Genomic DNA, 57216 nt, shown 5'->3' with positions numbered 1-57216 from the left:
CGCGGCCCGCTCCACCCACGCCCCACCCCGAGAAGCCGACCGCGCCACGCCGGGCGAGGCCCGGCGTGGAATCCAACTCAGAACAGCGTGATCGGCTTGACGATGTCGGCGTAGATGAGGAGGGCGCTCATGCCGCCGAGGACGAGGACGACGACGTAGGTGAGCGGGAGCAGGCGGGCGATGTCGACGGGGCCGGGGTCGCGGCGTCCGAAGAGCTTGGCGATCCGGCGGCGCAGGCCCTCCCAGAGGGCGCCGGCGATGTGGCCGCCGTCCATGGGGAGCAGCGGCACCAGGTTGAAGACGAGGAGGGCGACGTTGAGCGAGGCGAGGACGCCGACCATCGTCTGCACCTTGGACACGACGGGGAGCTGGTCGGAGGCGGCGATCTCGCCCGCGATCCGGCCCACTCCGACGACGCTGATCGGGCCGTTGGCGTCGCGCGCCTCCGAGCCGAACGCCGCCCGGGCGACGTCGATGAGGCGCTGCGGCAGGTTGAGGATCACATGGGCGACGCTGGTGATGTTCGACCAGACCGTCTCGGGCACCGCGGTGACCGGCTGCTGCGCGAGGGCCGACGTGGGCGAGATGCCGATGAAGCCGACCGTCTGCGTCTCGATCGCACCGGAGGCGTCGGTGACGGGGGCGCCGTTCGCGTCGGTCACCGCGACCTCGTTCTCGGCGGGGGTGATCGTGAGGGTCAGCGGGGCGCCGTCGCGCTGGACGGACACGCTGAGCGGGACGCCCGCGGAGCGCTGGATGATCGGGGTCAGGTCGTTCCAGGTGCTCACCGGAGTGCCGTCGATCGCCGTGATCGTGTCGCCCGGCAGCAGGCCGGCCGCGGCTCCGGGTGCCAGCGGGTCGTCGGCGGTGCAGGTCGCGGTCGCGCGCTGCGACTCCGGGACCACGCACTGCGAGACCGCGGCGAGGGTGCTGGTGCTCTGCGGGATCCCGATGCCGCAGAGGAGGACGGTGAAGAGGACCGTGGCGATCACGAGGTTCATGAAGGGGCCGCCGGCCATGACGACCACGCGCTTCCACACGGGGAGCCGGTAGAACGCGCGATGGTCCTCGCCGTCGCCGATCGTCTCCGCGCTGGCGGCACGGGCCTCGTCGATCATCGTGGCGTAGGCGCCGCGCCGGGGCTCCTCGAGCTGGGCCTCGGAGGACGCCAGGCCGTTGAAGAAGCCTGTGCTCGACACCGTGGGCCGGTCCCCCGGGTGCTTCGGCGGGTACATGCCGATCATGGCGATGTAGCCGCCGAGCGGGATCGCCTTGACGCCGTACTCCGTCTCGCCGCGTCGCCGGGAGAAGAGGGTCGGCCCGAACCCGATCATGTACTGCGTGACCTTGACCCCGAACAGCTTGGCGGGGAGGAGGTGCCCGACCTCGTGCAGGGCGATGGAGAGGGCGACGCCGACGGCGATGATGACGACGCCGAGGACGAAGAGCAGCACGGATTCCACCGACACACTGTAGGCCGGGCCCGCCCGTCCACGCTGGGGTGCGCCTGCACGGATCCGATGAACTCCGCGGCCGAGCGGATCAGCGGCGCGACGTCCGCCGACACGGATCCGCGGGGACGGAGCCCGTCCGGATGACCCCTGGTCAGACTCCGGCGATCCGCTCGTCCGCCGTGCGGCGCGCCCACTCCTCCGCCGCGGCCAGCGACTCGCGGGTCAGCGTGCCGTCGACGCTGTGCGCGTCGACCACCGCCTCCACCGTCTCGAGGATGTCGAGGTAGCCGATCCGCCCCGCGTGGAACGCCTGCACGGCCTGCTCGTTCGCCGCGTTGAACACGGCCGGGTAGGAGGCGCCCGCCTCCCCGACGCGCTTCGCGAGCCGGACCGAGGGGAACGCCTCCTCGTCCAGCGGCTCGAACGTCCAGGAGTGGGAGCGGGTCCAGTCGAGCGGGACGCCGACCCCGGCGACGCGGTGCGGCCAGTCGAGGCCGAGCGAGATCGGGAGCCGCATGTCCGGCGGCGAGGCCTGGGCGATCGTCGAGCCGTCGACGTACTCGACCATCGAGTGGATCACCGACTGCGGGTGCACGGTGACGTCGATCCGGTCGTAGGGGACGTCGAAGAGCAGGTGCGCCTCGATCACCTCGAGCCCCTTGTTGACCAGGGTGGAGGAGTTGGTCGTGACGACCAGGCCCATGTCCCAGGTCGGGTGTGCGAGCGCCTGCGCCGGAGTGACGTCGCGGAGGGAGGCGCGGTCGCGTCCCCGGAACGGCCCGCCGGACGCGGTCAGCACGAGGCGGCGGACCTCGCGGTGCTCGCCCGCGAGGAGGGCCTGGGCGATCGCGGAGTGCTCGGAGTCGACCGGCACGATCTGGCCGGGACCGGCGAGCGAGGTGACGAGCTCGCCGCCGACGATCAGCGACTCCTTGTTGGCGAGGGCGAGCGTCCTGCCCTCCTCGAGCGCCGCGAGCGTCGGGCCGAGCCCCACCGAGCCGGTGATCCCGTTCAGCACGACGTCCGCATCGACCGAGCGGATCAGCTGCTCGGCCTCCTCCGCGCCGAACGCCGTGTGCTCGACGCCGAACGCGGACGCCTGCTCGGCGACCGCCGCCCGGTTCGAGCCGGCGGCGAGGCCGACGACCTCGAACCGCTCGCGGTTCGCGCCGATGACGTCGAGAGCCTGCGTGCCGATGGACCCGGTCGAGCCGAGGATGATGACCCTGCGCATCCGCCCATCCTGGCACGGAGCGCCCAGCGCCTCCCGGTCAGCTGATGGCGAGGATGTCGACCACGAAGACGAGGGTGTCGGTCCCGCTGATCCCCGCGTTCTGGTTGCCCTGGTCGCCGTAGCCCTTCGACGGCGGGATGGTGACGAGCACCTGCGAGCCGACGGTCTGGCCGACCACGGCCTCCTTGAAGCCCTCGATCACGTCGCCGGTGCCGAAGGCGGCGGGAGCGGGCTTCCCCCAGCTCTGGTCGAACACCTCGCCGGTGCCCCAGACCACGCCCTGGTACTGCACGATCAGCTGGTCGCCGTCGGCCACGGTCGTGCCGCTCCCCTTCTTGAGGACGGCGAGCTGCAGGTCGGCGGGCGGGTCGGTCGAGGGGATGGTGACGGTGGGCGCCCCGTCCTCGGCGAGCGCCACCGTCGGCAGGCCGTCGACCGGGGGCTGCGGCTCGCCGTCGGCGGCGGTCGGCACGATCTGCTCGACGTCGATCACCATGACGATCGAGTCGGTCGCGGCGATGCCGAACTGGCTCTGCCCGGCGTCGCCGAACGCGTCGGCCGGGGGAACGACGGCGACGACGCGCGAGCCGACGGTCGCGCAGTTGACGGCCTTCACGAGGCCGGCGAGGTACTGGTCGGTGTCGACCTCGAAGGCCGCGCGGCCACCGGACGCGTAGCTGCTCGCCGAGAACTCGGCACCGCTCGTCCCGTTGTAGAGCGTGTAGTCGACCAGCACGGTGTCGCCCTCGGCGACCTCCTCGCCGGTGCCCTCGATCGCGACGGAGCGCTCGGTGGCGTCCACGCTGACCGGGCTGGGGAACACGGTGACCGGCTTGGTGGCGAAGTCGCCGCTGGTCTGCACCGCGGCGGTCGCCTCGCCCTCGGTCGCGCAGCCGAGCGGGGTGGCGGAGGCGGACGGCGCTGCATCCGGCTCCCCGGGGGTGCAGGCCGCCAGGCTCAGGGAGGCGCCGAGGACGGCGAGGATCGCGAGGGTTCTGCGCACAGGGGCACCTTTCGTGACCGGCGGCGGCCGGTGGACGTTCGGGGATCGCCTCCATCCTGCACGGCGCGCCTCGCAACGCGCTGGGTGCGGGTCCTCGAACGGTCCCAGGCCTACCATCGGGGCATGCGTGAATTCTCGGTCCCCCAGTCCCGAGAGCTCGTCACCGAGCTCCCCGGCCCGCGCTCCGTCGCCCTCCAGGAGCGCCGCGTCGCCAGCGTCTCCCGCGGCGCCGGGACGCTCGCGAACATCTACATGGACCACGCGTCGGGCGCGGTCCTGGTCGACGTCGACGGCAACCGCCTGATCGACCTCGGCTGCGGCATCGGAGTGACCACCATCGGCCACGCGCACCCCGCGGTCGCCGCGGCGGCCGCCGCGCAGGCCGAGAAGCTGACGCACACCCTCTTCACCGTCACTCCGTACGAGAACTACGTCCGGGTCGCCGAGAAGCTCGCCGAGATCACCCCCGGGGACTTCGAGAAGCACTCGATCCTGGTCAACTCCGGCGCGGAGGCGGTCGAGAACGCCGTCAAGATCGCGCGGAAGTTCACCGGCCGCCGCGCCATCGCGACGCTCGACCACGCCTTCCACGGCCGCACCAACCTCACGATGGCGATGACCTACCGCCCCTGGCCGGAGCGCGCGGGCATGGGCCCCTTCCCGGGAGAGATCTACAGCCTCCCGATCAGCTACCCGTTCCGCGACCCCGAGGGCATGACGGGCGAGGAGGCGGCCGAGCGCACCATCGACTACATCACCACCCACATCGGCGCGCAGGAGCTGGCCGCGCTCTTCGTCGAGCCGATCCAGGGCGACGGCGGGATCATCATCCCGGCGCCGGGCTACTTCCGCCGCCTGTCCGAGTTCTGCACCGAGAACGGCATCGTCTTCGTCGCGGACGAGATCCAGGCCGGCATCGCCCGCACCGGCACCTGGTACTCCATCGAGCACCACGGCGTGGTCCCGGACCTCATCACGACGGCCAAGGGCATCGCCGGCGGCTTCCCGCTCGCCGCCGTCACCGGCCGCGCCGAGATCATGGACGCCGTGCAGCCCGGCGGCATCGGCGGCACGTTCGGCGGCAACCCCGTCTCCACCGCCGCGGCGCTCGCGACGTTCGAGGCGATCGAGTCCGAGGGCCTGCTGGAGGAGGCGCAGCGGGTCGAGCGCCTGCTGCAGGCGCGGATCGGCGACTGGGCCGAGCGCTTCGCGGTCGTGGGCGAGGTCCGCGGCAAGGGCGCGATGTGGGGCGTCGAGCTCGTCCACCCGGGCACGAAGAAGCAGTACCCGGAGGCGCTCACGGCGATCCTGAAGCACGCCACCACGAACGGCGTGATCGTCCTCGACGCGGGCAGCTGGGACAGCGTGCTGCGGATCATGCCGAGCGTGGTCATCAGCGAGGAGCTCATCGACGACGCCGCGACGGTCATCGAGGAGGCGCTCGCCCAGTTCGGCTGATCCGCCGCATGACCGGAGCGGCATGGACGCCCCGGTAGCTTCGTCGGAATGCGGATCGACGACGACCACGAGAGGCCGACTCCCCCGGGGATCGGCCTCTCCGCGCGTCTGGCGCGCCTGTCCATCGGCGGCGTCGGCCGGCTGGTCTACCGGCCGATCGTGGAGGGGCGCGACAACGTCCCGGCCGAGGGACGCGTGATCCTGGCGGCCAACCACCTCTCGTTCATCGACTCCCCGGTGCTGACGCTGCTCGCCCCGCGGCCGGTGCAGTTCCTGGCCAAGTCGGACTACTTCACGGGGACCGGCGTGCGGGGCGCCCTCTCGCGCGCGTTCTTCACGAGCGTCGGAGCCGTCGCGGTCGAGCGCGGCGCCGGCCAGGCCGCTCAGGAGGCGCTGGACCTCGGCCGGGCGATCCTCGAGCGGGACGAGGCGTTCGCCGTCTACCCCGAGGGCACCCGCTCCCGCGACGGGCGCCTCTACAAGGGCCGCACCGGAGTGGCATGGCTCGCCCTCACCACGGGCGCGCCGGTGGTCCCCGTCGGCATGATCGGCACGCAGGAGCTCCAGCCGGTGGGCACGAGGGTGCCGCGCCTGCACCGGATCACGGTCCGCTTCGGGGCTCCGCTGGACCTCTCGCGGCACGGCTCCGCCGACTCCGGCCGCGCCCGACGCCACGCCACCGACGAGGTGATGGCGGCCGTCCACGCGCTCTCCGGGCAGGAGCTCGCCGGTGCGTACAACGAGTCGCCGCCGACGACCACGGTCGAGCGCATCCGCCGGGCGCTCCCGCACGAGCGCCGCTGAGCCTCAGCGCGCGGACGCCTCCGGCTCGTGGGCGACGGGGAAGTTCACCGAGTTCGCGATGAAGCAGAGCCGGGAGGCCTCGGCGTGCAGCGTCTGGGCGATCGCCACCATCGACTCCTCGGCGACAGTGACGCGGGGCCGGAGGGTCACCGAGGTGAAGCGGCCGCTCTCCCCCTCCTGCAGCATCGAGCCCACCGCGTCGTCCGTGTAGCCGGTGACGACGACTCCGTTCTTGACCGCCACGTGCAGGTAGGAGAGGAGGTGGCACTGCGCGAGCGCCGCGAGGAGCAGCTGCTCCGGGTTCCAGCGGTCGGCGTCGCCCCGGAAGGGCGTGTCGGCCGAGGCGAGGATGGGCGCCGGGCCCTCCGCCGTGACGGTCAGCTGGCGCCCGTACTCGCGGTAGCCGCTCGTGCCGGTGCCCCGGTCGCCCTCCCAGACGACGGACACCGCGTACTCGTGCTCGGACTTCATCGGGCTCCTCCTCGACGGCGGTGGATCAGGCCGGTCGCGCCGGTCTGGACCTCTGGACGCGGAACCCCCGCGGGTAGACTCCGAGGACCATGACAGACACGCTCGCCCCCCAGGTTCCCACGTCCGCAGTCCCCCAGGAGCGGCGCGTCGCGACCGAGATCCCCGGGCCGCGATCCCGGGCCCTGCACGAGCGCCGCCTCGCCGTCGTGCCCACCGGCGTCGGCACCGCGCTCCCCGTCTACATCGACCGCGCGCACGGCGCGATCCTGGTCGACGTCGACGGCAACAGCTTCATCGACCTCGGCGCCGGCATCGGCGTCACGACGATCGGGCACACCGACGACTCCGTCGTCGCGGCCGCCGCGGAGCAGCTCGCGCGCCTCACGCACACCCTCTTCACCGTCACTCCGTACGAGCCCTACATCCGCGTCGCGGAGCTGCTGGCCCAGCACACCCCCGGCGACTTCGCCAAGAAGACCGTCCTGGTCAACTCCGGTGCCGAGGCGGTCGAGAACGCCGTCAAGATCGCGCGCAAGCACACCGGCCGCCCCGGCGTCGCGGTGCTCGACCACGCGTACCACGGACGCACGAACCTCACGATGGCCATGAACTTCAAGGCGCTTCCCTACGGCCTGGGCTTCGGACCCTTCGCCAGCGACGTCCACCGTGCGCCGAGCTCGTACCCGTACCACGACGGCCTGTCGGGAGCCGAGGCCGCCCAGCGCGCGATCTCGCACCTCGAGAAGACCGTCGGCGCGTCCGCCCTGGCCTGCCTCGTCGCCGAGCCCATCCAGGGCGAGGGCGGCTTCATGGTCCCCGCCGACGGCTTCCTCCCGGCACTGCAGGAGTGGTGCACGGCCAACGGCATCGTCTTCGTCGCCGACGAGATCCAGTCGGGCATGGCCCGCACCGGGGCCTGGTTCGCCAGCGAGCACCTCGGCCTCGTCCCCGACCTCGTCCTCTCGGCCAAGGGCATCGCCGGCGGCCTGCCGCTCGCGGGTGTGACGGGCCGCGCCGAGATCATGGACTCGGCGCAGGCCGGCGGACTGGGCGGCACCTTCGGCGGGAACCCCGTCGCCGCCGCCGCCGCCGTCGCGGTCTTCGAGCGCATCGAGCACGAGGGCCTCCTCGCCGAGGCCGACCGGATCGGCGCCCGCCTGGGCGCGGCGCTGCGAGGCCTGCAGGAGCGCTACGACATCATCGGCGACGTCCGCGGCATCGGCGCGATGATGGCGATGGAGCTCGTGCAGCCCGGCACCGCCGGCACCACGAAGGAGCCGAACGCCGTCGCGGTCCAGGCGATCATCGACTACGCCGCCCAGCACGGGGTCCTCGTGCTGAGCGCCGGCACCTACGGCAACGTGGTCCGCTTCCTGCCGAGCCTCGCCCTCACCGACGAGCTGCTCGACGACGCCGTGTCGGTCATCGCCGACGCGTTCGCCACCCTCTAGGCGCGATCCTCCGAAGGCCACCGCGGGCGCCGAGGCGCTCCCCGGTGGCCTTCGGCGTCTCCGGGAGCGCGGGACCGGTCGGCGCATCGGGCAGGATGGGGGGATGCCAGCAGGAACCTTCACCGTCGCCGAGTCCGTCGAGCTGGCCGTCGTCGAGCGATCCGGGTTCGTCGAGTCGCGCCACGCCGGCTCCGCCGTCCTCCTCGACTCCGAGGGCCGCGTCGCCCGCAGCCTCGGCACCCCGACGGCTCCCGTCTTCCCCCGCTCCTGCCTCAAGCCGTTCCAGGCCCTCGCGGTGATGACCGCCGGAGTCGAGCTGAACGGCGCGGAGGCGGTCATCGCCACCGCGAGCCACGCCGGCATCCCCCAGCACGTGGCGCTGGTGCAGAACCTGCTCTTCCGCGCCGGCCTGGACCACACCGCCCTGCAGTGCCCGGCCGACTGGCCCGGCGACTCCGGGACCCGCGCTCAGCTGCTGCGGGCGGGCGCGACTCCGGACCCGCTCTACATGAACTGCTCGGGCAAGCACGCGGCGATGCTGCTGGCCTGCGTGCAGAACGGCTGGAGCACCGAGGACTACCTCGAGCGGACGCACCCGCTGCAGCAGCACATCGTCGACACGATCGAGCGCCTCACCGGCGAGCGCGTCGTGGCCTCGGGGATCGACGGCTGCGGAGCTCCCGTGCACGCCCTTCCTCTGACCGCGCTGGCGAAGGGCGTCTCGCGGATCGTGTCCTCCTCCCCCGCCTCACCGTTCGGCCTCTACCGCCAGGCCGGCGTCCTCACGGCCGCGATCCTCGAGAACGCGTGGGCGATCGACGGCCCGGGCCGGGACAACACCGTCGTGATCGAGCGCCTGGGCCTGGTCGCCAAGCTCGGCGCCGAGGGCGTGCTCGTGATGGCCTCGCCCGACGGCACCACCGTCGCCCTGAAGATCCTCGACGGGAGCCTCCGCGCCGCGACCGTGGTCGCACTGAAGCTCCTGGTCGAGGCGGACGCGGTGGACCGGACCGCGGCGAACGACGTGCTGGTGCGGCTGAACCCGGTCGTGTCGGGCGGCGGGCGCCCGGTCGGCGCGATCCGCGCCTCCTACGTCTGACCGCACGTCCCGGCACGCCCTGAGCTACTGCTCGCGCGCGAGGCGCTTCGCCCGGGCAGCCGCGGAGACCTGCGTGATCACCACCACGAGGATCGCCAGGACGAACACCGCCGATGCGATGACGTTCGCCTCCGCCGGGATGCCGCGCGCCGCCGCGATGTAGATGTACTTCGGGAACGTGGTGACCGATCCGGAGTTGAAGTTCGTGATGATGAAGTCGTCGAAGCTCAGCGCGAACGAGAGCAGCGCCGCGGCGAGGATGCCGGGCAGCAGCAGCGGGAAGGTGATCCGCCAGAAGACCTGGTTCGGCGACGCGTAGAGGTCGCGTCCCGCCTCCTCCAGCTTCGGGTCCAGGCTCGCCACCCGCGCCTTCACGGTGACCACGACGAAGCTGATGCAGAACATCGTGTGCGCCAGCACGATCGTGACCAGCCCCTTCTCGGCGCCCACGCTGAGGAACTGCGCGGCGAGGCCGGCTCCGAGCACCACCTCCGGAGTCGCCATGGGGAGGAACAGCAGCAGGCTGATCGCCGACCGGAACCGGAAGCGGAACCGCACGAGCGCGATGGCGATCATGGTGCCGAGCGCAGTGGCCAGCACGGTGGCGATCACACCGACCAGCAGGCTGTTCCCGAAGGCGGTCATCACCTCCTCGCTGGTCCAGGCCGACACCCACTTGTCGAGGGTGAACCCGCGCCAGGCGAGGTTGCTCTTCCCCGAGTCGTTGAAGGAGAAGACGAAGGTGTACCCGATAGGGATGAGCAGGAAGAGCAGCGCCAGCGCCGTGTAGACGCCGAGCCCGAGGCCCCTGAAGCGGCGGCGGCCCCGGATCGGGGCGGGGGGCGGCGCGCCGAGCGCCTCCTGGGCGCTCGCGAGCGGACGGTCGGCCGTCGCGGTCACAGGAGGTCCTCCGTTCCACTGCGCTTCACGTAGAAGCCGACGATGACCAGGATCACGGACATCAGCACGATCGAGAGCGCGGCGGCCGCCGGGTAGTTCTCGAGCGTGAGGAAGTTCGCCTCGATCGCGTTGCCCACCATCGAGGTCTGCGACGAGCCGAGGAAGTCCCGGCTCGCGTTGATGTAGTCGCCAGCCGCGGGGATGAACGTCAGCAGCGTGCCCGAGACGATGCCCGGCATCGACAGGGGGACGGTCACGCTCCAGAACACGGAGGCGGGGTGCGCGTAGAGATCCGACCCTGCCTCCAGGAAGCGCACGTCGAGGCGCTCGAGCGTCGTGTACAGCGGCAGCGTCATGAACGGGATGAAGTTGTAGGTGATGCCGAAGATCACGGCGAGCGGCGTCCCCGTGAGGTGGCCGTCGCTCGGCAGGACCGCCACGGCCTTGAGCGCCTGCACGAGCGGGCTCTCGTCCGCGAGGATCTGCTTCCACGCCAGCGTCCGGAGCAGGAAGCTGATGAAGAAGGGCGCGATCACCAGCGTGAGGAGCAGGTTCTGCAGCAGCGGCCAGGGCCGCGCCTTCACTCCGATGAAGTAGGCCAGCGGGTAGCTGATCACCAGCGCGAGCACCGTCGCGATCAGCGCGTAGCCGAAGGAGCGGAGCACGTGCGGCCAGTAGTCGCCCATCACCACGAGGTAGTTCTGCCAGGCGAAGCCGGGGGCGTACTCGCCGATGTCCCCGTCCGGCACCTCGGCCTGGAAGGACGTGAGCACGAGCGAGATGAGCGGCGCCAGGAAGAACAGCAGCATGTAGGCGATGCCCGGCAGCAGCAGGACCAGCGCGATCGTCGACCGCCGGCGGACCGGAGCGTCCTGAGGATCCGCCTGCCCCGTGGCGAAGGCGGCGAAGGCCATGCCTACGCTCCCCCGCTGCGACCGGCCAGGAGCCCCCGGCGCTGCACGGCGATGGCGCTGGTGGAGTCGTCCGCCTCGAAGCGCGGGACCGAGCCCGGTTCGTCCGCGAGTCCGAAGCCGTGCTCGGCGCTGAAGCCGACCCACACCTCCGCTCCCTCGCCGACGACCGGCCCGAAGACCATGTTCTGCGCGAAGACGACCACCGGGCCCAGGCCCGGCATCCGGATCGTGTACTGGGTGCTGACCCCGCTGAAGGAGACGTCGACCACGCGGCCGGGCCCGAGCACGTTCCGGCCGGAGTCCGGCGGCGGCTCCTGCGTCAGCAGCAGGAGCTTCTCGGGGCGGACGCCGACGGTGATCTCCCCGCTCGTGCGGGCGCAGCGGGCGACGGGCACGACGATCCGGTGCCCGCCCGCGTCGACGGTGAGTGCGCGGTCGGTGCTGCCGACCACCTCACCCGTGAAGAGGTTGGACTGGCCGAGGAAGTTCGCGACGAACGCGGTGCGCGGGAGCTCGTAGAGCTCCTCCGGCGCGCCCATCTGCTCGATCCTGCCCTTGTTCATCACCGCGACGGTGTCGGCCATCGTCATGGCCTCCTCCTGGTCGTGCGTGACGTGGAGGAAGGTGAGGCCCACCTCCTCCTGGATGGACTTGAGCTCCAGCTGCATCTGCCGGCGGAGCTTGAGGTCGAGGGCGCCGAGCGGCTCGTCGAGCAGGAGCAGGGCGGGCCGGTTGACGAGGGCGCGCGCGAGGGCGACCCGCTGCTGCTGACCACCGGAGAGCTGCGCGGGGCGGCGCTGGGCGAGGTGGTCGAGCTCGACCAGACGGAGCGCCTCGTGCGCCTTGCCGACGGGGTCGGCGATCCTCCGCCGCTTCAGGCCGAAGGCGACGTTCTCGAGGATCGACATGTGCGGGAACAGCGCGTACGACTGGAACACGGTGTTGACGGGCCGCTGGTACGTCTTCGTCTCGGTGACGTCCCGCCCGCCGATGAGGATCCGGCCGGCGGAGGGCTCCTCGAGCCCGGCGACCAGGCGCAGCGTCGTCGTCTTGCCGCAGCCCGAGGGGCCCAGCAGGGCGAAGAAGGAGCCCGCCGGGATGGTGAGGTCCAGGGAGTCGATGGCCGTGAAGCCCGGGTACTGCTTGCTGATCCCGACCAGCTGGAGGTCGGCGCCGCTCTCGGCGAAGGTCCCGATCGCCATCAGATGCCCAGGAGCACCTTCTGGAACTCGGCCTGGTACTCCTTCTCCTCCGCGGCGGTCAGGGTCCGGAACACGTGCGCCTGCGCGAGCGTGTCCTCGTCGGGGAAGATCAGCTGGTTCTCGGCCAGCTCCGGATCGATGCTCTCCATGACGTCCTTCGCTCCATCCACGGGGGTGATGTAGTTGACCCAGGCGGCCACCTCGGCGGCGACCTCGGGCTCGTAGTAGTAGTTCATCAGGGCCTCGGCGTTGGCCTTGCGCTCGGAGCCCATCGGGACCACGAAGGTGTCGTTCCAGAGCGCGCCGCCCGAGTCGGGGAAGGCGAACTCCCACTTGTCGCCGGCCTCGGCGTTGATCAGGGTGATGTCGCCGGACCAGCAGATCGCCGCGAGGGTGTCCTCGTTCTGCAGGTCGTTGAGGTACGCGTTCCCCTTGATGTTGCGGATCTGTCCGGCGTCGACCTGCTCGCGGAAGACGTCGATCGCGTTCATGTACTCGTCGTCGCCCCAGGAGCCGGCGATGTCCGTCCCCTGAGCGAGCATGATGAGCCCGATCGTGTCGCGCATCTCGCTCAGCACGCCGACGCGGCCGCGGAGCGACGGATCCCACAGATCCTCGATGCTCGAGAGGCCCTTCGGCAGCTTCTCCCTGTTCCAGCAGATGCCCGAGAACCCCGCCTGGTACGGGAGGGAGAGCCGGCGGCCCGGATCGAAGTCGGGGTTCGCCAGCGAGGGGGTGAGGTTGGCGATGTTCGGGATGTTCGCGTGGTCGAGCTCCTGCACGTAGCCGCGGCGGACCAGGCGCGAGACCATCCACTCCGTCAGGCAGACCGTGTCGGCGCCGATGTACTGCCCGAGCGCGAGCTGATCCTTCACCTTGCCGTAGTACGAGTTGTTGTCGTCGACGGCGACGTTGTAGGTCACCGCGATGCCCGTCTGCTCCTCGAAGCCCTGGAGCGTGGGGTGGTTCCCGTCGTCGTCCTCGTCCATGTAGGCGGGCCAGTTGTCCCACACCAGGCGCGGGTCGCCGGCCGATCCGTCGGCGGCGGCGGTCGGAGCGGCACGGGTCTGCGGGGCGCAGGCGGCCAGGGCGAGGGCACCCGCTCCGAGGCCGATCCCGCCGAGGACCGCCCGACGCGAGAGGACCGCCCGGCGCTCGCGCTCGTGCGAGCGTGCCGCGGCGACGGCCCGGCGGAGGACGGGATCCCTCGGGAGGGGACGGGTCATGGCGGGGGCTCCTGACTGCGTCGGGGCTCGTGCCTCGAGGGCCGAACGTGGGGAAATACTGGCACAGCGCTCATCCGCCTGTCACGGCGAACGGAGGAGAACGCTCATCCGGAAACATGATCGTCACGAATTCCGCACCCGGAGGCCGTGTCGACCGCCGATTCGGTCCCCGGAGGCCGTGCCGTCAGCGGGTGAGGGGCGGGCGTCCCGAGCCGCCGGCGGACCCGTCGACGCGCTCGACCGCCATCTCGACCGAGGAGAGCAGGATCCGGCTGCCGAGCTTCGCGCGGTAGCGGCGGCCGGCCTCGAGCGGGAGCGGCGCCTGGGTCGGCGCGACCAGCACGGACCCGTTGGCCGACCAGCGGTCCCTGACCCAGAGCCCGCCCTCGTCGAAGCCGAACTCGAGGTGGGTCTTGGAGAGGGATCGCGACGGATCCGGGATCGCGAGGATGTGCCGGAACGTCTCGTTGGGGTCCGGGAGCGGCTGGCGTCCGATCAGGCCGTTGCCGGTCACGATCGCGTGCTGCCCGGTCGCGAAGCTGAGGCGCACGAGCCCCTGCGAGGGCGGCGCCATCGGAGCGCCGGGGGCGGGACGCCGGTGCCGGCCGGGGGCCAGGCCCGGCAGCCAGGCACGGCGGGACGGGTCGAGGACCGTCGTGTCGCCGGAGGACGAGGGGCGGGACGCACCCGTCGTGGCATGCGCCGCCACCGACGAACCGCACTCGCCGCAGAGGATCGCCCCGGGAGCGAGGTTGGAGCCACACGTGCTGCAGATCACCGAGAACGCCCTTCCACTCACCATCGTACCCAGCGCCGGCGCGGGGAGCCCCGAGCCGGCCGAACCCGACGCGAACCGGCAGGCGCAGGACCGTCGTACGGCCGTTCGGCGCGTGTGGGCGGTCCGGCGGCACCGCCACCGCGGCCGTCCCGTGCCGGAGCGCTGCTCGTCAGACCGGCGCGCTGGCCTCCTCGTCGCCGGTGACCGCGAGGACGTCGACGACGATCACGGTGACGTTGTCGCGCCCGCCGTTGTCCAGCGCGGCGTCGACCAGGGCGTCGGCCGCCTCCTGAGCGGAGCCGGTGCCGCTGAGCAGGTGGCCGACGCCGGCATCGGTCAGCTCCTTCGTGAGTCCGTCCGAGCAGATCAGCAGACGCGATCCGGCGAGGACGGGCACGAGCCGGTAGTCGGGGACGGGCGCCTCGTGGAAGCCGACCGCGCGGGTGATCACGTTGCTGTGCGGATGCACGTCGGCCTCGTCGCGGGAGATCAGGCCCGCGTCGACCAGCTCCTGGACGATGGAGTGGTCCACGGTGAGCTGCACGAGGGTCCCGGCGACGCTCAGGTACACGCGCGAGTCGCCGATGTTGAAGACGGACCAGTAGGGCTCTCCCCCGACCACCGTGAGCGCGATCCCGGTGACCGTGGTCCCGGTGCCGACGTCGGCCGTGTGCGACTGCCGGGCGATGTCCCCGACCGCCTCTCGAAGCGCCCGGTCGATCTCCTCCGCTCCGACGGTCGCGCCGAGCGCCGCGGTGGACAGGCGCGACACGACCGCGTCGCTGGCGACCTCTCCTGCCGCGTGCCCGCCCATCCCGTCGGCGACAGCGAAGAGCGGGCTCTTGGCGAGGTAGCTGTCCTCGTTCGCGCTGCGCACGTGGCCGGTCTCGGTGCGCGCGGCCCAGCCGAGGGTGACTTCGGCCGAGGGTGCGTCGGAGCTCCAGGCGGAGACGGGGACGGTGACGGACGCGCGGCTGCGGCCGATCTGCGTCATCGCTGCTCCTCGCATCCCCGTGGCCCGCGGCCGTCCGGTCCGACGGCCCGTGACCGCCGGCGCCAGGGGTGCCCGGCCGCCTCCCGATGGTAGTCGCTGACGGCCCTCCGCCGAGCCGGCCGCCATCGCTGTCGCCCGATGTCCGTCGCGCAGACGGGTCGACGCTCCGACCACCGGATCCGATGCCGGATCGAGCTCCGACGTGCGGATCCACTTGCCCGGGCATCCGTGGACTGCCAGAATCGCCGCATGGCCCCGTCTCGCCCGCCCTCTCAGCGTCCTGTCCAGCTCGACGAGGTGTCGAAGGCGATCATCGAGCAGCTGCAGGCCGACGGTCGGCGCTCGTACGCCGAGATCGGCAAGGCCGTGGGCCTGAGCGAGGCGGCCGTCCGGCAGCGGGTGCAGAAGCTCACCGAGTCGGGCGTCATGCAGATCGTCGCGGTGACGGATCCGATGCAGCTCGGCTTCTACCGCCAGGCGATGATCGGTGTACGCGTCACCGGCGACACCCGCGACGTCGCGGACCGGCTCGCCTCCATCCCCGCCGTCGACTACGTCGTGCTGACGGCCGGCTCCTTCGACATCCTCGCCGAGGTCGTGTGCGAGAACGACGACGATCTGATCGCCCTGCTCAACCAGGAGATCCGGTCGCTTCCCGGCGTGCTCTCGACCGAGACCTTCGTCTATCTGAAGCTCCACAAGCAGTTCTACAACTGGGGAACGCGGTAAAAGATGACCACCGAGACAGCCTTCTCGACCTCCGGCCTCGAGTCGGGCGATCCCGTCCGCGGGACCGACGCGCCTGGGGGGACCGACGACGCCTCCCTGCAGAAGAAGGCGAAGGACCACCTCTGGATGCACTTCACCCGTCAGTCGACGATGGACTCGGGCGCGGGCGTGCCGATCATCACGCGCGGCGAGGGACACCACATCTGGGACAGCACCGGGCGCAAGTACTTCGACGGCCTGTCCGGCCTCTTCGTCGTCAATGCGGGACACGGGCGGCGCCGACTGGCGGAGGCCGCGGCGAAGCAGGCGTCCGAGCTCTCCTTCTTCCCGCTCTGGTCCTACGCGACCCCCTCGGCGATCGAGCTGGCCGACCGGCTCGCCGACCACGCGCCGGGCGACCTCAACCGGGTCTTCTTCTCGACCGGCGGCGGCGAGGCTGTGGAGACGGCCTTCAAGCTCGCCAAGCACTACTGGAAGCTGCAGGGCAAGCCGGGCAAGCACAAGGTCGTCTCGCGCTCGGTCGCGTATCACGGCACTCCCCAGGGAGCGCTCGCGATCACGGGCATCCCCGGGATGAAGTCGATGTTCGAGCCGCTGGTGCCGGGCGGCTTCCGCGTCCCCAACACCAACTTCTACCGGGCTCCCGAGCACGGCGACGACCTGGAGGCGTTCGGCCTGTGGGCGGCGAACCGCATCGAGGAGATGATCGAGTTCGAGGGGCCGGACACGGTGGCCGCCGTGTTCCTGGAGCCCGTGCAGAACTCGGGCGGCTGCTTCCCGCCCCCTCCCGGGTACTTCCAGAGGGTCCGCGAGATCTGCGACAAGCACGACGTGCTGCTGGTGTCCGATGAGGTGATCTGCGCGTTCGGCCGCATCGGGCACATGTTCGCCTGCGACGAGTACGGCTACGTGCCGGACATGATCACCTGCGCGAAGGGGATGACCAGCGGCTACTCCCCCATCGGCGCGACGATCGTCAGCGATCGGATCTACGAGCCCTTCCGCCACGGTCAGGTCGTCTTCCCGCACGGCTACACCTTCGGCGGCCACCCCGTCTCGGCCGCGGTCGCGCTCGAGAACCTCGACATCTTCGAGGAGGAGGGCCTGAACGAGCGCGTGCGCGAGAACTCGCCCGTCTTCCGGTCCACGCTCGAGAAGCTGCTCGACCTGCCGATCGTCGGCGACGTCCGGGGCGACGGCTACTTCTTCGGCATCGAGCTGGTGAAGGACAAGGCGACGAAGGAGACGTTCGACGAGGACGAGTCGGAGCGGCTGCTGCGCGGATTCCTCTCGAAGGGGCTCTTCGACGCGGGGCTGTACTGCCGGGCGGACGACCGCGGCGATCCCGTCGTCCAGCTCGCGCCGCCGCTCACCATCGGCCCGCGCGAGTTCGACGAGATCGAGCAGATCCTCCGGAGCGTGCTCACCGAGGCCTGGTCGCGGCTCTAGCGCCCTCACGCGGCGCGCTCCCGACGATCGGCGGCGAGTGCGGCCGCGACTCGGCGCGCACCTGCGTGGTGCGGATCGAGAGCGATAGCCTCGTCGGCGAGCCGTCCGGCCTCGTCGGCACGGCCCTCACCGGCCAGGATCCGGGCGAGGAGGGCGAGCACTCCGGCTCGCTCACTCGGGGGTGCGACGACGGCGGCACGGCGGAGCAGCGGGGCGAGCGCTCCCGCCGCGCCGGGGTCACCGCTCCGCGCCGACCGCAGCACGCGGTCCGCACCGCGGCTGCGCTGCACGGCCACGACGAGCGCAGCCAGGCCCGCCGGCCGGACCTCGGGATCGGGACCGGCGAGAGCTCGCCGGACGAGGTCGTCGACACCGCGCAACAGCACGTCGGGCAGTTCGGCCCGCGGGTGGCGGTCGAGGAGACGGTCGACCGCGGCGGCCACCGCTCGCGGGTCGTCCCGGTCGCCGGCCTCGAGCCCGTCGTCGCCGCCGGAGGACGGGAGCACGGCGACGCGGAGGGCGAGGCCGGGGAGCCGGCGCGCACGCTCCTCGAGGGCGGCGACGAGTCCCTCGCACGACTCCGGACCCGCCTCGCCGGGATGCACCAGCGCGAGTGCTCGCCGCACCCGCCCGAACCGGCCGAGCGCACCGAGGCAGGCCCGCGCGATCAGGGACGGATCCGCACCCGACAGCTCGAAGCGGAGCGAGCCGCTCGGCGCGCCGGCCCGGAACGGGACGAGCACGAGGCTCGCCTCCGCCGCACCCCGCCGGGATCCGTGAGCGGCATGGAACAGGGCGGCGTCGTCGGGTGAGGCCGGGACACGCGAGGCGGGAGCGGGGTGGAGGAAGATCGCTGAGGAGGTCATGCTGCGATCCTGCCGACCCTCGCACCCGCCGGGAGCGACGGCCCTCGGGATCATCGGAAGGATCTCGAGATCGCCGCCTGTGGAGGGAGAGGTCCCATCGACACCGAATCGCCGGCGCTCGGATGGCGCCCTCCGGCCAGGAATCCCTCCACAGGGACCGATCGGCCGAGTTCTGCACCGGTGTCCGATTCCCGCCGGTCGGTGGGGAGTCCCGCGGATACTCTCGACGCATGAGAACGACTCCCCTTCACGTCCGACGGACGACGAGCCCCCTCGGCCGCATCGAGGTGGGCAGCGACGGCGATGCGATCGTCTCGCTCGCCATCGAGCAGGCCGGTCTGCTCCCGCACGAGCACCTCCCGGAGTCGGACCTCCCGGTGCTCCTGCGGGCCGTCGAGCAGCTGGACGAGTACTTCGACGGGACCCGCCGCTCTTTCGATCTGCCGGTCGCTCTGCGCGGCACGCCCTTCCAGCTCGAGATCTGGCAGCGGCTCCAGGCTCTGGGCTTCGGGGAGATCACCTCCTACGGCGCACTGGGCACGGCCGCCGGTCGCCCCCGGGCGGGCCGGCCGATCGGCGGAGCGGTCGGTGCGAACCCGGTGCCGATCATCGTGGGCTGCCACCGCGTCCTCGCGAGCGACGGACGGATCACCGGCTTCAGCGCGGGCGAGGGAGTCGCCACGAAAGCCTGGCTTCTCGATCACGAGGGGATCCCCCACCGATGAGCACGGCCGACGGACTCGTCGAGGGAGAGGACGGCCTGGTCCGCTGCGCCTGGAGCGGCGCGGATCCGGAGTACCGCCGCTACCACGACGAGGAATGGGGCACCCCGCTGCACGGAGATCGCCTGCTGTTCGAGAAGATCTCCCTCGAGGCGTTCCAGTCCGGCCTCTCCTGGATCACGATCCTCCGCAAGCGGCCGAGGTTCCGCGAGGCCTTCGACGGCTTCGATCCGGCCCGCGTCGCCCGGTACGACGACACCGATGTCGAGCGGCTGATGGAGGACAGCGGCATCATCCGGAACCGCGCGAAGATCATCGCCACCCGGGACAACGCCCGGGCCGTGCTCGCGCTCGTGGAGCAGAGAGGCGAGGGCGCGCTCGACGAGCTCGTGTGGTCCTTCCACGATCCGGACGTCGAGGACCGGGTGGTCCGAGCCGCCGACGTCCCTGCGACGACGCCCGGGTCGACGGCGCTCGCGCGAGCGCTGAAGGCCGCCGGGCTCCGCTTCGTCGGACCGACCACCGCGTACGCGCTGATGCAGTCGGCCGGAGTCGTCGACGACCACCTCACCGGCTGCTGGCGCCGACGCTGACGCCTACGACTCCGGCACGACGAGGTCGAGCTCTCCCGTGTGCCGGTTCTCGGCGAGCAGGAACCCGCGCCCGGCCGCCCACGCCGAGAGCTCGCCGAGCGACTCCGTCGCCACCCGGTCCTCCGCCAGCGCCCTGACGAAGCGTCCCTTGCCCTGCTTGTTGAAGTGGTTCAGCGACCGGAGGACGCCGTCGGCCCCGCGCGAGCGGACGCGGACGAAGAACCGCCCCTCGCCCGCAGGGACCGGTCCGAGCGCCGCGTACGCCTCGCTCCGCAGATCGAGGACGAGCCCGTCGAGCGCGCTCAGCACCCGCCCGGCCTCCGCCGCCCACCACCGCTTGAGCGGTCTGCCCGGCACACGGGAGTCGTGGGACAGACGGTATGCAGGGATCAGGTCGAGGGCGCGGATCGGCCCCCAGAGCGCGGACTGCACGATCGCCGTCCGACCGAGCACCTCCCGTGCACCGGAATCGAGGCTGCGCGCGTCGAGCGCATCGAAGAGCACCCCGTCGAAGCGGTCGACCGCGGGGAGGCCTGCCGCGGTCGCGAGCCCCGCGTTGCGATCGATCTCGCCGAGCTGACGCGGACCGAGCTTCAGCGCCCGGGCAGAGAGCTCGGGGTCCCCGGCCAGCGCGATCAGCGCCTCCGCCAGCTCGCGCCGCTTCGCGTGGAGCTCGGGGAAGGCGAGCGACTCGAGCACGAACGGCTCGTCGCCGCCGTCGCGCTTCGTCTCGGACGGTGGCAGCAGGACGTGCACAGGACTCCTTCGGAGAAGAGGGACGGGCGGCACGACGAAGGGGCCGGACGATCGCGATGATCGTCCGGCCCCTCCGTGCCGCGGTGAGCGGCGGTGTACTAGACCAGCGATGCCTGACGGGCGACCACGGTCACCACGTCGTTCTCGACGGACAGGAAGCCGTCGTCGGCCTGCGCGGTGAGACGCGTGCCGTCCAGGGCCGTGACGCGCACCTCGCCGGTGGCGAGGATCGCGAGCATCGGCTCGTGGCCGGCGAGGATGCCGATCTCGCCCTCGACCGTGCGAGCCGTGAGCTGCTTCGCCTCTCCGGACCACACCTCGGCGTTCGCGGACACGACGCTGACCTTCAGGGTCCCGGCCATGATCAGCCGTTCTCCTTCTGGATCTGGGTCCACTTCTCCTCGACGTCCGAGATCGAGCCGACGTTGAAGAACGCCTGCTCGGCCACGTGGTCGAACTCGCCCTTGGTGATCGCGTCGAACGACTCGATCGTGTCCTTCAGCGGGACGGTCGATCCCTCGACACCGGTGAACTTCTTCGCCATGTAGGTGTTCTGCGAGAGGAACTGCTGGATCCGGCGCGCACGCGACACCGTGATCTTGTCCTCCTCCGACAGCTCGTCGACACCGAGGATCGCGATGATCTCCTGCAGCTCCTTGTTCTTCTGCAGGATCTGCTTCACGTTCGTCGCCACGCGGTAGTGGTCGGCGCCCAGGTAGCGGGGGTCGAGGATTCGCGAGGTGGACGTGAGCGGGTCGACGGCCGGGTAGAGGCCCTTCGACGCGATCTCACGGGAGAGCTCGGTGGTCGCGTCGAGGTGGGCGAAGGTGGTCGCCGGCGCCGGGTCGGTGTAGTCGTCGGCGGGGACGTAGATCGCCTGCAGCGAGGTGATCGAGTGTCCGCGCGTCGAGGTGATGCGCTCCTGGAGCACACCCATCTCGTCGGCGAGGTTCGGCTGGTAGCCCACCGCGGAGGGCATGCGGCCCAGCAGGGTCGACACCTCCGAGCCGGCCTGCGTGAAGCGGAAGATGTTGTCGATGAAGAGCAGCACGTCCTGCTTCTGCACATCGCGGAAGTACTCCGCCATGGTCAGGGCCGATAGGGCGACGCGCAGACGCGTTCCCGGCGGCTCGTCCATCTGGCCGAAGACGAGAGCGGTCTTGTCGAAGACGCCCGCCTCCTCCATCTCGGCGATGAGGTCGTTGCCCTCACGGGTGCGCTCGCCGACGCCGGCGAACACGGACACTCCACCGTGGTCCTGCGCGACGCGCTGGATCATCTCCTGGATGAGGACGGTCTTGCCGACGCCCGCGCCGCCGAACAGGCCGATCTTGCCGCCCTGTACGTACGGAGTGAGCAGGTCGATGACCTTGATGCCGGTCTCGAACAGCTCGGTCTTGGACTCGAGCTGGTCGAACTGCGGGGGCTTGCGGTGGATCGGCCAGCGCTCGGTGATCTCGAACGACTCTCCGTTGATCTTCCCGTCGGCGTCGGCGTTGAGCACCTCGCCGATCACGTTGAAGACCTTGCCCTTGGTCACGTCGCCGACCGGGACCGAGATCGGCAGGCCGGTGTCGTGGACCTCCTGGCCGCGGACGAGTCCGTCGGTGGGGTTCAGGGAGATGGCCCGGACGAGGTCGTCGCCCAGGTGCTGCGCGACCTCGAAGGTCAGCTTGCTCGAGACGCCCTCGACCTCGACGTGCGTGTAGAGCGCGTTGTAGACCTCGGGGATCGCGTCGTGGGGGAACTCGATGTCAACGACGGGGCCGGTGACGCGGGCGATGCGGCCGATGGCCCCGCCCGACGTCCCGGTCGCCGCCTCAGGTGCGGTCAGTGTCATTGCTACTTCCTTCTGTGGTCTCACCGCTCCCGGAGGGCGGAGTCGAAACTGTGTGGAGCGGAGCCCTCTTACTTGGAGGAGGACAGGGCGTCGGCGCCGCCGACGATCTCGGCGATCTGCTGCGTGATCTCGGTCTGGCGGGCGTTGTTGGCGAGACGCGTGTAGGTCTTGATCAGCGTGTCCGCGTTGTCGCTCGCCGACTTCATGGCCTTCTGGCGTGCCGCGTGCTCCGAGGCCGCCGACTGCAGCATCGCGTTGAAGATGCGGCTCTCGACGTACACGGGCAGGAGGCGGTCGAGGACCGTCTCGGGGTCGGGCTCGAACTCGTAGAGCGGGTACAGCTCGCTGTTCTGCTCCTCGGCGCCCTCGACGACCTCGAGCGGCAGCAGCCGGACGACGGTCGGCTGCTGGGTGACCATGCTGACGAAGCGGTTGTAGACGAGGTGGATCTCGTCCACGCCGCCCTCCTCGTCATCGAGGTTGTACGACTCGACGACCGCGTCCGCGATCTCCTTCGCCGTCTCGAACACGGGCTGGTCGGTGCCGCCTGTCCAGACGCGGACGCTGGCCCGCTTCCGGAACGAGAAGTACGCGTTCGCCTTGCGGCCGACCAGGTAGAAGACGACCTCCTTGCCCTCGCTGCGCAGCAGCGCGGCCAGCTCCTCGGCCTCCTTGAGCACGCTCGAGGAGAACGCGCCGGCGAGGCCGCGGTCGGAGGTGAAGATCACGATCGCGGCCGTGTCCAGCTTCTCGCGCTCGGTCGTGAGCGGGTGCTCCACGTTCGAGTAGGTCGCGACAGCGGACACGGCGCGCGTGATCGCGTTCGAGTAAGGCGCCGCGGCAGCGACGCGGTTCTGCGCCTTCTGGATGCGCGAGGCCGAGATCAGCTCCATGGCCCGAGTGATCTTCTTGGTCGTCTGGGCCGAGCGGATCTTCGACCGGTAGACCCGGAGTTGCGCTCCCATGTGTCTCCTGTTGTCCTAAAAGTGGCGAATCGTCGGGGTGCCGCTGGTCAGCGACGGCCCTTGACGATCTTCTCCTGGCCGACCTCGTCGGCCGCGATGGCCTGGTGCTCCTCGCGCCCGACCGAGGCGAGCGGCTTGCCCTCACCGGTCTGGAACTCCAGCTTGAAGCCGTCGACGGCACGGTTGAGCTCGGCGACGGTGTCGTCGGAGAGCACGTTGGTGTCGCGGAGGGTGTTCAGCACCTGGGTGTTGCGGCCCAGGTAGTCCAGGAGCTCGCGCTCGAAGCGCAGCACGTCGGGGACCGGGACCTCGTCGAGCTTGCCGTTCGTTCCGGCCCAGATCGAGACGACCTGCTCCTCGACGGGGTACGGCGAGTACTGCGGCTGCTTGAGCAGCTCGGTCAGGCGGGCGCCGCGGGCGAGCTGACGGCGCGAGGCGGCGTCGAGGTCGGAGGCGAACATCGCGAAGGCCTCGAGCGAGCGGTACTGCGCCAGCTCGAGCTTCAGCGTGCCGGAGACCTTCTTGATCGACTTGACCTGCGCGTCGCCGCCGACCCGCGAGACCGAGATGCCCACGTCGACCGCGGGACGCTGGTTGGCGTTGAAGAGGTCGGACTGGAGGAAGATCTGGCCGTCGGTGATCGAGATCACGTTGGTCGGGATGTAGGCCGAGACGTCGTTGGCCTTGGTCTCGATGATCGGGAGACCGGTCATCGAGCCGGCGCCGAGCTCGTCGGACAGCTTCGCGCAGCGCTCCAGCAGACGGGAGTGCAGGTAGAAGACGTCACCCGGGTACGCCTCGCGTCCCGGCGGGCGGCGCAGGAGGAGCGACACGGCGCGGTAGGCCTCGGCCTGCTTCGACAGGTCGTCGAAGATGATCAGGACGTGCTTGCCGCCGTACATCCAGTGCTGGCCGATGGCCGAGCCGGTGTAGGGGGCGAGGTACTTGAAGCCGGCGGGGTCGGAGGCCGGGGACGCGACGATGGTCGTGTACTCCATCGCTCCGGCGTCCTCGAGCGCGCCCTTCACCGAGGCGATGGTCGAGCCCTTCTGGCCGATCGCGACGTAGATGCAGCGGACCTGCTTGTTCGTGTCGCCCGACTCCCAGTTGGCCTTCTGGTTGATGATCGTGTCGATCGCGATGGCCGTCTTGCCGGTCTGGCGGTCCCCGATGATGAGCTGGCGCTGGCCGCGGCCGACCGGGATCATCGCGTCGATGGCCTTGATGCCGGTCTGCAGCGGCTCGTGGACCGACTTGCGCGACATGACGCCGGGAGCCTGGAGCTCGAGGGCGCGGCGGCCCTCGGAGGCGATCTCGCCGAGTCCGTCGATCGGGTTGCCGAGCGGGTCGACGACGCGCCCGAGGTAGCCGTCGCCGACGGGGACCGAGAGGACCTCGCCGGTGCGGGTGACCTCCATGCCCTCCTCGATGCCGGAGAACTCGCCGAGGACGACGACGCCGATCTCGTTCTCGTCGAGGTTCTGGGCCAGGCCCAGGACGCCGTTGGAGAAGCGGATGAGCTCGTTGGCCATGACGCCGGGGAGGCCCTCGACGTGGGCGATGCCGTCGGCGGCGTCGATGACGTAGCCGACCTCGGTGGTGGAGGCCTTGCCCGGCTCGTACGACGAGACGAAGTCCTTCAGCGCGTCGCGGATCTCATCCGGGCTGATGGTGATATCTGCCATGGGAATTCCTATTCGTTGGGTCCGTGCGAGCCGAAGAGGTCGTCGGGGCCTGACCTGGATGGTGCGGGGGTCGAGGGCAGTGCCCTCTGAGGATACGTGCGCCCGTCAGGACGCGAGCTGGAGCTTCAGGTCGGACAGCCGTGCGGAGACGGTTCCGTCGATGACCTCGTCGCCGACGTGCAGGCGCATCCCGCCCAGGAGGGAGGGATCGACCACGACGTTGACGGAGACCGGTCGGCTGTACTGGCGCGTGAGCGCCGAGCGGAGCCGGTCGAGCTGCTCGGGGGCGATCGGTGCGGCGACCGAGACCGTGGCGAGGATGAACCCGCCCTGGTCGGCGACCACGCCTGCTGCGAAGCGGACGAGCTCCGGGATGCGGCGACCGCGCGGGTGCGCGATCAGCTGCCGGAGGATCGCCAGCGTCTCGGCCGCGGCCTTGCCCTCGAGGAGGCGCTGCACGAGCGCGACCTTCGAGTCGGCGGCGGCGAGCTTGCTGCCGAGCGCGAGCTCGAGCTGGGCGTCGGAGGCGACGACCTCGCCGAAGGAGTGGAGCTCCTTCTCGAGGTTGACGCCCTCCGGAGCGGAGGACGCGATCGCGCGGACCCCGACCTCCTCGACCCCGGCGACCATGTCGCTCGGGCTCGACCAGCGGTGGCCGACGATCACGGTGAGCAGGCGCTTGGCCGGCTCGCCGAAGGGACCGAACACGCGGGCGACGAGAGCCTGCTTGCTGCTCGAGTCGGCGCTCGGGTCGGCGAGGGCCGCGCGCAGCTGCGCCTGGCCGTCGATGACCCGTGCGGCCTCGAAGAGCTGCTGGGCCGTGTCGAGGGACGCCTGACCGGCGAGGGCGGAGAGCTCCGCCTTCGCCGATGCGAGTGCCTGCCTGGACGCGCTGCCCATCAGTTGTTCGCCTTCTCCGAGGCCTCGAGGTCGGCGAGGAAGCGGTCCACGATCGCGGACGCCTTCGCGTCGTCGTTGAGGCTCTCGCCGATCACGCCGGAGGCGAGGTCGATGGCGAGGGTTCCGACTTCGGAGCGGAGCGAGACCACGGCGGCCTGACGGTCCGCCTCGATCTGAGCGTGCGCGTTGTGGAGGATGCGCTCGGCCTCGACCTGCGCCTGCTCCTTCTTCGCCGCCACGATCGCGTTGCCGTCGGCGTTCGCCTTCTCACGGATCACTCCGGCCTCGGCGCGGGCCTCGGCCAGCTGGGCGGTGTACTTCTCGAGGGCGGCCTCGGCCTGTCGCTGGGCCTCGTCGGCCTTCGCGATGTTCCCCTCGATCGCGGCGGAGCGCGCGTCGAGCATCTTCTGCAGGCGCGGCAGGACCAGCCTCCAGAAGAAGAACAGCAGGATGAGGAAGATCACCCCCGACCAGAAGAAGTCGTAGAACTCCGGGATCAGAATGACCGCGGGGACGTCACCTTCTTCCGCAGCGATGTTCACAGCGGTGCTGAACACGACTACGCCGCGAAGATGAAGTAGGTGGCGAGGCCGATGAGCGCGAGCACCTCGGTGAACGCGATGCCGAGGAACATCGTGGTCTGGAGGCGGCCGGCCATCTCGGGCTGGCGCGCCATGGCCTCGACGGTCTTGCCCGCGACGATGCCGACACCGATGCCGGGGCCGATCGCTGCGAGGCCGTAACCGACCGTCGCGATGTTGCCGGTGAGTTCGGCGAGAACGGTGACTGAGTCCACGAGTGGGTCCTTTCAGTGGGGTGATCGTGAGAACGGGCGGGAGCCCGTGAGTAGTGGGGTCAGTGCTCCTCGGCGACGGCCAACTGGATGTAGACCGCAGCGAGGAGGGTGAAGATGTAGGCCTGCAGCACGGCGACGAGGAGCTCGAAGAGCGTGAACGCACCGCCGAAGGCGAAGGTCACGACGCCGAAGAGCTTGAAGCCCGGGTCGATCTGGGAGCTGAAGAGGAAGAACTGCGTGGCCGAGAAGCACAGCACCAGCAGGAGGTGGCCGACGATCATGTTCATCACGAGCCGCAGTGCGAGCGAGAGCGGACGGATGATGAACGTCTGCAGCAGCTCGATCGGCGTGAGGATGAAGTAGATCAGGAACGGCGCTCCGGGCGGGAACAGGGCGTTCTTGAAGAAGCCCATCCCCCGGTCCTTGATGCCCGCGTAGATGAACGTCACGTAGGCGACCAGGCCGAGGAAGAGCGGCATGCCCACCACGGAGGTCCCCGCGATGTTCAGGAACGGGACGATGCCGGTCAGGTTCATCGAGATGATCGCGAAGAAGATCGTCACGAGGATCGGGAGGAACCGGCGCGCGTCCTTCTCGCCGAGGATGTCCTTGGCGATGGTGACGCGGACGAAGTCGAACGCGAGCTCGACGACGTTCTGGAAGCGGCCGGGGACGAGGCGCAGCTTGCGCGTCCCGAGCCAGAAGAACAGCATCAGTGCGATGACCGCGATGAAGCGGACCAGCATGACGCGGTTGATCTCGAAAGGGGTTCCCTCGAAGAGGAAACCGGGCGGGAAGAACTCGGAGATCGACGGGGTGTGGAAGTCACTCTCACCGGTCGAGGACGAGACCAACAGGGTCACAGCGTTAGCAAACAGCGCTAGCTCCTGGAATTCGGGGCGTGGCACGTTGCAGCCGACCGAATCGAATCATTCGGACGCAACGCTCTCGCGACGACGAAAGGTGGGGTTTTCCGCTCGGACGGCGATCGTGCTCGACGACCGCCATCAACGATGAGACGATCTGAGGACACGTTCGCCTGCGGGATTCGTCCCTACTGTAGCAACAGAACGGCCTGAGAGCCGAATCGTGGTCCTCTCAGGAACCGTTCGGCTCGTCCTCATCGAGCGATGTCGCTGACGTTCGGCATGCGCGAGCGCGAGACGACGAGGACGTCGATCACCAGGGACCCCAGGACGGCGACGATGATCGTGACGAACATCGCGGTGCTGTTCAGCCACGGCTGATCGCGCAGGACCAGGGCGGCGATCACGAACAGCACGAACTTGGCGAGCCACGTGCCGAGGACGACGGCGAAGAATCCGCCGATGTCGAGGCGGTTGGCGACGAGGATGCTCGCGGCGGTGAGGAGCACCATCACGCCGCCGACGATCGCGCCGAGGAGGGCTCCGATCGCGCCCTCTCCCCCGGCGGCGATCCCGCCGACGACGGTGCCGAGAACGGCCAGGGCGAGCACGAAGAGGCCGCCCACGACCAGCGCGCGGCGCAGGACGGGGACGGACGCGGGCTGCGGACGGGGGGTGGCCGGGGAGACTCCGGTCATGATGCTTCCTTCCGCGCCGTGGTCGGCGCTGTCGTGTCCCGGTCGATCGGGAGTCCGGCCGGCGGACGGAGCAGCTCCGTCGAGGACGCGCGGTCGAGGGGGTCGAGGACGGGTGAGGCCTCCGCGGACTGCGCCGCCGCCTCGAGCCGCTTGCGGCGGCTGAGCGGGGCGAGCGTGACGACGGTGCAGACCAGCAGACCGACTCCGAGGAAGACGAGCGGGACCCACAGCACGTCGACCACGAACATCAGCAGGCAGCTGACGGCGACGACGGCGGTCCACGCGTAGAAGATCAGCACGGCGTGCAGGTGGGAGTGCCCCATGTCGAGCAGGCGGTGGTGCAGGTGCTTCCGGTCGGCGCTGAACGGCGATTTGCCCGCGCGCAGGCGCCTGATCACGGCGAGGCCGAAGTCCATCAGCGGCACCACGAGGATCGCGAACGGCAGGATGATCGGGATGAACGCGGGCAGGAGCTCCTTCGCCGCGAGCTGGGCCGGGTCGATCTGGCCGGTGACCGCGATCGCGGAGGTGGCCATCAGCATCCCGATCAGCAGTGCGCCGCTGTCGCCCATGAACATCCGCGCCGGACGCCAGTTGATGGGGAGGAATCCGGCGCAGGCGCCGACGAGCAGGACCGCGATGAGCGAGGCCAGGTTGAAGTAGTCGGTGGGCGAGGTCTGCTGCACCAGCAGGTAGCTGTAGAGGAAGAAGACCCCGTTGGCGATCAGGGCGACGCCCGCCACGAGGCCGTCGAGGCCGTCGATGAAGTTGAGAGCGTTGGTGACCAGGACGATCGCGAGCACGGTGATGATCAGCGACATCCACGGCGAGCCGACGGTCAGGCCGCCGATCGGCAGGGAGACGATCTGCACGCCCTTCCAGGCGATCAGGCCGGCGGCGATCAGCTGACCGGCCAGCTTCGTGGTCCAGTCCAGGTCCCAGATGTCGTCGGCGACGCCGATGAGGACGATGAGCAGGCTCGCGCCGAGGATCGCGAGAATCGGCTCGGGATTGGCGAACACCAGCCGGAAGTAGGGCAGCTGGGAGGCGATGCCGAAGCCGACGAGGATCCCGAGGAACATCGCGATGCCGCCCAGGCGGGGGGTCGGCCGCGTGTGCATGTCCCTGACGCGGATCTTCGGGTAGAGCCGGTACTTCAGGCTCAGCTTCCAGATGACCCACGACAGCGCTCCGGTCACGAGCGCGACCGCGAGCGAGACGAGGGCGAAGGTGATCACCGGTTACTCACCCGGAGCGGAGTCGGTGCGGGCGGCGCCGGTGCCGGTGTTGGGCGTCGGCGCGTTCGTGCTCGACGAACCCGTGTCCGGCGCATCGGCGGAATCGACGGGAGCGGAGTCGTCCTGCAGGCGGGCACCGGAGGCCCAGTCGGGGCGCGCTGTCGGGGTCCGCTCGAAGGCGTACGGGTCGCTGCCGGTCGCGGTCTCGGCGGGCTCCTGCTGGTCCCCGGCCTGCGCCGCGCCGACCGTGGAGGCGTCGGGCTCCGACGTCTCGGCGCGGGGCGCGTCCGGATCCGGCAGCAGGTCGCCGACGACCTCGCGGATCCGCTCGGCCGACACGACGCCCTGGCGCAGGATGCGCAGGGTGCCGCCCTCGAAGCTCAGCGCTGTCGCATCGACGATCGTCGAGGACTCGCTGGCGCCCGCGGGGCGGTCGCTGTAGCGCGATCCGGCGGCGCCGGCGTCGAGATAGACGTCGACGGAGTCGCCGAGCTGGTCGAACGCCTCCTGTGCGGTCGTGGCCGAGGGCTGCCCCGTGCGGTTGGCGGAGGAAACCGCCAGCGGACCGGTCTCGGCGAGGAGCTCGATCGTCACCGGGTTGTCCGGCATGCGCAGCGCCACGGTCCCGCGCGTCTCGCCCAGGTCCCAGACCAGGGAGGGCTGGGCGTGCAGGACGATGGTGAGCCCGCCGGGCCAGAACTCGCGCGCGAGGTCGCGCACCGCCTCCGGCACGTTCTCGGCGAGGGCGTCGAGGGCGGCCACGTCCCCGATCAGGACGGGCGGCGGCGACTGCCTCGTCCGTCCCTTCGCGTCGAGCAGGCGCTGGACCGCGGCGGCGTCGAACGCGTTGGCCGCGACGCCGTAGACGGTGTCGGTGGGGATCACCACGAGCTCGCCGCGGCCGATGGCCGTCCGCGCGAGACGGGTGCCGGTCAGGAGGTCCGTGTCGACGGAGCAGTCGTAGATGCGTGCCATAACGGGTCGATGATACCGGCGCGGTCCGTGTCCGGACCGGCTGCGGCGCGGCGGTCGCGTCAGCGCCGCCCGAGGCCGGGGCTCGGCGGCCGTCGCAGCGGCGCCCGACCCGCGCCGGCCGAGGCCGCCGGAGCGCTTCCGTGAGGCACTCGGCCCGGCGTGGCGGGCGCCTCCGCCGACAGGACGCCCACGAGCGCCACGGAGACGGCGAGCGTCGCGAGCGAGTGCTGATCGCCGAACCAGGTGGTGTTGTCGGCCATCCCGTGCAGGAACGTCCAGAGGACGGCGACGGCGAGCGCCCCGACGGCGACGGCCTCGTTCCGGGCGACCCGGAGGAGCAGGCGCACGACGGCGATGGTGGCGAGGAGGAGGAACGCGAGGACGGGGAGCGCGATCAGGAGCCCGCCGTTGGTCCACGCGGTGACGAGGAGGTTGTGAGGCGGGCGCGGCTCGCTGTGCTGGGTGAACTGCGACCCGCGCGCCAGCCACAGCTCCTGCCATCCGCCGTACCCCAGCCCCAGCAGCCAGTTGTCGGGGAACGCACTCGCAGCCAGGCGCAGGAAGTCGCCGCGGGCCCCGAGCGTGAGCACGCCCGCCTCCGCCAGCTGCGGGAAGGACACGGCGACGGCGTATACGGCCGTGATCCCGGAGGGGATGGTGATCATCCAGGCGACCGGACCGAGGCTGCGTCCCTTGAGTCCGCGGATCGCGGCGACCAGCAGGGGCAGGACGATCGCGAGGACGATCGCGGTCTTGGACAGCGTGAAGAGGGCGCCGACCAGCCCGGCGACGGCGACGAGCAGGAGGAGACTCCCCCGCTGCCGTCTCCAGACGGCGAAGGCCAGCGCGCCGGTCGTGGCCATGTACATCGAGGCGATGTTGCCGTTGAGGAAGAACCCTCCCGACTTCTCCTGCAGGACGTTGTTGAAGGACGTCGTGAAGATGTCCCGCACGTAGATGTCGGAGAACAGCACCGCTTCCGGCCACCGGAGGTAGGCGGTCTCCTGCACGGGATCGAGCTGGAAGAGGATCGTGAGCGTCACCTGGAGGAGGAACACGGGCGCCGCCCAGTTGAGGGCGCGGCCGACGACACGCCAGGCGCCGTCGCCGAGCCCGCGGACGGCCAGGTACGGAGTGAGGAAGGAGACGACGGAGACCACGTCGCGCAGCGCGGCCGCGCGTGCTCCGGAGTAGGTGAGCGCGAAGAGGGTGCCGGCGATCACGAGGAGGACCACGACCACGAACCGGTCGATCCGCCCGCCGCGCAGCCGCGCCACGGAGTACGGGAGGAAGAGCAGGCTCCAGGCGACCGGAGCGGTGACGGGGCCCAGGGTGTAGAGCTGCACGACGCTCAGCGCCAGGAGCACCGCAAGGAAGACGAGGACGATCCGCTCGTGCCGCCGCTGAGCGGGATCCGCCGGCGCGCGCGACGGCCGCCCGCGGGTCTCCGGAGCGTCGGTGACGCGGGTCGCGGCGATGACGGAGGGACGAGAGGCGGTCGGGCGGCGGAGGAGGGCGTCGTCGGCGTGGCGGCCCATGTCAGAGCCGTTCCGCGGAGGTGCTGGTGGCGGCCTCCGTCTGGCGGAGCGGAGGAGCGGCGCGCCGATTCCGGGACGACGGGCCGACCTCTCGCGGCGGGAGGGTCGTCCGCGGGCGCCGGTCCGGGGCGGGAGGCGGATCGAGCAGCACGGGAGAGGCGGTGGCGTCGGCGGACGCGGGCGGGAGAGGGGATGCAGGTGGCATGTCGCGCCGACACTAATCGCGCGGCACGAGCCTCGACGGGCTTGGCGCGGAACGTCGATCCGCGTGCGCGCGGCGGCCCCGCGCCTCAGCCACGGGGGTCTGCCAGCAGCTCGTCCGCGCGGCGGGCGATGCCCGGCCAGCCGAAGTCCGCCGCTCGGCGCCGCGACGCCGCAGCGACCTCCGCGCGTCGCCGGGGATCGCGCAGCGAGGCGATGAGGGCGGGGAGCTCCGCGAGGACGGCGTCCGCGACCTCCTCCTCCGTGCCCGGCGGGACGAGGACGGATCCGTCGACCACTCCGTCGGAGGTGCGCAGGATCTCGGGGAGGCCTCCGCGCTCGACCGTCACGACGGGGATCCCCCGCGAGAGCGCCTCCACCACCACCATCCCGAACGGCTCGTCCCAGCGGCAGGGGTAGAGCAGGAGCGCCGAGGAGCCGAACAGCTCCAGCAGGTCCTCGTGCCGGAGGAACGGGAGCCGGCGCACGACGCCGGGCAGGGCGGCGACAGCCTCGTCGAGCGCTCGGACGTACGGGGTGGGCGTCGCGTCGTCCCCGAGGCCCGATGCGCCGGCGATGACCAGCCGCAGATCGGCGCCGTGCTCGGTCCGCATCCGCCTCACGATCTCGACGGCCTCGCGGGCTCCCTTCTCGGCCACCAGCCTCCCGGCGAAGACCGCCTCCGCAGTACCGCCGAGCGGCGCCGGCGGGACCTCGGGCGGAGGGACGACCCCGTTGTACAGGACGGCTGTGGCGATCAGGCCGTACCGGTCGACCGCCCGGGCGCGCAGGAACTCGCTGCAGAAGATCCACTCGTCGACCGCGTCGAGGTAGCGCCGGGCAGCGGCGGGATCGGGTGGCAGGTGATCGAGCAGGTCGTTGTGCAGGTGTGCGACGATCCGCCCCCGGTAGCCCAGGCGGCGCAGGCGCACGGCGTAGCGGGGGCGGTTGTGGATCCAGACCGTCGGGACACGGCGCAGCGACGGAGCGAGCACCAGCAGCCAGAAGCGCCCGCCGAAGGACAGCCGGCGCAGCTCGGCGCCCGGGTCGCTGTCGCGCCGATGCGCCAGGAGGAGTGCCGCGCGCCGCTGAACCGCGTAGATCCGCCGGTACAGACGATGGGGCCTGACGTCCACGCCCGGTGACGCCGACGACCACGGCGCGTGCACGGCGATCCGGAGCGAGGACCGGGACACCGTCTCGCGGACCCAGGTCGCCACGGCTCCCCCGCTGCCGTCGAAGCGCTCCTCGGCGGCCAGCACCACGGCGACCTCGACCGGGGCGGCGGAGCCGAGCCGGAGCCGGGCGGGCAGTCGCGACAGGACGAGCGATCGCGCCTCGGCGATGTCGCGGCCCGGCGCCAGGAGGGCGGTCGCTCCCAGCACGAGGCCCGCGAGCGCCAGCTCCACCGGGAGCAGCCGCAGGGGCGCGCCCTCGGGGAGCAGGCGGAGCAGGAGCAGCACGATCGCCATCGGTGCGGCGAGCAGCGGCCCCGCGGCGCACGCGCGCAGGAACGCGCCGAGGCGCACTCCGAGCACCACCCGCAGCACGGCGCAGGTGACGGCGAAGCCGAGAGCGCTCGAGAGCAGCAGCCCGCCGATCAAGCCGTCGAGTCCGAACAGCACTCCCCCGCCGACGATCATCGGGACCGTGATCGCGGTCTTCACGATGTTCACGACCAGCCCGAACCGCACCCGGTCCATCGCCATCAGGATGAAGCCGACCGGATTGCCGATCGCCCGCACCGCGCCCACCACCGTCAGTGCGCTCGTCATGCCCGCGATCCAGCCCCAGCCGGGTCCGTAGAACAGCCGCACGATCTCCTCGGAGCGCAGCGCCACCAGCATCAGCGGCGGGATGCTCGCCATGCTGAGCACCGCGGTGACGCGGAGGTGGTTCCGCGCGACGCGCTCACGGTCGTGCTGGATCGAGGAGAACACCGGGAACATCACCCGCGTCACGATCGGGTTGACCCTCGCGGGGAGGTTCACGGCGAGGTTGTATCCCAGGGTGTACCCGCCCAGCTGGGCCGGTCCGAGCAGGCGGCCGATCGCGAGCGAGCCGGCGTTCGAGCCCAGGTAGTTGACGATGCCGTCGAGGGTCTGGAAGACGCCGAAGGAGAGGAAGCGGGCGGTCTCGCGGATCCGGAACCGGAACCGCAGCCGGAACCAGCGGCGGGCCTGCACGAGGGCGAGCACGGAGCGCAGAGCCGCGGTCGCGACGAGCCCCCACGCATAGGAGAGCGCCCCCGCGCCCGAGACCGCGAGGCAGACCGTCACGGCGAAGCCGCCGACGAGAGCGGTCGTCTCGGACACGGCGACCGCTCGGAACCGGATCCCCTTCTCGAGCACCGCTCTCGGCACCTGCCCGGCTGCGCTGCCCACGAACACGAGCGAGGCGACGCTGAGGACCGGCGCCGCGGCGGCGGACCCGAGCAGGGAGGCGATCGGTGCGGCGCCCAGGAGGACGGCGACGGTGACCAGGAGCCCGACGGAGAGGTTGAGCCAGAAGACCGACGAGAGCTCGAAGCTGGTCGCCCGCCGGCGCTGGATGATCGCCTGGGCGACCCCCATGCCGAGGAAGATGTCGACGAACGCGTTGAGCAGGGCGACGATCGCGATGATCCCCATCTCGGAGGGGTCCAGCAGTCTCGCCAGGAGCGCGAACTGCCCGAGCTGCACGACGAGCGCGACGGCGAACGAGACCGCCGTCCAGGCGGTCGCGTCGACGGTGCTCCGGCGCAGGCTCACCTCTCCCGCCCGGCGGAGGCTGGACGGAGGCCCGGTCGCGGATCGTCGGCGCGGTGCTCGGCGCGGCTCATCCGCGATCTCCGTCCGTCGTCGTCGGCATCGATCGGCCGGCCGCCCGGTCGTAGAGGTCCTCGAGGTCGCGGATCCGCTCGGCGAGGTCGAACGAGGCGAGCACGCGCTCCCGCCCCTCCGCGCCCATCCGCTCCGCGCGGTCCGGGTCCCGGAGCAGGGCGGCGAGCGCCCCGGTCAGGCCGGGCACGTCCCCCTCCGGGACGAGCAGCCCGGTGACGCCGTCCTGGACCGCCTCCGGGACGCCGCCGTGGCGGTACGAGACGACAGGGACGCCTGCGAGCGCGGCCTCGAGGAAGACCATGCCGAAGCCCTCGGAGTCGCCTGTCGCCGCGGTCCGCGACGGTGCGCAGAAGACCGCGGCGCCGGCGAGGATGCGGGCGACCTCGGCGGGGGGCAGGGAGCCGGTGAAGGTCACCTGCAGGCCCAGCCGCGCCGCCTGCTCGACGAGCGCCCCCCGCAGGTGGCCGTCGCCGACGACGGTCAGGGGGACGTCGCGGATCGGTCCGGGGAGGGCGGCGACCGCCTCGAGCAGATCCGGAACGCCCTTCTTGTCGGTGAGGCGTCCGACGAAGACGATTCCCGCGCGCTCCGCAGCCGGTGCGGCCTCGGGGCGGGAGGTCGGGACGCCGATGTAGCCCACTCCGGTGCGCCGCGGGTCCGCCCCCAGGCGCAGGAGCCCGTCGGTGATGAAGCGGGAGACCCCGATCACCGCGAGCGCGGTGCGGAAGACGGCGCGGGCCTCGAGGGCGCGGTGAGCTCGGGCGAGGGGGCGGAGCAGGCGCGGAGCTCCGGTCGCGAGCGGCCAGCTGGTCACGTCGTAGCCGTGCCCCGTCACGACGAGCGGGAGGCGCCTCCTCCGTGCGTACCGCGCGATGAAGACGGCGTCGATGAGGAAGTGCGCATGGATGAGGGCGGGCCGGTGCTCATCGACGATCGCGTCGAGCCGTCGTGACACTCCGAGCCACCGCAGGAGGAGGGACCGCCGCCCGCGAGGGGTGATCGGATCGTGCAGGACGATGTCCGTGCGGTCGTGGAGGACGCCCGAGCCGGTGCGCTCGAGGCCCACTCCGAGGGCGCGCCAGCGCTCGAGTCCGTGCATCTGATTGCGGACGAACGTCTCGGAGTCCTGCAGCCACGCGCGCTTCCAGACCAGGACCAGCGGCCTCTCGCCGGCGACGCCGCCCGCGTGCTCAGCGGACGGCACGGCGCACCCGGTAGCGGAGGGCCGCGACCACGCTCGGCAGCACCCGCACGGCGTCGCCCAGATAGCGCCGCCAGAGCCTGCCGGGCTCCCGGCTGAGCCGGTGCGCCCACTCGAGGCCGAGGCGCTGCACCACGAGCGGCGCCCGCGGGATCTCGCCGGCGAGGAAGTCCACGGCGGCGCCGACGCCGAGGCACACCGCTCCCGTGCCGCCGACGGCGAGCAGGCGCTCGCGAACCTCCTCCTGCTTGGGGGAGCCGAGGCAGAGCGCGACGATGCGGACGTCGGCCGTGCGCAGAGTCGAGGAGAGGCGGGCGAGGTAGGCGTTGTCCGCGAGCTCGGCCGGCTCCGGCGAGACGACGACCGGAACCTGGAGCCCGGCGAAGCGCTGCTGCAGCTCGGCGGCTGCGCGATCGCCGACTCCGGGGCGTCCGCCGATGAGAGCGATCGGCGCGCCCTCGAGCGCCGCGCGACGGCAGACCTCGGTGAAGAGGTCGATGCCCGTCACGCGGCTCGCCGTGCGGTGACCGTACGAGCGGGCCAGCCAGACCAGAGGCGCCCCGTCGAGCACCACGAGGGACGCCCGGCCGTAGTACCGCCGGAACTCGCCGGAGTGCTTCCAGCGCACGAAGTGGTCGGTGTTCGGCGTGACGACCAGCTCGTCGCGGCCGCTCCGGGACAGCTCGAGCACGGCCTCCGCCGCCTCGTCGAGCGTGGTGATGCTGGCCGGCATCCGCTCGATGCGGCCGGTGATGTAGGAGGTCATGCCGGTGCTCCTCGGGGGTCGGTGCGGGAGGGAGGGAACGGAGCTGGTGTGCGGAAGGGGCCGGTCGCGGCCGCCTGCACGGGGACGGTCACGTCGTCCACCGGGTGCTCCTCCGATCGGAGAGCCGGCGGCGGGTGTCGTGCACGGCGTAGAGGATCCGGCTGAGCGCCGTGAAGGCGGCGGGGACGTGCTTGAGCACCAGCCCCAGGACGAGCAGCCGCGGCGACCGCGCGGAGCGGAGCACGCGGACGTCGCGCAGCGCCTCGGACCCGAGCCGGACGCCGGTCTCGACGAGCGCCGCGTCGGAGTTCTGGCGGATCGGGGTGAGCGCGACGGGGACGGCGTAGAACCAGGTCGTGAACCAGTCCGACAGCGGGCGCGGCACCTCCTCGAACGTTCGGGCGAGCGCCGCGCGCATCTCCTCGGCGCAGACCAGGAGGTTCCGGAGGTCCGGGTCGCGCCGACGGGTGATCGAGGACGCCGTGTGGACGTAGGAGTAGAGGATCTCCGGCACGAAGAGCACCCGTTCCGACGCCTGGACCGCCCGCAGCACGCCGACGAAGTCGGACTGGGAGCTCAAGCGCGGGAAGAGCTCCTCCTGCAGGACGGCGCGGCGGAAGAGCTTGTTCCAGAGGAAGCCGTGCAGGCGCCCGGACGCCATCCGCTCGAGAGCGAGTTCGGACGAGACCAGTTCGCGCCGGTCGAGCCCGTCGATCACGCGTCCGGAGGTCGACTGCCGGGTGCGGTAGAGCGCCCGGCAGACGACGACGTCGGCCGCCGTCCGCTCGGCCTCGGCGGTGAGGGTCCGGAGGATCTCCGTGTCCCATTCGTCGTCGACGTCCACGAACCAGACGAACTCGGAGTCGATGCCGTCGAGGGCGCGGTTCCGGGCGGCAGCGACGCCGCCGTTCTGCTCGAGGAGCAGGACCCGGGCGTCCTCGCGTCCCTCGGCCCACTTCTCGAGCACCTCCGCCGTGCCGTCCGAGGACGCGTCGTCGACGAGGACGACCCGCATCCCCGGTCCGAGAGTGAGTGCGAGCCGCGCGAGGAAGCCGTCGAGCCGGGCGATCGCGTTGTAGCAGGGAGCCACGACGGTCACCGAGTGCACGCCCCCGCTCACCGTCGGCCCCCGAGCTCGCGGTAGGCGGCGACGACGGGTCCGAAGACGGCGTCGGGTGAGGCGGCCTCGTCCACCCACGCCTTCGCGCGGTCGGCCTGCATCAGGAGCCCCTCGGGTCGCTCCAGAGCGGCGGCGAGGAGCTCGGCGATCCGCTCCCCGTCGGCGTCGGCGGGGAGCAGGAGGCCCCGACCGTCGGCGAGCAGCTCGCCCACACCGCCGACGTCGGTCGCCACGACCGGGCGACGGCGGGCCATCGCCTCCAGCATCACGAGCGGAGTCCCCTCCCACCGCGAGGTCGACAGGAGGAGGTGCGCCGCGTCCAGCGCTCCGGTCACGTCCGCCGACGGACCGGCGAAGTCGACCACTCCGGCTCCCCGGGCGCGCTCGCGCAGCACCGGCAGCATCGGACCGTTGCCGAGCCAGGTGCCGGTGACGGGCCGGACCCGGGCGAGGGCCTCGACGGCCGCGAGGAAGCGGACCGGGTCCTTCTGCTCCGCGAGCCGCCCGATGCCGAGGACGCGGACGACCGGCTCGGCGAGTTCCGGCGCGCTCGCGGGCTCCGCGGTGACGTTCGCCGGGGCGTTGCCGGTGACCACGACGCGATCCTGCGGGCGGCCGTAGCCCTCGACGACCATCCGCCCCACGGAGGCGGAGACGGCGAACACCCGCCGGGAGCGGAAGGAGAGCGCTCGCCTGTCGATCCCGGGCAGCTCGGTGTGCGCGTGCTCGACCACGGGGACACCGAGCGCGGCGCCGATGAGGAGGGCCAGCAGAGCCTCGCGGCGCTGGTGGGCGTGCAGGATGTGCGGGCGGAACCGGCGGACGGCGAGAGCGAGGCCGCGGAAATCGGCGGCGAAGCCCTGTCTCGGTCTCGGCACCACGAAGACGGGCGACTCCTGCGCGGCGCGGTCGCTGAGCGGCCCGGGACGCCCCCAGTAGGCGGTCTCGCAGCCGTGCTCGCGGCTCCACGCGCCCAGGGAGAGGGCCACACGCTGCGCTCCGCCGTCCTCGAAGGAGTCGAGGACGTGCAGGATCCGCAGGGATCGGGAACGGGCGGCCCTCATGAGAGCGCCCCGTCGGGAACCGCGCCCGGGAAGCGGACGTCGAGTTCGGCCAGGACGGCGTCGACGTCGCGGCCCATCGTCCCGCGGTCGACATCGTAGTGATCGGCGAGGAGGTCGACGACCTCGTCCCGGGGTCGGCGCTGCCGGATCACGGCCTCGAAGACCGAGGCGGCGCTCAGCGAGAGCACGATCGGGGGCACCGACGGGCGGGACAGGTCGAGCACGTAGACCTGACGGTCCGTGCGCTCGACGGCGAAGCGCTGGGCCGGCGGCGCGCTGCCACCCTGCGCCCCGGCGGAGGCCTCCACCGGATGCACGGCGCTCGCCGCGGGATCGGACGAGGCCGGGAGGTCGCTCACCGGCGCCGTGGTCGCCGCGATCGCATCGAACGAGGACGCCGGGCCCTGCTCCTCGCTGCGGCCGCTCAGCGCCACCCTGGCGAAACCGGTGAGGGCGGAGGGGAGGCCTCGGAGCGCCCGCAGGGTCCGCTCCCCCCGGAGCCGGAGCCGACGTCGGATCGTCGTCGCCTCGGGATGGCTCGCCTCGAGATCCGCGCGGGTGGGGAAGGCGGCTCTCAGCAGCAGGCCTCCCTTCAGGCGCCAGGGAGCGGACGCCACGGCGTGCAGCCAGTTGAAGGTGTGCCGGTCGGAGCTGCGGCGCACGTCCCAGAGAGTCTGGGCGTGCCGGTAGCGCTCCTCAGGCGCGGCGGGGACTCCCCAGGAGGTGAGGAGCTCCGTCATCGGCGTCTGCGCGCCGAGCTCGACGGCCGCGTCGCGGATCGCCTCGCGCTCCTCGCTCGGAAGGCCGGCGGCGTGCGCCTTCAGAACCGCCAGCGCCGTGGTCGCCGAGGCGGAGCGCGCGCTGCGCAGCTGGTGCAGGGCGTGCAGCACGAGGTGGTGCGCGCGCCCGGGGATCCGCAGGGTCTCGTCGCTCAGCGGCAGATCCTCGGCGGCCGCCCAGAGGCGGTCGAAGACGATCCGCTCCTCCTCGAAGGCACCCGGGAAGGAGCGGTGGACGTCGACGTCGCACGGCCACGAGGGGTGGACGAGCGTGATCGAGTGGTCGACGAAGAGCGTCCAGCTGAGAGCCTCGGCGCGGCGGCGCCAGCCCATCGAGGCGAGCAGCCCGAGAGCCTCGTCGAAGCGCTCGGGGTCGACCCAGATGTCGACGTCGGCCGACCTCATCGGGGCGCGGATCCCCTGGCGGTGCAGACCCTCGCCCTTCACCACGAGGCTGCGGACGCCGTGCGTCCGCAGGGTGTACTGCACCAGCACGGCGGCCAGGCGCAGGGCGACGGCGTTCGGCAGCATCGCGTCGGCGGAGGCGCCGACAGTCGGGACCGGTTCAGGCGACACGGACGCGTCCCTCCGCGAGGGCGAGGATCTCCTCGGCCGCGACGGACCACGAGCGCTCCCGCGCGAGCTCGGAGGCCCCCCGGGAGAGAGCCGTCCACTCGCGTCGGAGCCGGCGGAGGGCGTCCTCGTACTCCTCGCGCGTCGCGTCGTCGGAGAGGACCACGCCCGCCCCCGCCGCGCAGAGATCGGCCAGGACGCTCGACTCGATCGCGAGGACCGGCAGCCCGCTCGCCAGCGCGTCGAGTCCGGCGGCCGCGCCGGTCGTCGACGGCGTCAGATGGGCGTACGCGTGGGAGTGGCGGAGCACCTCGACGACGCCGTCGCGGTCCTGCTCGCCGACGGAGCGCAGCCCCGATGCGAGGTCGTCGGAGATCCCGCCGCCGTCGTCGATCACGGTGACGTACTCGGTGCCGTCCAGCCGGGCGAGGAGATCGAGCCGCTCGGTGCCCCCGTCGAGACCGGAGGCTCCCACGGCGGCGAAGCGGAGGGGCCCGTCGGGGGCGGACGGCGTCGGGAACGACGCGTCCGGCAGGCCCAGGGGCACGACCGTTCCCGCGAGGGCTGACGCGAGCCGCTCCGTCGGGGTGACGACGACAGCACCGCGGCGCTCCTCCTCGAACCGGAGGCGCGGGAGTGCCGGGAGGTCGTCGGCCAGGAGGACGGTCGTCGGAGCGAGCCCGGCGAGCTCCACGGCCGTCCCCGGGAGAGCCACCACGAGGTCGGGCCGCTCCGGGGCGAGCAGTCGGCGGGCCCGGCGCGTGACGACGGCGAGCCCGACGGACCCGGCGCCCCTCCGGCCGGCGGGCTCGAGGAAGCGGGCGAGCACGCTGGGGCGGAGCTCCGCCCCGCTGAACCCCTCCGGGTCACCGGTCACCACGACCACGCGGTGCCCCTGGCGGCGCCAGGCGCGCTCGAGCGGAGCCGCGTGCCAGGCGTCGAGGGCGACGATCCCGATGGTCAGCACGGGCGGACTCCCCCCGTCAGGGGGGATCGGCGGCAGGGACCGGGAGACGGGAGGAGCGCGGAGTCCCGCTGGTCGATGACCTCGTGCACAGGGCGGTACCTCTCTCCGTCGCGGCAGGCGGAGCCGCGGACGTCGGAGAAGTTATCCCCGTGCCCGGCGGCCTCCGAGTGGGAGGCGCGATACGGACGCGGAGGCGGCGTGCGCGCCGCTCACGGAGTCGGATCGCGTCGGCAGCGGTCGCTCGACCGTCAGTCCCCGCCACGGGTTCCGCGCCCGCTGCACCGGCATGCGGAGGCACCGAGGCGCCGCCGATAGAGTCGGCTCCGTGACCCTCTCCCCGCAGATCTTCACGCTCCCCTCGGCGGTGCAGCGGACCCCCGCCGCCGCTCCTCACCCGGGGCTGCTCCGATGAGGGGCATCGTCCTCGCGGGTGGTTCGGGGTCGCGGTTGTGGCCGATCACCAAGGGCATCTCGAAGCAGCTGATGCCGATCTACGACAAGCCGATGATCTACTACCCGTTGTCGACGCTGATGATGGCCGGGATCGACGAGGTCCTCGTGATCACGACCCCCGAGTACAACGACCAGTTCCGCGCCCTGCTGGGCGACGGGTCGAGCCTGGGCATGCGGATCGAGTACGCCGTGCAGCCCTCCCCCGACGGGCTCGCGCAGGCGTTCCTGATCGGCGAGGAGTTCATCGGCGACGAGTCGGTCGCCCTGGTCCTGGGCGACAACATCTTCCACGGCACCGCCCTGGGCACCGCCCTCGCGGCGAACACCACGATCGAGGGCGCCGTCATCTTCGCCTACCAGGTCGCCGACCCGCGCGCCTACGGGGTCGTCGAGTTCGACGAGCACTTCCGAGCCGTCTCCATCGAGGAGAAGCCCGAGCAGCCGCGCAGCAACTACGCCGTGCCCGGCCTCTACTTCTACGACAACGACGTCGTGGCGATCGCGAAGACGATCACGCCCTCGGCCCGCGGCGAGCTCGAGATCTCGACGATCAACGAGCGCTACCTCGAGGCGGGGCGGCTGAACGTCCAGGTGCTCGACCGGGGAACGGCCTGGCTCGACACCGGGACCTTCGATTCCATGATCGAGGCGACGGAGTTCGTGCGCGTGATCGAGCAGAGGCAGGGATTCAAGATCGGCTGCATCGAGGAGATCGCCTGGCGCAACTCCTGGATCGACGACGCCCGCCTCGCCGAGCTCGCCGCACCGCTGGTCAAGAGCGGATACGGCGCCTACCTCCACCGCCTGCTCAGCCTCGAAGGCGTGAACGCGGGCCGCTGAGCCCGGCCTCCCCCGACCTTCCCGACCTCCAGGAGAACCCGTGCGGATCCTCGTCACCGGCGGTGCCGGCTTCATCGGCAGCAACTTCGTCCACCTCACCCTGCGCGAGCGTCCCGACGCACGGATCACCGTGCTCGACAAGCTCACCTACGCGGGCAGCCGCGACTCCCTCGCCCCCGTCGCCGACCGCGTGCGGCTGGTCGAGGGCGACGTCGCCGACGCCGAGCTGGTGGACCGGCTGGTCGCTGATGCGGATCTGGTGGTCCATTTCGCCGCGGAGTCGCACAACGACAACTCCCTGCACGACCCGACGCCCTTCCTCGCGACGAACGTCATCGGCACCTTCGCGCTCCTGCAGGCGGTGCGCGCGCACGACGTGCGGTACCACCACATCTCGACGGACGAGGTGTACGGCGACCTCGAGCTCGAGGACCCCGCGCGCTTCACCGAGCACACCCCCTACAACCCCTCCAGCCCCTACTCCTCGACCAAAGCCGCCAGCGACCTCCTCGTGCGCGCCTGGGTGCGCTCCTTCGGCGTGCGCGCCACGATCTCCAACTGCTCCAACAACTACGGCCCCTACCAGCACGTCGAGAAGTTCATCCCCCGCCAGATCACCAACGCCATCGACGGCATCCGCCCCAAGCTCTACGGCACCGGCGCCAACGTCCGCGACTGGATCCACGTCGACGACCACAACACCGGCGTCTGGGCCATCATCGACCGCGGCGAGATCGGCGAGACCTACCTCATCGGCGCCGACGGCGAGAAGAGCAACCTCGACGTCGTCACCCGCATCCTCACCGCCTTCGGACAACCCGAGGACGCCTTCGACCACGTCACCGACCGCGCCGGACACGACCTCCGCTACGCCATCGACTCCACCCGCCTGCGCACCGAACTCGACTGGCGCCCCCGCTACACCGACTTCGACGCCGGACTCGCCGCCACCATCGACTGGTACCGCGCCAACGAGGACTGGTGGCGCCCCGCGAAGGCCGCCACCGAGGAGAAGTACTCCGCTCAGGCCTGAGGCGGCCCGCCGGCGGGGATCAGTGCGGACCGACTCCGGTCGACACCCGGCCGGAGGGCCGCGGAGAGTCGCACGGGCCGGGCGTCCGCTTCGCGCGGGACCGGCCGGACAGGACGATGCGGAGCAGCTGCAGCGGCTCGAGGAGGTAGCGGGCCGCGAGCCGGCGCGGGTCGCGCGCCAGGCGGAACAGCCACTCCACGCCCAGGGCGCCCATCCACCGCGGGGCGAGCGCCTGCGTGCCGGCGATGTAGTCGAGGCAGCCCCCCCCACGTTCGCGAACGCCGCCCGCGGGGCGAGGTCCCGGTTCTCCAGGATCCAGCGCTCCTGGCGGGGCATGCCCATCCCGACCAGGACGAGATCGGCACGGGCGAGCGACTCGGCGAGCGGCCGCTCCTCGCCGATGCCGTGCCACTGCTGGTCGAATCCGTCGTACGCGAGCCAGGTCATCCGGGACGTGCGGGCGGCGACCGCCTCCGCCGCTTTGGCCGAGGACTCCGGCGTGCCGCCCACGGCGACCACCACCAGAGGCTCGTCGTTCTCGATCAGCGGGAACAGCCAGTCGGTGCCGTGTAGAAGGCTTCGCCGACGTCCGTCCAGGAGCCCGCGCCGCCCGCGGTGAGAGAGAGGCTCTGATCGCTGGGCCAGCCGACCTCCCCGACCGAGCAGTGCACCCCGTACCGGCGGCACCACTGCCCGAAGGTCGTCACCGCCGCCACGAAGACATGCTCGTCGGTGCCGCCCTGCTTGTCCGAGCGCAGGGTCGTGCCCGTGCCGCCGGGGTAGAAGTGCTGCGAGTACACGGTCCGGTCCAGCGGGTCCTGGATCCACGGCCCGTCGGGTGCGATCGCGGCGACCGTGCCCGTCGACGCCTCCCGCATCCCCTCGACCCAGATCGTGTGCCGATCGCCGGTTCCCCGGACGGCCGACACCACGGCCTGGGTGTAGGCCTTGTAGGTCTCGACGGGGACCAGCGCTCGCTTCACCTCGTTGAAGAGGTCGTAGGCGGCGATGCGTCCGTCGTCCTGGAACTCCGCCGCGAGCAGAGTCCAGACCCTCTGCGCCTGGGATACCGAGAGCCCGGATCCGAACCAGACGGTCCCCTCGGGCAGATCGCCCTGGCTCGCCGGATAGGTGCCGTTGTTGTGCAGGTCGAGCACGACGCGCATGCCGGCGGCGCCGATGGCGGCGATCTCGGTCCGGAGCAGCGCGACCGCCGCCGGATCGAGCCCCTTCGCCAGAGCGTCGTCGGTGCTCTCCCCGTCGGCCTGCGGCTGCAGGAGCGACCAGGGCACCGCGAGCCGGACCAGGGTGAGTCCGCGGTCCGCGAGGAACTCGTAGCTCTCGGCCGGATTCCCGGCGGTGCAGTCGACTCCGACGTCGACGCGCGACTGCAGGTCGAACACGTTCACGCCGCGGAGGTAGGACCGGCCGCCCAGGTAGTCGTCGACCGAGCCGATCGCAGGCGCGGGCGACGCGGAGGCGGACGACGGCGCGCAGGCCACGGGAGCAGTTCCGTCGCTCCGCTCGAGGAGCCGCACGGCGACCACGACGAGGGCCGCGACCACCACGACGGCCAGGACGATCAGCAGCGGGCGGCGGAGCCCACGGCGCGGCCGATCGCGTGCGGCGGCGATGCGAGCCTCCCGAGCCTGCCTGCCCGGTGCGGCCACCGGATCGCCGCTGACGCTAGCAGAGCTCCGCGACGCGTCAGCGCACCGCCACCGTCGCGCGGTCGCGGCCGGTGAGGTCGCGCTGCGTGGTCGCTCCGCGCCACCCGTCGGCGGTGAGCAGGGCGCGGATCTCGGCGCCCTGCAGCTCGCCGTGCTCCATCACCAGCACTCCCCCGGAGCGGAGCAGGCGGAGGGCGGTCGCCGAGAGCGAGCGGACGACGTCCAGGCCGTCCTCGCCGCCGTAGAGCGCCGAGGGCGGGTCGAACAGGCGCACCTCCGGGTCGCGCGGGACGGCGGCGGCCGGGATGTAGGGCGGGTTCGAGACGACGACCGAGACGGTGCCGTCCAGCTCGGGAAGTGCGCGGGCGAGGTCGTCGAAGACGATGCGGGCGTTCTCGAGCCCGAGCCGCTCGCGGTTGCCGCGGGCCCAGATGAACGCCTCGGGAGCGTTCTCCACGCCGATCACTCGCGCGTGCGGCACCTCATGCGCGAGCGCGAGCGCCAGGGCTCCGCTGCCCGTGCCGAGGTCGACGGCGATCGGCTCCGGGTCGACGACCGCACGGAGCGCGTCGATCGCGATCTGCGCGACGCCCTCGGTCTCGGGTCGCGGCACGAACACGCCGGGTCCGACCGCGAGCTCGAGCGAGCGGAACGGTGCGATCCCGGTGATGTGCTGCAGCGGCTCGCGAGCCGACCGGCGCTCGATCGCGCTCGCGAACGCCGCGGCGTGCTCGTCGTCGACGGTCAGCCCCGTGATGAGGCGCGCCTGCAGCCGGCCGCGGCCGAGCCCGAGCAGGTGCCCGAGAAGCAGCTCCGCGTCGACGTCCGGTGTGGGGACGCGGGCGGCGGCGAGGCGGGCGACCGCGTCCGCGAGGAGGGTGCGCGCGTCGACGCCGGTGGTCACGAGGGTCACGCCTCCTCGGAGCCGATGTCGGCCAGGCGGGCCTCCTCGTCGGCCTGGATGGCGCTCTCCACCACCGGGTCGAGCGCGCCGTTCATCACTCCGTCGAGGTTGTACGCCTTGTAGCCGGTGCGGTGGTCGGCGATGCGGTTCTCGGGGAAGTTGTAGGTCCGGATGCGCTCGGAGCGGTCCATCGTGCGGATCTGCGTCTTGCGCGCGTCCGAGGCCGCCGCGGCGATCTCCTCCTGCTGGCGGGCCAGGATGCGGGCGCGCAGCACGCGCATGCCCGCCTCGCGGTTCTGCAGCTGGCTCTTCTCGTTCTGCATCGACACGACGATGCCGGTCGGGAGGTGGGTGATCCGCACGGCGGAGTCGGTCGTGTTGACGGACTGCCCGCCGGGACCGGAGGAGCGGTAGACGTCGATCTTCAGGTCGTTCTGGTTGATCGCGACCTCCTCGGGCGCGTCCACCTCGGGGAACACGAGCACGCCCGTGGTCGAGGTGTGGATCCGCCCCTGCGACTCGGTCACGGGGACGCGCTGCACCCGGTGCACGCCGCCCTCGTACTTGAGGTGCGCCCACACGCCCTGCGAGGGATCGGTGGCGTTGCTCTTGATCGCGACCTGCACGTTCTTGTAGCCGCCGAGGTCGGACTCGTCGCGGTCCAGGATCTCCGTCTTCCAGCCCTTCGCCTCGGCGTAGTGGAGGTACATCCGGAGGAGGTCGGCTGCGAACAGCGCGCTCTCGGCTCCGCCCTCGCCGCCCTTGATCTCCATGATGACGTCGCGGCCGTCGTCGGGGTCGCGCGGGATGAGCAGGCGCCGCAGCTTCTCCTGCGCCACCCGCAGCGACTCCTCCAGCTCGGGGACCTCCTCCGCGAAGGCCTCGTCCTCGCGGGCGAGCTCGCGCGCGGCCTCGAGGTCCTCGCCGGCCTGGATCCAGGCGGAGTGGGCCGACTTGATCTGGCTCAGCTCCGCGTAGCGCCGGTTGACCTTCTTGGCGCGGGCGGCATCGGCGTGGAGGGCCGGGTCGGAGAGCTGCGTCTGCAGGTCCTCGTGCTCGGCGAGGAGGACGCTGACGGATTCGAACATGGGGTCCTGGCTTCCGGAGGTGGTCGGGGTCGGGCTCATCGCCCGGGGACGCGAAAACGCCCGCGGCCGCCCCCGGTGACAGGGGCGACCGCGGACGTCGGGGCGCTAGTGGTGGCCGTTGCCGTGGCCGGCGGTGGCCGGGCCGACGGCCGACTTCGAGACCTGCATGAGGAACTCGACGTTGGACGAGGTCTCCTTCAGGCGCGACAGGATGATCTCCAGCGCCTGCTGCTGGTCGAGCCCGGCGAGGGCGCGGCGCAGCTTCCAGGTGATCTTGACCTCGTCGGCGCTGAGCAGCATCTCCTCGCGGCGCGTGCCGGAGGCGTTCACGTCGACGGCGGGGAAGATCCTCTTGTCGGCGAGGTGACGGGAGAGGCGGAGCTCCATGTTGCCGGTGCCCTTGAACTCCTCGAAGATCACCTCGTCCATCTTCGAGCCGGTCTCGATGAGCGCCGTCGCGAGGATGGTGAGCGAGCCGCCGTTCTCGATGTTGCGCGCCGCTCCGAAGAACTTCTTCGGCGGGTACAGCGCCGAGGCGTCCACGCCGCCCGAGAGCACGCGGCCCGAGGGAGGAGCGGTCACGTTGTAGGCGCGGCCGAGACGGGTGATGGAGTCGAGCAGCACGACCACGTCGTGGCCCAGCTCGACCAGGCGCTTGGCGCGCTCGATCGCGAGCTCGGCGACGGTCGTGTGGTCCTCGGCCGGGCGGTCGAAGGTGGAGGCGACGACCTCGCCGCGCACGGTGCGCTGCATGTCGGTGACCTCCTCCGGACGCTCGTCGACCAGGACGACCATCAGGTGGACCTCCGGGTTGTTCTGCACGATCGCATTGGCGATCTGCTGCAGGACGATGGTCTTGCCTGCCTTGGGCGGCGCGACGATCAGGCCGCGCTGTCCCTTGCCGATCGGGGCGACCAGGTCGATGATCCGCTGGGTCAGCTTGCCGGGCTCGGTCTCGAGGCGCAGGCGCTCGGTCGGGTAGAGCGGCGTGAGCTTCTGGAACTCGACGCGCGCAGCGGCCTCCTCGACGGTCTGGCCGTTGATCGAGTCGACGCGGACGATCGCGTTGTACTTCTGGCGGCCGCCGCCCTCGCCCTCGCGGGGCTGGCGGATGGCGCCGACGACCGCGTCGCCCTTGCGCAGGTTGTACTTCTTGACCTGGCCGAGGGAGACGTAGACGTCGCTGACGCCGGGCAGGTACCCGGTGGTGCGCACGAAGGCGTAGTTGTCGAGGACGTCGAGGATGCCGGCGACCGGGATGAGGACGTCGTCCTCGCCGATCTCGGGCTCGAAGTCGTCGCCGATCGCTCCGCCGCGGCGCTTGCGGTCGCGGTAGCGGCTGCGGCGGCCGTCCTCGCCCTCGGCCTGCTGGCCGTTCTGGGGCTGTCCGGAGCCGTTCTGCTGAGGAGCCTGCTGGCCCTCGGACTGCGCGGCGCCGCGCGCGCCTTGGCCGTTCTGCGGCTGGGACTGCGCGGCGGGGCTCTGCTGAGCGTCGTTCTGGCGGTCGTCCCCGCGGTTGCGGTTCCGGTTGCGTCGGTTGCGGCCGCGGCCGGTGCCCTGCTGGTCGCCGTTCTGCTGCTGGTCTCCGCCCTGCTGCTCCTGCTGGTCGCCGGATTCGGAGGAGTCGGCGTCGTTCTCGGCGGGCGCCTGCTCGGCCTGCTCGCTCTGCTCGGAGACGCCCCCGCGGCTGCGGCGGCGTCCGCGGCGTTCGCGCTGGCCGCCCTCGCGGGAGGAGTCGTCCGACTCCGGCCCGTTGGGCAGCTCGATGTCGATGACGGGCTTCGCGGCCTGGTCGGCGTCGCGGTCCTGCTCGATGACGGGGAGGTCGGGGATCAGCGACTCGACGCCGGTCCCGCCGGGGATGTTGAGGTGCTCGCCGGCGGCGACGGTGCCGCTGGAGGCGCGGCGCGAGCTGCGTCGGCGGGGCGCGCGCTCGGCGGGCTCGGCGACCGGCTCGGCCGCCGCGGGGAGCTCGAGCTCGACGGGGGCCGACTCGGCGGCCGTCGCGGAGGGCTCGTCGACGGTGGGCGCGGCCTGCTCGAGGACGTCGGCCGTGTCGGCCTCGGTGCTCTCGACGGGCGTCGGCAGCTCCGCCGGCGCCTCGGGCTGCGGAGCGGACTGCTCGGCCACATCGGCCGGCTCGGCCTCGACGCCGGTGGCGTCGACGTCCGGGGCGACCGCTGCGTCGTCCGGAGCGACCGCGTCGGCGATCGCGGCGGGCGCGTCCTCGGCGGAGGCGGCGCGCAGGTCCGAGATGGCCTGGACCAGCTCGCCCTTGCGGAGCTTGGAGGCGCCGCCGAGGCCGAGCCGCGTCGCGAGAGCCTGGAGCTCGGCGACGCGCAGACCGGAGAGGTCGGCGGTGAGGTCCACGGTCGAGCCGTAGGTGTTGACGTCTGTCACTGGAGAGGGTTCCTTCCCCCCGGGAACGAGTGCTCACCGGGAGAGCTCATCGACCGTGCGGTGCCATCGCGTGTTCTGATCCACGCGATGCTCTCGGCCGCCGGGACCGACTGCCGCAGAGAGCGAGGAGAGGGCCCGGAGACCAGGCGCCGGTCTGCAAGAGGAGCAGGGGCGCCCTTCACACGATGTGATGGCCGTGGTTGTCGGGACGATCCGTCGGACAGATTCCGCTCGTTACGCGGTTCCTCGGGATGCGGTCCCCACTGTAGCACCCTTGAAGTCGACGGCCAGCATGTGCGCGCGCCACGGCGTGGGGGCCTCCCGCTCCACCAGATCCGCGGCGGCGAGGCGCTGGGCGGGGTCGCTGCAGAGCACCAGGACGCTCGGTCCGGCACCCGAGACGACGGCCGCGTAGCCGTGCGAGCGCAGCAGCGCGATCAGCGCTGAGGTCTCGGGCATGGCGGCCGCGCGGTAGTTCTGGTGCAGCTTGTCCTCGGTCGCCGCGAACAGCAGCTCCGGGCTCTGGATGAGGGCGGCGATCAGGAGCGAGGAGCGCGAGACGTTGAACACCGCGTCCTCGTGCGGCACGCTCTGCGGCTGCAGCGAGCGTGCCAGCCGCGTCGACATGGTGTGCTCGGGCACGAAGACGACCGGGGACACGCCGCGGTGGACCATGAGCTTCTTGGAGCGCGGTCGCAGCGGCGAGTCGTCGGCGCCAGAGGCGTGCGGCTCGACCCAGGCGATGGTGAGGCCGCCGAACAGTGCGGGCGCCACGTTGTCGGGGTGCCCCTCCATCTCGGTGGCGATGCGGAGGAGGTCGTCCGAGTCGAGCTCGACGACGCCCTCGAGCAGGCCCTTCGCGGCCATGATGCCGGAGACGATCGCGGCGCCGGACGAGCCCATCCCGCGGCCGTGCGGGATGATGTTGCGCGCGATCACCTCGATGCCGGGCATCTCCTGCCGCTGGTCGGCGAACGTGTACGCGATGGCCTGCACGACGAGGTTCGTCTCGTCGGTCGCCACCTCTCCCTCGCCGACCCCGTGCACGGTGACCCGCGCACCCGTGGCCGCGACGGCCGTCACGTCGAGCTCGTCGTAGAACGAGAGCGCCAGGCCGAGCGTGTCGAAGCCGGGGCCCAGGTTCGCCGAGGTGGCGGGGACCTTGACGTGGACGGTGCGGCCGACGGGAACCGCCGAGGTCATGCGCCGGCCAGCCCCAGCACGTCCGCGATCGCGGCGGTGTCGACCGGGACGACGGTCGGCGTGATGTCCGCGCCGTCGGCCGTGCGGAGCGCCCACTGCGGGTCCTTGAGCCCGTGGCCGGTGACCGTCAGGACGACGGTCGCGTCCTTCGGGATCGCTCCGGCCTCGGCGCGCTCGAGGAGCCCCGCGACGCTGATCGCCGACGCCGGCTCGACGAAGACGCCGACCTCGCCCGCGAGGATGCGGTACGCCTCGAGGATCTTCTCGTCGCTGATCGCGCCGAAGTAGCCGTCGCTGACGGTGCGCGCGTTGAGGGCGAGCTCCCACGAGGCCGGGTTGCCGATCCGGATCGCGCTGGCGATCGTCTCGGGGTGGCGGACCGGGGCGCCGTGCACGATCGGAGCGGAGCCCTCGGCCTGGAAGCCGAACATGCGCGGGAGGCGGGTCGACTCGCCGCGCTCCAGCTCCTCCGAGTAGCCGCGGAAGTAGGCGGTGTAGTTGCCCGCGTTGCCGACCGGGACGATGTGGAAGTCCGGCGCGTCGCCCAGCACCTCGACGACCTCGAAGGCCGCGGTCTTCTGGCCGGCGATGCGGTCCGGGTTCACCGAGTTGACCAGGTGGACCGGGTAGTTCTTCGCGAGGTCGCGGGCGATGTCGAGGCAGTCGTCGAAGTTGCCCTGCACCTGCAGCAGCTGCGCGTTGTGCGCGATCGCCTGGCTGAGCTTGCCCAGGGCGATCTTGCCCTCCGGCACCAGGACGGCCGCGGTGATGCCGGCGTGCGTCGCGTAGGCGGCGGCCGACGCGGAGGTGTTGCCGGTCGAAGCGCAGATGACGGCCTTCGCGCCGTGCTCGACGGCCTTCGAGATCGCCATGGTCATGCCGCGGTCCTTGAAGGAGCCGGTCGGGTTCATGCCCTCGTACTTGACCCACACCTTCGCGCCCGTGCGCGCCGAGAGGGCCGCCGCGGGGATGAGCGGCGTGCCGCCCTCGCCGAGAGTGATGACCGGGGTCGCCTCGGTGACATCGAGGCGGTCCGCGTACTCGTGCAGGACTCCGCGCCACTGCTTGGCCATCTCAGGCTCCTTCAACTCGTAGAACGGACGTCACGGCGCCGACGAAACCATGGGAATGGAGGGCGGTGACGGTGGCCGCCAGATCGGATTCCGCCGCGGCGTGCGTGCCGATGACCAGGGTAGCGGTAGGCTCGCGCCGCTCCGCACCGCCCTGCTCCTCCAGCGGGTCGGCGCCGGGCGGGGTCTGCACCAGGGTCTCGACCGAGACGCCGTGGTCGGCGAAGACGCCCGCGATCTGCGCGAGCACGCCGGGGCGGTCGAGCACCTCGAGGGTGACCTGGTACCGGGTGGTGACGTGGCCGATCGGGAGGACCGCGAGCCCGGAGCTCGCGCTGGTCACCAGGCCGGGGCCGCCGACGACGTGGCGGCGGGCGGCCGACACGACGTCGCCGAGGACGGCGGAGGCCGTCTCGATCCCGCCGGCGCCGGCGCCGTAGAACATCAGGTCGCCGGCCGCCTCCGCCTCGACGAAGACCGCGTTGTTGGCCCCGTGCACGGCCGCGAGCGGGTGGGAGCGGTGCACGAGCGCGGGGTAGACCCGCGCGGACACGCCCTCCACGCCGGTCTTGGCGTCGGTCAGCCGCTCGCAGATCGCGAGCAGCTTGATCACGTAGCCGGAGTCGCGGGCCTGGTCGACCTGCGCCTTCGTGATGCCGGTGATGCCCTCGCGGTGCACCAGGGTGACCGGGACGTCGGTGTGGAAAGCGAGGCGGGCGAGGATCGCCGCCTTCTGCGCCGCGTCGTAGCCCTCGATGTCGGCGGTCGGGTCGGACTCGGCGTAGCCGAGCTCGGTCGCGCGGGCGAGCGCGTCCTCGAGGCTCGCGTGCTCGGTGTCCATCCGGTCGAGGATGTAGTTGGTCGTGCCGTTGACGATGCCGAGGATGCGGTGGACCCGGTCGCCGGCGAGGCTGTCGCGCAGCGGCCGGATGATCGGGATCGCGCCGGCGACGGCCGCCTCGTAGTTGAGCTGGGCGCCCACCTGGTCGGCGGCCTCGAAGAGCTCGTTGCCGTGGGCGGCGAGCAGCGCCTTGTTGGCCGTGATCACGTCCGCGCCCGACGAGATCGCCGTGAGGATGTGGCTGCGGGCGGGCTCGAGCCCGCCGATCAGCTCGACCACGATGTCGGCGCCCAGGATCAGCGACTCGGCGTCGGTGGTGAGCAGGTGCTTCGGGATGTCGGCGGTGCGGGGCGCGTCCACGTCCCTGACGGCCACGCCCACGAGCTCCAGCGGCGCCCCCACGCGCTGGGCGAGCTCGTCGCCGTGGTCGAGCAGGAGGCGCGCCACCTGGGCACCGACGGACCCGGCGCCCAGCAGGGCGACGCGGAGGCTGCGGTACTCGATCATCGGGAGGTGGCCTTTCGTTCGATGCCGGCGTCGCGGCGGAGGAGGTCCTCCTCGGTCTCGCCGCGCACGAGGACGCGCGAGCGCCCGTCGCGGACGGCGACCACCGGGGGGCGCCCGAGGTAGTTGTAGTTGCTGGCGAGCGACCAGCAGTAGGCGCCGGTCGCGGCGACGGCGAGCAGGTCGCCCGGCCGCACGTCCGCGGGCAGGAAGTCGTCGTGGACGACGATGTCGCCCGACTCGCAGTGCTTCCCGGCCACCCGCACGAGGGCGGGCTCGGCCGAGGAGGAGCGGTCGGCGATCCGCGCCGTGTAGTCGGCGCCGTAGAGCGCCGGACGGGCGTTGTCGCTCATGCCGCCGTCGACGCTGACGTAGCGGCGGACCGCGGTCGAGCCCTCGGAGCCGACCGTCACATCCTTCACGGTGCCCACCTCGTAGAGGGTGACGCCGGCGGGCCCGATCAGCGAGCGGCCGGGCTCGATCGCGATGTGCGGCACCGGGACGCCGCGGGCGGAGCACTGCTCGGCGACCGCGTCGGCGACGGCGGCCGCGATCTCGGCGATCGGGGTCGGGTCGTCGGCACTGGTGTACGCGATGCCGAAGCCGCCGCCGAGGTTGAGCTCCGGCACGGGCCCGTCCGCGAGCAGTGCCGCGTGGACGTCGAGCAGGCGCGACGCCGACTCCGCGAACCCGGCGGAGCCGAAGATCTGGGATCCGATGTGGCAGTGCAGCCCGAGGAACCGCAGGGAGGAGAAGGAGCGGATGCGGGCGACCGCGGCCGGGCAGTCGGCGAGTGCGAGGCCGAACTTCTGGTCCTCGTGCGCCGTGGCGAGGAACTCGTGGGTGTGCGCGTGCACTCCGCTGTTGACCCGGAGGCGCACCGCCTGCACGCGGCCGTGCCGCTCGGCCGCGGCTGCGACGCGCTCGATCTCGACGAGGCTGTCGAGCACGATCGTGCCCGCGCCCACCTCGACGGCCCTGTCGATCTCGCGGAGCGACTTGTTGTTGCCGTGGAGGCCGAAGCGCTCGGGCTCGATCCCGGCGGCGAGGGCCACTGCCATCTCGCCGCCGCTGGAGAGGTCGAGGTTCAGGCCCTCGTCGCGCATCCAGCGGGCGACCTCGGTCGAGAGGAACGCCTTGCCCGCGTAGTAGACCGTGACGCCGGTGCCGATCCGGCCGAGCTCGCGGGCGAAGACCTCGCGCATCTCGACGGCCCTGCGGCGGGCGTCGGCCTCGTCCACCACGTAGAGAGGAGTGCCGTGCTCGCGCACCAGCTCGGCGACGGGCACTCCGGCGATCCGGATCCCGCCGTCCTCGCCGCGCTCGGCGCTGTCCGGCCACACGCCGTCGGCCAGGGCGTTCGGGTCGGCGGGCGTGTGCAGCCACTCAGGCGCGAGCGGATGCCGGGGGGCGCGGGCGTCGACGGTGTCCACGGGTGAGACCTCACAGGAGAGAGTGGGAGCGTCACTGCGGGGCGAGCGGGTCCGGATTGACCCCTGAAGCCAGCGATGTCAGTGTTCGGCCCGCGGAAGACGCCGGCACAGGGCTCCGATCCTACCGGTCCGGGGCGGCGGCGCCGCGCGGGCTCAGGCGCACGTGCCCGGTTCCTGCTCCGCGGGGTCGCTGAGGAACGTCGGAGAGAGCGCGAAGCTCGCGTTCAGCGACTCGTCGGCGACCTCGACTCCGGTCAGCGTCAGTCCGCGCGGCACCGAGTCCGCGATGCACACGGAGGACGGAGCGAGCAGGTCGCCGGAGACGGCGCCGAAGCGGTCGCGGAAGTCGGTCGCCGAGAAGGTCGCACCGGCGGCGGAGACCTCGGCCGGGGTCAGCCGGATGGCGCCGTCCACGGCCGCGAGCTCCATCCCCACGCCCGCGCCGAGCCGGAGGCCCAGCACCTCGACGGAGGCGGTCACGCGCACGAGCGGAGCGTCCAGGGTCACCTCGTCGACGGGAACGGTGCTGCGCTCGGTGACGAGCCGCGAGACCGAGGCCGCGTCGATCGCGACCGTGGTGCTGCCGGACTCGACCGCTCCGACGCCGCTCACCGGCACCCCGATCAGGGTCGCAGCGACGTCGCCGTCGAGCTCGCCGAACGTCACGTCCGAGCTGCGCAGGTCGAGCCGGTCCAGCCGCCCCGAGACGAGCTGCGGGAGCACGGCCCAGCCGGCGACGTCGACGTCCACCGCCCGGTCCGCGGGCAGTGCGAGCGCCTCGCGGAGGCTCGCGGCGGCGCGGTCCGCGACGGCGCGGCGGGCGAGCGAGTCGCCCACCACCGCCGCGACCACGAGCAGCACCAGCACCACGACGACCACCACGGCCGCGCGTCCCCCGCGCCGGCGCCGCGGCGCAGCCCCCGACGCGCTCACATCCGGTCCGGGGCCGTGACGCCCAGCAGGGAGAGCCCGTTGCGGAGCACCTGCCCGGTCGCCTCGTTCAGGCGCAGCCGGGTCGAGTGCACGGCCTCGACCGGGTCCTCGCCCTGCGGCACGACCCGGCAGTTGTCGTACCAGCGGTGGTAGAGGCCGGCGACCTCCTCGAGGTACCGCGCGACGCGGTGCGGCTCGCGCAGCTCCGCGGCGTGCGCCACGATGCGCGGGAACTCCTGCAGGCCGCCGAGCAGCGCCGACTCGGTCGGATGCACCAGCGTCTCGGGCGCGAACGGCTCGACGGGGACGCCCGACGCCGCGGCCTTCGCCGCGACCTGGCGGGTGCGCGCGTGGGCGTACTGCACGTAGTAGACGGGGTTGTCGTTGCTCCGCTTGGTCAGCAGGTCGAGGTCGATGTCGAGGGTCGAGTCGGCCGAGGAGCGCACCAGCGAATAGCGCGCGGCGTCCACGCCGACGGCCTCCGTGAGGTCCTCCATCGTGACGACGGTCCCCGCCCGCTTGGACATCCGGACCGCCTCGCCGTCGCGGAGCAGGTTGACCAGCTGGCCGATCAGGATCTCGAGGTTCACGCCCGGGGTGTCGCCGAACGCCGCGCACATCGCCATCATCCGGCCGATATAGCCGTGGTGGTCGGCGCCGAGCATGATGATCGCCCGATCGAAGCCGCGCTCGCGCTTGTCGAGGTAGTAGGCGAGGTCGCCCGCGATGTAGGCCGCCTCCCCGTCGCTCTTGATGATGACGCGGTCGCGGTCGTCGCCGAACGAGGTGGTCCGCAGCCAGGTGGCGCCGTCCGCCTCGAAGATGTGCCCGAGCTCGCGGAGGCGCTCGATCGCGCGGTCGACGGCGCGCGACTCGTGCAGGGAGTTCTCGTGGAAGTACACGTCGAAGTCGACGCCGAACTCGTGCAGGCTCTGCTTGATCTCGCCGAACATCAGCTCGACGCCGATCGAGCGGAAGGTCTCGGCGAGCTCCTCCTCGGGCAGGACGGCGAGGTCGCCCGGGTAGGCGGCCGCGACGCGCTCGGCGATGTCGCCGATGTAGGCGCCGCCGTAGCCGTCCTCCGGGGTCGGCTCGCCGCGGTGGGCGGCGAGGAGGCTCCGCGTGAAGCGGTCGATCTGCGCGCCGTGGTCGTTGAAGTAGTACTCGCGGGTCACCTCGGCGCCCTGCGAGAGGAGCATCCGGGCCAGGCTGTCGCCGACCGCCGCCCAGCGCGTCCCGCCGATGTGGATGGGGCCGGTGGGGTTGGCGGAGACGAACTCGAGGTTCATCCGGACGCCGGCGTAGGCGGACCCGGTGCCGTAGGCCTCGCCCGCCTCGACGATCGCGCCGGCCAGGGCGCCCGCGGCCGCGGCCTCGAGCCGGACGTTGAGGAAGCCGGGACCGGCGACCTCGACCGTGGCGACGCCCTCGACCGCGCCCAGCCCCTCGGCCAGCTCGGCGGCGAGCTCGCGCGGGTTCGCGCCGACCCGCTTCGCGAGCTTCATCGCGATGTTCGAGGCCCAGTCGCCGTGGTCGCGGTTCTTCGGGCGCTCCAGCACGACGTCCGAGAGCTCGACGCCCGCATCGCTCCCCCGTCGCTGCACGGCGTCGAGGACGAGGGCGTGCAAGGAGGCGGCGAGCTGTTCGGGAGTCACGGGGAGCGATTCTACCGGCCGCCGCGCCCGCGCCCCCCGTCCCTCCTGCACCGCGGGGCCGCTCGGCAGGGCGGCGTTGCTAGGGTGCGACG

At 71.9% G+C, this 57216-nt stretch carries 52 protein-coding genes and 1 pseudogene; 10 read left to right on the top strand and 43 right to left on the bottom strand.

Annotated features, from left to right (window positions below):
• Nucleotides 1–77 precede the first annotated feature (77 nt).
• The 3 genes from C5B98_RS02955 to C5B98_RS02945 all read right to left on the bottom strand — a co-directional run bounded on the left by C5B98_RS02955 (nt 78) and on the right by C5B98_RS02945 (nt 3691).
• Nucleotides 78–1463, bottom strand: a complete 1386-nt coding sequence (locus C5B98_RS02955) for an RIP metalloprotease (protein ID WP_258063424.1) — start codon at nt 1461–1463, stop codon at nt 78–80.
• A 142-nt stretch (nt 1464–1605) separates the two neighbouring features.
• Nucleotides 1606–2688 (bottom strand): 1-deoxy-D-xylulose-5-phosphate reductoisomerase, encoded by a 1083-nt coding sequence (gene dxr, locus C5B98_RS02950; RefSeq protein ID WP_104223045.1) that lies wholly within the window; start codon nt 2686–2688, stop codon nt 1606–1608.
• Between the two features lie 37 nt (nt 2689–2725).
• Complete coding sequence (locus C5B98_RS02945) at nt 2726–3691, bottom strand: FKBP-type peptidyl-prolyl cis-trans isomerase (protein ID WP_181065443.1); 966 nt, start codon at nt 3689–3691, stop codon at nt 2726–2728.
• A gap of 123 nt (nt 3692–3814) precedes the next feature.
• On the opposite strand from C5B98_RS02945, the gene C5B98_RS02940 reads away from it, so the two are divergent.
• Together C5B98_RS02940 and C5B98_RS02935 are read left to right on the top strand one after the other, a co-directional pair.
• Entirely contained in the window at nt 3815–5149 is a 1335-nt protein-coding gene (locus tag C5B98_RS02940) for an aminotransferase class III-fold pyridoxal phosphate-dependent enzyme (protein WP_104223043.1), read from the top strand.
• Nucleotides 5150–5197: 48 nt separating this feature from the next.
• Complete coding sequence (locus tag C5B98_RS02935; RefSeq protein WP_104223042.1) at nt 5198–5953, top strand: 1-acyl-sn-glycerol-3-phosphate acyltransferase; 756 nt, start codon at nt 5198–5200, stop codon at nt 5951–5953.
• Between the two features lie 3 nt (nt 5954–5956).
• On the opposite strand, the gene C5B98_RS02930 is transcribed toward C5B98_RS02935, so the two are convergent.
• Nucleotides 5957–6424 carry an OsmC family protein gene (locus C5B98_RS02930; RefSeq protein ID WP_104223041.1) on the bottom strand — a complete coding sequence of 156 codons (468 nt, stop codon included), beginning with the start codon at nt 6422–6424 and terminating at the stop codon, nt 5957–5959.
• A gap of 89 nt (nt 6425–6513) precedes the next feature.
• On the opposite strand from C5B98_RS02930, the gene gabT reads away from it, so the two are divergent.
• Together gabT and C5B98_RS02920 are read left to right on the top strand one after the other, a co-directional pair.
• Nucleotides 6514–7875 (top strand): 4-aminobutyrate--2-oxoglutarate transaminase, encoded by a 1362-nt coding sequence (gene gabT / locus C5B98_RS02925; RefSeq protein WP_104327279.1) that lies wholly within the window; start codon nt 6514–6516, stop codon nt 7873–7875.
• A 103-nt stretch (nt 7876–7978) separates the two neighbouring features.
• On the top strand, nt 7979–8974 hold the full coding sequence (locus C5B98_RS02920; protein WP_104223039.1) for an asparaginase: 996 nt from the start codon (nt 7979–7981) through the stop codon (nt 8972–8974).
• A 24-nt stretch (nt 8975–8998) separates the two neighbouring features.
• Here the strand turns inward: C5B98_RS02920 and C5B98_RS02915 are convergent, their stop codons facing one another.
• From C5B98_RS02915 to C5B98_RS02890, 6 genes are all read right to left on the bottom strand, one after another.
• A complete protein-coding gene (locus C5B98_RS02915; RefSeq protein ID WP_181027101.1) occupies nt 8999–9805 on the bottom strand; it encodes an ABC transporter permease in 807 nt (268 codons plus the stop codon).
• A 65-nt stretch (nt 9806–9870) separates the two neighbouring features.
• The gene (locus C5B98_RS02910; RefSeq protein WP_104327278.1) at nt 9871–10788 is read right to left on the bottom strand and encodes an ABC transporter permease; all 918 of its coding nucleotides are present in this window, start codon (nt 10786–10788) and stop codon (nt 9871–9873) included.
• A 2-nt stretch (nt 10789–10790) separates the two neighbouring features.
• Nucleotides 10791–11990, bottom strand: coding sequence for an ABC transporter ATP-binding protein (locus C5B98_RS02905; protein WP_104246579.1), 1200 nt, complete (start codon nt 11988–11990; stop codon nt 10791–10793).
• Nucleotides 11990–13216 (bottom strand): PotD/PotF family extracellular solute-binding protein, encoded by a 1227-nt coding sequence (locus tag C5B98_RS02900; RefSeq protein WP_104223035.1) that lies wholly within the window; start codon nt 13214–13216, stop codon nt 11990–11992. The genes C5B98_RS02905 and C5B98_RS02900 overlap by 1 nt, the downstream gene beginning before the upstream one ends.
• Nucleotides 13217–13400: 184 nt before the next feature.
• On the bottom strand, nt 13401–13925 hold the full coding sequence (locus C5B98_RS02895; RefSeq protein WP_104223034.1) for a hypothetical protein: 525 nt from the start codon (nt 13923–13925) through the stop codon (nt 13401–13403).
• Between the two features lie 238 nt (nt 13926–14163).
• Nucleotides 14164–14988 (bottom strand): PP2C family serine/threonine-protein phosphatase, encoded by an 825-nt coding sequence (locus C5B98_RS02890; protein ID WP_104327277.1) that lies wholly within the window; start codon nt 14986–14988, stop codon nt 14164–14166.
• 249 nt (nt 14989–15237) lie between these two features.
• Between C5B98_RS02890 and C5B98_RS02885 the strand changes: the two genes are divergently transcribed.
• Both C5B98_RS02885 and C5B98_RS02880 read left to right on the top strand, forming a co-directional pair.
• Entirely contained in the window at nt 15238–15717 is a 480-nt protein-coding gene (locus C5B98_RS02885; RefSeq protein WP_104223032.1) for an Lrp/AsnC family transcriptional regulator, read from the top strand.
• A gap of 3 nt (nt 15718–15720) precedes the next feature.
• Nucleotides 15721–17166, top strand: coding sequence for an aspartate aminotransferase family protein (locus tag C5B98_RS02880; RefSeq protein ID WP_104262499.1), 1446 nt, complete (start codon nt 15721–15723; stop codon nt 17164–17166).
• 5 nt (nt 17167–17171) lie between these two features.
• On the opposite strand, the gene C5B98_RS02875 is transcribed toward C5B98_RS02880, so the two are convergent.
• Nucleotides 17172–18032: a hypothetical protein gene (locus C5B98_RS02875; RefSeq protein WP_104327276.1), complete on the bottom strand. Its 861-nt coding sequence runs from the start codon at nt 18030–18032 to the stop codon at nt 17172–17174.
• A 230-nt stretch (nt 18033–18262) separates the two neighbouring features.
• Between C5B98_RS02875 and C5B98_RS02870 the strand changes: the two genes are divergently transcribed.
• Nucleotides 18263–18757 (top strand): methylated-DNA--[protein]-cysteine S-methyltransferase, encoded by a 495-nt coding sequence (locus C5B98_RS02870; RefSeq protein WP_104223029.1) that lies wholly within the window; start codon nt 18263–18265, stop codon nt 18755–18757.
• Entirely contained in the window at nt 18754–19347 is a 594-nt protein-coding gene (locus C5B98_RS02865; RefSeq protein ID WP_104327275.1) for a DNA-3-methyladenine glycosylase I, read from the top strand. Before C5B98_RS02870 ends, C5B98_RS02865 begins: the two co-directional genes overlap by 4 nt.
• A 3-nt stretch (nt 19348–19350) precedes the next feature.
• On the opposite strand, the gene C5B98_RS02860 is transcribed toward C5B98_RS02865, so the two are convergent.
• From C5B98_RS02860 to C5B98_RS02765, 20 genes are all read right to left on the bottom strand, one after another.
• Nucleotides 19351–20103 carry a YaaA family protein gene (locus tag C5B98_RS02860; RefSeq protein ID WP_104266966.1) on the bottom strand — a complete coding sequence of 251 codons (753 nt, stop codon included), beginning with the start codon at nt 20101–20103 and terminating at the stop codon, nt 19351–19353.
• 98 nt (nt 20104–20201) lie between these two features.
• On the bottom strand, nt 20202–20465 hold the full coding sequence (locus tag C5B98_RS02855; RefSeq protein ID WP_104223026.1) for a F0F1 ATP synthase subunit epsilon: 264 nt from the start codon (nt 20463–20465) through the stop codon (nt 20202–20204).
• Nucleotides 20466–20467: 2 nt separating this feature from the next.
• Entirely contained in the window at nt 20468–21943 is a 1476-nt protein-coding gene (gene atpD, locus C5B98_RS02850; RefSeq protein ID WP_104223025.1) for a F0F1 ATP synthase subunit beta, read from the bottom strand.
• A gap of 68 nt (nt 21944–22011) precedes the next feature.
• Nucleotides 22012–22908, bottom strand: a complete 897-nt coding sequence (locus tag C5B98_RS02845) for a F0F1 ATP synthase subunit gamma (protein WP_104223024.1) — start codon at nt 22906–22908, stop codon at nt 22012–22014.
• Nucleotides 22909–22955: 47 nt separating this feature from the next.
• Complete coding sequence (gene atpA / locus C5B98_RS02840; protein WP_104223023.1) at nt 22956–24593, bottom strand: F0F1 ATP synthase subunit alpha; 1638 nt, start codon at nt 24591–24593, stop codon at nt 22956–22958.
• A gap of 105 nt (nt 24594–24698) precedes the next feature.
• The gene (locus C5B98_RS02835; RefSeq protein ID WP_104232703.1) at nt 24699–25493 is read right to left on the bottom strand and encodes a F0F1 ATP synthase subunit delta; all 795 of its coding nucleotides are present in this window, start codon (nt 25491–25493) and stop codon (nt 24699–24701) included.
• Nucleotides 25493–26050 (bottom strand): F0F1 ATP synthase subunit B, encoded by a 558-nt coding sequence (locus C5B98_RS02830; protein WP_244229449.1) that lies wholly within the window; start codon nt 26048–26050, stop codon nt 25493–25495. Before C5B98_RS02830 ends, C5B98_RS02835 begins: the two co-directional genes overlap by 1 nt.
• Before the next feature lie 2 nt (nt 26051–26052).
• Nucleotides 26053–26289, bottom strand: a complete 237-nt coding sequence (locus C5B98_RS02825; protein ID WP_055794702.1) for an ATP synthase F0 subunit C — start codon at nt 26287–26289, stop codon at nt 26053–26055.
• Between the two features lie 59 nt (nt 26290–26348).
• Entirely contained in the window at nt 26349–27152 is an 804-nt protein-coding gene (gene atpB, locus C5B98_RS02820; RefSeq protein ID WP_068254016.1) for a F0F1 ATP synthase subunit A, read from the bottom strand.
• Between the two features lie 257 nt (nt 27153–27409).
• The gene (locus tag C5B98_RS02815) at nt 27410–27853 is read right to left on the bottom strand and encodes a hypothetical protein (protein WP_104327274.1); all 444 of its coding nucleotides are present in this window, start codon (nt 27851–27853) and stop codon (nt 27410–27412) included.
• Nucleotides 27850–29091, bottom strand: a complete 1242-nt coding sequence (locus tag C5B98_RS02810) for an MraY family glycosyltransferase (RefSeq protein WP_181065442.1) — start codon at nt 29089–29091, stop codon at nt 27850–27852. Before C5B98_RS02810 ends, C5B98_RS02815 begins: the two co-directional genes overlap by 4 nt.
• Before the next feature lie 3 nt (nt 29092–29094).
• Complete coding sequence (locus tag C5B98_RS02805; protein WP_104323882.1) at nt 29095–30066, bottom strand: L-threonylcarbamoyladenylate synthase; 972 nt, start codon at nt 30064–30066, stop codon at nt 29095–29097.
• Nucleotides 30067–30125: 59 nt separating this feature from the next.
• The gene (locus tag C5B98_RS02800) at nt 30126–31604 is read right to left on the bottom strand and encodes an O-antigen ligase (RefSeq protein WP_104327273.1); all 1479 of its coding nucleotides are present in this window, start codon (nt 31602–31604) and stop codon (nt 30126–30128) included.
• A gap of 290 nt (nt 31605–31894) precedes the next feature.
• Nucleotides 31895–34555 carry an MOP flippase family protein gene (locus tag C5B98_RS02795; protein ID WP_104327272.1) on the bottom strand — a complete coding sequence of 887 codons (2661 nt, stop codon included), beginning with the start codon at nt 34553–34555 and terminating at the stop codon, nt 31895–31897.
• A 67-nt stretch (nt 34556–34622) separates the two neighbouring features.
• Complete coding sequence (locus C5B98_RS02790) at nt 34623–35831, bottom strand: glycosyltransferase (protein ID WP_104327271.1); 1209 nt, start codon at nt 35829–35831, stop codon at nt 34623–34625.
• Nucleotides 35818–36594: a WecB/TagA/CpsF family glycosyltransferase gene (locus C5B98_RS02785; RefSeq protein ID WP_104327270.1), complete on the bottom strand. Its 777-nt coding sequence runs from the start codon at nt 36592–36594 to the stop codon at nt 35818–35820. Before C5B98_RS02785 ends, C5B98_RS02790 begins: the two co-directional genes overlap by 14 nt.
• A gap of 88 nt (nt 36595–36682) precedes the next feature.
• Nucleotides 36683–37702, bottom strand: coding sequence for a glycosyltransferase family 2 protein (locus tag C5B98_RS02780; RefSeq protein ID WP_181065441.1), 1020 nt, complete (start codon nt 37700–37702; stop codon nt 36683–36685).
• A gap of 8 nt (nt 37703–37710) precedes the next feature.
• The gene (locus C5B98_RS02775) at nt 37711–38778 is read right to left on the bottom strand and encodes a glycosyltransferase family 4 protein (RefSeq protein WP_104327269.1); all 1068 of its coding nucleotides are present in this window, start codon (nt 38776–38778) and stop codon (nt 37711–37713) included.
• Nucleotides 38775–40133 (bottom strand): PqqD family peptide modification chaperone, encoded by a 1359-nt coding sequence (locus C5B98_RS02770; RefSeq protein ID WP_104327268.1) that lies wholly within the window; start codon nt 40131–40133, stop codon nt 38775–38777. The genes C5B98_RS02775 and C5B98_RS02770 overlap by 4 nt, the downstream gene beginning before the upstream one ends.
• Nucleotides 40123–41097, bottom strand: a complete 975-nt coding sequence (locus C5B98_RS02765; RefSeq protein WP_104327267.1) for a hypothetical protein — start codon at nt 41095–41097, stop codon at nt 40123–40125. Before C5B98_RS02765 ends, C5B98_RS02770 begins: the two co-directional genes overlap by 11 nt.
• A gap of 408 nt (nt 41098–41505) precedes the next feature.
• Here C5B98_RS02765 and rfbA point away from each other — a divergent pair, with 408 nt between their 5' ends.
• Together rfbA and rfbB are read left to right on the top strand one after the other, a co-directional pair.
• Nucleotides 41506–42390, top strand: a complete 885-nt coding sequence (rfbA, locus tag C5B98_RS02760; protein ID WP_104223010.1) for a glucose-1-phosphate thymidylyltransferase RfbA — start codon at nt 41506–41508, stop codon at nt 42388–42390.
• 40 nt (nt 42391–42430) lie between these two features.
• Nucleotides 42431–43423: a dTDP-glucose 4,6-dehydratase gene (gene rfbB, locus C5B98_RS02755; RefSeq protein WP_104223009.1), complete on the top strand. Its 993-nt coding sequence runs from the start codon at nt 42431–42433 to the stop codon at nt 43421–43423.
• 19 nt (nt 43424–43442) lie between these two features.
• Here the strand turns inward: rfbB and C5B98_RS02750 are convergent, their stop codons facing one another.
• From C5B98_RS02750 to argS, 12 genes and pseudogenes are all read right to left on the bottom strand, one after another.
• Entirely contained in the window at nt 43443–43835 is a 393-nt protein-coding gene (locus C5B98_RS02750; RefSeq protein WP_219812257.1) for a WecB/TagA/CpsF family glycosyltransferase, read from the bottom strand.
• Nucleotides 43751–43942 (bottom strand): annotated as a pseudogene (locus C5B98_RS17445) (hypothetical protein); the annotation flags it as partial. The pseudogene C5B98_RS17445 and the gene C5B98_RS02750, both read right to left, overlap by 85 nt.
• A 23-nt stretch (nt 43943–43965) precedes the next feature.
• A complete protein-coding gene (locus tag C5B98_RS02745; protein WP_104327266.1) occupies nt 43966–45093 on the bottom strand; it encodes a glycoside hydrolase family 5 protein in 1128 nt (375 codons plus the stop codon).
• Between the two features lie 37 nt (nt 45094–45130).
• On the bottom strand, nt 45131–46006 hold the full coding sequence (gene prmC / locus C5B98_RS02740) for a peptide chain release factor N(5)-glutamine methyltransferase (protein WP_104232723.1): 876 nt from the start codon (nt 46004–46006) through the stop codon (nt 45131–45133).
• The gene (gene prfA / locus C5B98_RS02735) at nt 46003–47085 is read right to left on the bottom strand and encodes a peptide chain release factor 1 (protein WP_104225564.1); all 1083 of its coding nucleotides are present in this window, start codon (nt 47083–47085) and stop codon (nt 46003–46005) included. The genes prmC and prfA overlap by 4 nt, the downstream gene beginning before the upstream one ends.
• A gap of 105 nt (nt 47086–47190) precedes the next feature.
• A complete protein-coding gene (gene rho / locus C5B98_RS02730; RefSeq protein WP_104327265.1) occupies nt 47191–49485 on the bottom strand; it encodes a transcription termination factor Rho in 2295 nt (764 codons plus the stop codon).
• Nucleotides 49486–49719: 234 nt separating this feature from the next.
• The gene (gene thrB, locus C5B98_RS02725) at nt 49720–50688 is read right to left on the bottom strand and encodes a homoserine kinase (protein ID WP_104223004.1); all 969 of its coding nucleotides are present in this window, start codon (nt 50686–50688) and stop codon (nt 49720–49722) included.
• A complete protein-coding gene (thrC, locus tag C5B98_RS02720; RefSeq protein ID WP_104223003.1) occupies nt 50685–51761 on the bottom strand; it encodes a threonine synthase in 1077 nt (358 codons plus the stop codon). The genes thrB and thrC overlap by 4 nt, the downstream gene beginning before the upstream one ends.
• 1 nt (nt 51762) lies before the next feature.
• Complete coding sequence (locus tag C5B98_RS02715; RefSeq protein WP_104223002.1) at nt 51763–53106, bottom strand: homoserine dehydrogenase; 1344 nt, start codon at nt 53104–53106, stop codon at nt 51763–51765.
• Entirely contained in the window at nt 53103–54536 is a 1434-nt protein-coding gene (lysA, locus tag C5B98_RS02710; protein ID WP_104223001.1) for a diaminopimelate decarboxylase, read from the bottom strand. The genes C5B98_RS02715 and lysA overlap by 4 nt, the downstream gene beginning before the upstream one ends.
• 153 nt (nt 54537–54689) lie before the next feature.
• Complete coding sequence (locus tag C5B98_RS02705; protein ID WP_104262485.1) at nt 54690–55418, bottom strand: LmeA family phospholipid-binding protein; 729 nt, start codon at nt 55416–55418, stop codon at nt 54690–54692.
• A 47-nt stretch (nt 55419–55465) separates the two neighbouring features.
• Entirely contained in the window at nt 55466–57124 is a 1659-nt protein-coding gene (argS, locus tag C5B98_RS02700; RefSeq protein WP_104222999.1) for an arginine--tRNA ligase, read from the bottom strand.
• Nucleotides 57125–57216: the final 92 nt, after the last annotated feature.

Source organism: Rathayibacter sp. AY1A5 (genome assembly GCF_002930875.1).
In the GTDB taxonomy this organism is placed as follows: Bacteria; Actinomycetota; Actinomycetes; order Actinomycetales; family Microbacteriaceae; genus Rathayibacter.
The sequence above is the reverse complement of the archived record's forward strand: the minus strand, read 5'-3'. Positions and strand labels throughout refer to the sequence as shown.

Excerpts from the sequence above, each read along its gene's own strand:
- dxr (WP_104223045.1), bottom strand. The coding sequence starts at position 2,688 with ATGCGCAGGGTCATCATCCTCGGCTCGACCGGGTCCATCGGCACGCAG.
- C5B98_RS02940 (WP_104223043.1), top strand. The coding sequence starts at position 3,815 with ATGCGTGAATTCTCGGTCCCCCAGTCCCGAGAGCTCGTCACCGAGCTC.
- C5B98_RS02935 (WP_104223042.1), top strand. The coding sequence starts at position 5,198 with ATGCGGATCGACGACGACCACGAGAGGCCGACTCCCCCGGGGATCGGC.
- C5B98_RS02930 (WP_104223041.1), bottom strand. The coding sequence starts at position 6,424 with ATGAAGTCCGAGCACGAGTACGCGGTGTCCGTCGTCTGGGAGGGCGAC.
- gabT (WP_104327279.1), top strand. The coding sequence starts at position 6,514 with ATGACAGACACGCTCGCCCCCCAGGTTCCCACGTCCGCAGTCCCCCAG.
- C5B98_RS02920 (WP_104223039.1), top strand. The coding sequence starts at position 7,979 with ATGCCAGCAGGAACCTTCACCGTCGCCGAGTCCGTCGAGCTGGCCGTC.
- C5B98_RS02910 (WP_104327278.1), bottom strand. The coding sequence starts at position 10,788 with ATGGCCTTCGCCGCCTTCGCCACGGGGCAGGCGGATCCTCAGGACGCT.
- C5B98_RS02905 (WP_104246579.1), bottom strand. The coding sequence starts at position 11,990 with ATGGCGATCGGGACCTTCGCCGAGAGCGGCGCCGACCTCCAGCTGGTC.
- C5B98_RS02900 (WP_104223035.1), bottom strand. The coding sequence starts at position 13,216 with ATGACCCGTCCCCTCCCGAGGGATCCCGTCCTCCGCCGGGCCGTCGCC.
- C5B98_RS02890 (WP_104327277.1), bottom strand. The coding sequence starts at position 14,988 with ATGACGCAGATCGGCCGCAGCCGCGCGTCCGTCACCGTCCCCGTCTCC.
- C5B98_RS02885 (WP_104223032.1), top strand. The coding sequence starts at position 15,238 with ATGGCCCCGTCTCGCCCGCCCTCTCAGCGTCCTGTCCAGCTCGACGAG.
- C5B98_RS02880 (WP_104262499.1), top strand. The coding sequence starts at position 15,721 with ATGACCACCGAGACAGCCTTCTCGACCTCCGGCCTCGAGTCGGGCGAT.
- C5B98_RS02875 (WP_104327276.1), bottom strand. The coding sequence starts at position 18,032 with ATGACCTCCTCAGCGATCTTCCTCCACCCCGCTCCCGCCTCGCGTGTC.
- C5B98_RS02870 (WP_104223029.1), top strand. The coding sequence starts at position 18,263 with ATGAGAACGACTCCCCTTCACGTCCGACGGACGACGAGCCCCCTCGGC.
- C5B98_RS02865 (WP_104327275.1), top strand. The coding sequence starts at position 18,754 with ATGAGCACGGCCGACGGACTCGTCGAGGGAGAGGACGGCCTGGTCCGC.
- C5B98_RS02855 (WP_104223026.1), bottom strand. The coding sequence starts at position 20,465 with ATGGCCGGGACCCTGAAGGTCAGCGTCGTGTCCGCGAACGCCGAGGTG.
- atpD (WP_104223025.1), bottom strand. The coding sequence starts at position 21,943 with ATGACACTGACCGCACCTGAGGCGGCGACCGGGACGTCGGGCGGGGCC.
- C5B98_RS02845 (WP_104223024.1), bottom strand. The coding sequence starts at position 22,908 with ATGGGAGCGCAACTCCGGGTCTACCGGTCGAAGATCCGCTCGGCCCAG.
- atpA (WP_104223023.1), bottom strand. The coding sequence starts at position 24,593 with ATGGCAGATATCACCATCAGCCCGGATGAGATCCGCGACGCGCTGAAG.
- C5B98_RS02835 (WP_104232703.1), bottom strand. The coding sequence starts at position 25,493 with ATGGGCAGCGCGTCCAGGCAGGCACTCGCATCGGCGAAGGCGGAGCTC.
- C5B98_RS02815 (WP_104327274.1), bottom strand. The coding sequence starts at position 27,853 with ATGACCGGAGTCTCCCCGGCCACCCCCCGTCCGCAGCCCGCGTCCGTC.
- C5B98_RS02805 (WP_104323882.1), bottom strand. The coding sequence starts at position 30,066 with ATGGCACGCATCTACGACTGCTCCGTCGACACGGACCTCCTGACCGGC.
- C5B98_RS02800 (WP_104327273.1), bottom strand. The coding sequence starts at position 31,604 with ATGGGCCGCCACGCCGACGACGCCCTCCTCCGCCGCCCGACCGCCTCT.
- C5B98_RS02785 (WP_104327270.1), bottom strand. The coding sequence starts at position 36,594 with ATGACCTCCTACATCACCGGCCGCATCGAGCGGATGCCGGCCAGCATC.
- C5B98_RS02775 (WP_104327269.1), bottom strand. The coding sequence starts at position 38,778 with ATGAGGGCCGCCCGTTCCCGATCCCTGCGGATCCTGCACGTCCTCGAC.
- rfbA (WP_104223010.1), top strand. The coding sequence starts at position 41,506 with ATGAGGGGCATCGTCCTCGCGGGTGGTTCGGGGTCGCGGTTGTGGCCG.
- prfA (WP_104225564.1), bottom strand. The coding sequence starts at position 47,085 with ATGTTCGAATCCGTCAGCGTCCTCCTCGCCGAGCACGAGGACCTGCAG.
- thrB (WP_104223004.1), bottom strand. The coding sequence starts at position 50,688 with ATGACCTCGGCGGTTCCCGTCGGCCGCACCGTCCACGTCAAGGTCCCC.
- thrC (WP_104223003.1), bottom strand. The coding sequence starts at position 51,761 with ATGGCCAAGCAGTGGCGCGGAGTCCTGCACGAGTACGCGGACCGCCTC.
- C5B98_RS02715 (WP_104223002.1), bottom strand. The coding sequence starts at position 53,106 with ATGATCGAGTACCGCAGCCTCCGCGTCGCCCTGCTGGGCGCCGGGTCC.